Genomic DNA, 54547 nt, shown 5'->3' on the forward strand with positions numbered 1-54547 from the left:
CGTCCACCATCAGGGCGGCGCGGTCCATTCCTCGGCTCCGGCCGCTCTTGGGTACGTCATCGCGGCCGCCGCCGACCCGGCCATCGACGCGGACGTCCGCCAGGAGCTCCTGGACCTCGTCGGGGCGCTGGCCGACGCGGCGAACAGCGCAGCACCCCGCTTCGTCACCTCGGCCTGGCCCGCCGCGTGGGACCTGGCGGTGACGGACCTGTTGCCGCTGCTGGACGGTCCGCTGGCGGTGCACCGTACCGCCGTCGCTGACGCCCTCGCGCAGGCCCACCACCGGGCCGACGAGGTGACCGCGGGGCTGCGGACCCGGTGGGCCGTGGAGTCCGACCCACAAACGAGGATCCAACTCGTCGACTCGGTCGGCTCGTTGATCGCCCATGCTCGTGAACAGCGCGGCGCCTCGATCGGCTGGCTGCGGGAACTCATGGACGACGCCGAGCCCTCCGTACGCCTCGCTGCCGTGCAGGCCTTGCGCCGCGCGCTTCCGGGGCAGGACGACTCCGTGTACGCACAGACAGTGTCCAACGTGCTGTCCGGCAGCGAACCGGAGACATGGCGGCCGGGACGCAGCGCGGCCAAGCCCACGGTCGTCTGGGCCGTCGGCCTGCTGGGAGAGGACCGGGCGGCCCTGGCCGACGCAATCCAGAGACTGATCGGCCACCCCGACCCCTCCGTGCGCGCGGGCGCGCTGCAGGCGGCCGCCCAGGCGCTCAGCCGTCGGCGCTCCGCCGTCCCGGAGTTGCTACCGGCTGTGGCCCGTTCACTGTCCGACCCCGAGCCCGACAACCGGCTCTTCGCCGCCCGGGTCCTCGGCATGTGCGGGCACGCCGCCCGTCCCTGGGCGGACGCGCTGGCGGCCATGGTGACGGACGAGGGCGAGCCGTACCTGCCCGCCCGGTCCCACGCGATCTGGGCCCTGTCCCGGCTCGGTGACGCCCGGTGCGTACCACCGCTGGTGCGGCGGCTGGCCCAAGCGCAGCTCGGGTTCGCGTACCACGCGTCCCACGCCGACGGCTGGTGGACGTACGAGCTGAGCCTCAACGAGGTCGCCGCAGGGCTCAGCGCCCACGCCGACGCACTGCTGCCCCCGCTGCGGGCCCGGCTCGCCGCCGCATCCACCCTCGACGAACGCCGCGAGCTCTGCCGCTTGCTGGAGTCCTGGGGCGCCGCGGCCGCCCCCGCCCTCCCGGAACTGCTGGGCCTCCTGGACACCCACGCCGTGGTGTGGGCTTTGGACGCACTCGCCGCGATCGGACCGGCCGCGGCCCGGGCCGTGCCCCGCGAGCGGCTGCGCGCCCTGCTCGACGCCCCGCCCGCGGACCAGCCGTTCGCGCCGCGCAGCCTGGCGCTCGCGTACGGGCGGCTGACCGGCGACCGGGAGCCCGCGCTGGCTCTTCTGGTCCCGCAGTTGGGCGAGCCGTACGACCAGGACAACGCCGCCGTTCTGCTGGCGGAACTGGGCACGCCGGGCGCCGCGTACGTCGGGCGGCTGCGCGAACTCCTCACCGTGCACCAGGAGGGCTGGCTACCGCTGCGTGTCGGCGAGGCGCTGTGGCGGATCACCGGGCGAACCGACGAGGTGGTCCCTGTCCTGGTCCGGGCGATCGCACCGTTCACCGAGCGGGGCGACGTTCATCGGGCGGTCGTCGAGGCCGTGAAGCTGCTGGCCGAGATCGGCGCCGACGCCGCCCCGGCGGAGCCCGTCCTGCGGGCGTTCCTGGACGCCGACGAGCGCCCCGTCAGACAGGGAACCTGGCGCTCCGTCCCGGAGGACGACGAACTGTGCGACGCGGCGCGCGCCGCACTCCACGCCATCTCCGGACCTGGCGCCGCCTGACACCGCCTGACACGGCACGAGCCACGGCGCCCACCCGCCCGTACAGAGGACCGGGCGGAGGCTCTGATCTGACCCATGCGTCCCCCTGTTCGCACCGTTCCTCGATGTCATGATGGCGGGTGTGAGCTTCCCCTATACGGCACCCAAGGCCGTCCTCGTGCAGGACCGCTGGCGCGCCCGGGAGGCGCCTGACGGGGACTTCATCATGTTCGGCGACGGATCCCTGTCGGTCATGAATCTCATGCGGTTCTCCCCCGCCGACCGGCTCCATGACCGGCGGGCCGAGGACTGGCAGTGGTGGGAAGTTCTACGGGCCACCGCGTGGACCCCCAGTACCTGGATCGACGTCGATACGACCTTCGCCACCTGCGTCCACGCCGGAAGCCGCGCCCTGGCAGGGGAATCATCGGCCCACGGCAGCATCGGCTGGGTCGCCCTGACCCGGGACGACGACGACCACACTCTGCAATGGATCGCGGTCTCCTGCGACTCCAACCCGTTCACCGAAGTCACGCTGGACGCAACCACAGTGACCGCCACCAGCACCCTGGGCCGCATCTGGACCTTCCCCAGAGACAACCCCCAGCAGGTGAAGATCACCGAAGATCCGGCCTGTCCCTGGCCCAAGCCACCTCAGGCAGTGGTCCCGCCGGCTGGAGATCACCCAGGAGCGAACTACCCCTGAAGCGACGCCAACGTCGTCACCACAACGTCGGTTGCCCTCCTGTACCGCTCCGACTCACCCGGCTGAGCCCGTCCCGACGGCCCCACGCTCTCGCTGTGCGCGACGAGCCTGAAGATCAGTGCACGAATCAGCATCTGCTGCCAGGCCGGATGATCACTGACACTCGTCAGCAGATCGGACGGAAGATCGAACCACAGCAGACCGTCTGCGATCACGATGGCCTCGGCAAACACCGGTGGTCGCCAGTACGGCGAAAAGTCGATGACTACAGGCACGTCGTCTGCCGCGAAAAGCACATTCCCGGTGAGATCGCCGTGAATGAGCTGAGCCGCCTCCTGCTGCACCGGCCGCCTCAGCTCCAGCAGCGTCGAATACGCCGCGGAGAGGTCATCGATCACGTCGATGTCCTGTTCGCACCACGCGACCCGGTCGGCCACAGCCCAGGGATGGGCCCGCCGGTCGAGGAACTCGGGCCGGGGCAGGTTCCGCAAAGCGGCATGGAAGGAACGGCCGACACTGAGCACACCGTCCCAGTGTCCCCGCGGACCAGGCTCTCCGGTCAGGAACTCGCCGGCGGTCCAGCCGTCCACGACACTTCGCCCATCAGCCGCCCGCAGCGGCCGCGGGACGCGGAAACCACTGCCTGCCGCCAGCCCCTCGAGCAGGGAAGCCGCCCACTCGGTCTCGTCCTCAGGCCCCTCAGCAGGCTTGAACACAAACCCACCGACGAGAACGCTTCGCCCTTGCCCACCGGCCAACTGAACCGGACTGCCCCTCACCCCGAAGGCCTCAAGGACGGACGCGGACGGGAGTGCGTTGCTCAACTGCTCGGTCACGCCGCGCATCCTGCCGACACCGACCCGCCCGGCGCACCTTCTTTTCGCCCACCCGTGGCCTTCGCACCGGCGGCTGGACTTCTGCACGGCAGGCGAGAGCGGGTGTGCCTCAGCAAAGCGCTCCGCCGGCCCCTGGCCGCGTTACCGGGGCGTCAGTACGCAGAACTCGTTGCCGTCGGGATCGGTCATCGCCACCGCGCCGAGCTCGCCCTGGCCGGCGTCGGTTCGGGTCGCGCCGTGGGAGAGCAGCTGGTCGACCTCTGTCTGCCGATCGCCGTCGGTGGATGGAGCGAGGTCGAAGTGCAGGCGGTTCCTGCCTGTTCTGGGAGCCACTGGTGGGCCGCCCCAGGTGATCTTCGGACCACCGTGCGGTGAGCGGATCGCGGTCTCCTGGTCCTGGTCCCAGACCAGCGGCCATCCCAGCGCTTCGCTCCAGAAGTACCCGACTTCCTGCGAACCGTCGCAGGCCAGGGCGCCGATGAATCCGCAGTCGGCGAGGAACTTGTTGCCCGGCTCGATGACGCAGAACTCGTTGCCTTCGGGGTCGGCGAGTACCACGTGACCGTCTTCCGGGGTCTGGCCGATGTCGATGTGCCGTGCGCCAAGACCGAGCGACCTGGTCACCGTCTGCTGCTGGTCCTCCAGGGATGTACTGGTCAGATCGAAGTGCATCCGGTTCTGGCCGGCCTTCCGATCCTGACTCGGCAGGAAACGGATGCGGAACCCGGTGTCATCACTGGGCAGGAGCATGATGCCGTCGTGTGGATCGTCGACCATCTCCCAGCCCAGGACCCCGGACCAGAACCTCGCGAGCCGCAGCGGCTCGCTCGCATCGAAACAGACCGCGAACAGTTGACACGTCATACCCTGCGCATCTCCGATCACTGACCGACCGCTGTCGACAGGGCGCCTTTGTCGGCCCCTCGAACGGGAGCCTATGGCGACCCCACGTCACCCGCATCCAGGTTTTCGCCCGCACGCCCTGGTGCAGCCGGGATGCTGAACGCGGTCAGCCCGCACCCTGGTGCGAAACGGCTCAAACCAGGACGGGTTGCGGTTCCGGTTGCTGCACCGGTGCGGCCTTCAGATCCCACAGCTTGGTGGTCCGCAGGTAGCCGTGCACCACCGACGCCATCGCGAGAACAAGAAGCGGTCCGGACAGCCACGCGTGTTCGGCCATTTCCATCGGCAGATAGCGATACGCCACCAGGAGCCCGGCGAAGACCGCTGCGCCGTGAGCGACCAGCCGTATTCCTGACCGTTCCCAGCCACGGTCGTGCGCGCGCAGCCCTGCCTCGATCGTGAAGGCGAACACCACGCCGGCAACGAGATCCGCACCGTAGTGATAACCGAATCCCAGCGTCGCGCAGAGCGTGGCGATCAGCCAGAACGTGCCCGCGTAACGCAGAGAGCGCGGGCCCTTGCGGGAATGAATGAAGATCGCGGTGGCCCACGCTGTGTGCAGGCTGGGCATGCAGTTGCGGGGGGTGACCGCGTCGAAGAGCACCGGGTGCGGGGCGGCGATCGGCGGCAGCGTGTTCGGCCACAGGTTGGCCAGCGCCCAGTGCTCGCCGCCGCCGGCGCCGATGCCGACGCCGTAGGCATAGATCGGTCCGACGACCGGGAAGAGCATGTAGATGGCCGGCCCGAGCAGGCCGATGACGAGGAAGGTGCGCACCAGATGATGGCGCGGGAAGCGGCGCTCGGTCGCCACATGGCGCAGCTGGTACAGCGCGACGAGGACAGCGGCCACCGCGAGCTGAATGTAGACGGCGTCGAGAAGATGGGTGCCGATCGGGCCGCTGGCCCTGACGATCCGGCCCATCAGCCACGACGGATTGCCCAGCGCGCGATCGGCGGTCGCCACGTACTGGTCGAGCACCATCGGGCGGGTCTTCGACGTGATGAGTAGCCAGGCATCGCCGGTCTTGCGGCCGGTCACCAGCAGCAGGCCCAGCCCGACGCCCTTCAGCAGCAGGACACGTTCCCGGCCGGTGCGATGCGTGACAGCGATGACCCCATAGCTCAAAAGCACCCACAACGCGCCGTTGCCGAAGGTCAGCCTGGAGTCGGCCGTCCACCGCACCAGGAAGAAGACGACGTCGATGCCGAGCGCGGCACCGAGCGCGATGAACCGTTGCCGCCAGGTGAGCACCAGCATCATCAACGCCATGCCGGCGTACAGCAGCGGCCCCGATTTGGGGCCGAATATCAACTCTTGCACCTGGTTGGTGATCGGCCCCCGCAGGCCGTAGCGGCGCGCGGTGATCTCCAGCGCGATGAGGAACGCGAGGGCCGCCACACTCACCGCGGCCCACAGCATCACCCGCGGTTGGCGCCATGCGGCGAACGCAATTCTGGAGTTAATTCGTGAAAACATGCGCGCTGCTATAGATATCAATTGTTTGGCCGATTTGTTAGATGTAAATAAAGACGCTCTTTGTGCTGGTCGGTATGGCTTTCTGGTGAATGAATGGGCGATCAGGGTGATCGTCGCGAGGTCGATCATCCTATCGGAGCGGGTGCGGGTGGGTTTCACCGGTCGCTGATGAAGCGAAGGTGGGCCAAGTGGTCTCAGCGCAGTCGGCGTGCGCGCAGCACCAGGTCGTCGGTGTGGTGCGCACCGGCACCGCCGTCGGGTGCGAGGCGCGGCCGCTGCTCATCCACCTCCACCTCCCAGTCGTCGTCGAGTAGGGCAGCGACCATCTGGGGCCAGACGTAGTCGGCCGGGTCGAAGCCGCTGTCGTCCGGGTGCTGGGTGTCCATGCCCGCGTGGTGCACGAGCAGCAGCACGCCGCCGGGCGCGACGGCCGCGAGCATCGCTCGCTCGGCCGCGGCGTCGGGGGTGCGCAGCAGGGCCGCGTACTGGGCGGAGACCAGGTCGAAGGAGCCCGGCGGGAGGGCCGCGTGCGCCAGTTCGGCGTGCACCCAGCGGACGGCGAGACCGGCGTCCCGGGCGTGGCCGGCCGCCCGCTCCAGCGCCACGCTCGAGACTTCGAGCGCGGTCACGTCCCAGCCGCCGCGTGCGAGCCAGAGCGCGTCGGCTCCCTCGCCGCAGCCGACGTCGAGGACCCGCCCGGGTGTGAGATCGGCGGCCTCCGCCACGAGCGCACCGTTGGGCCGGCCGCTCCACAACTGCTGCCGGTCGGCGTACCGGCTGTCCCACTCCTCCCGTACCGCGGGGTCCCCGGCATACCCGTCGGCGGGTGCGGGAGCGTCGGACGCGGGCGAACCTGTTGCGATGTCGTCGGTCATGCGCCCGCCGTCGCCCCTTGCGTCCCGCTCACGCCACTCCTGTTGCCGCCCCGGCAAAATTCCGGGCGCCCGGACCGTGGATCCCTCGGCCCGGGACCACATCGATCACCGTGAACCGCCGCGCCGCTCCTCGACCCTGCCGAGCGGCGCGGCGACGGCCTCATCCTCCTGCGCGCGGCGGCCGGGTCCCAGCGGTGGGCCCGGTGGTCGGGCAGGTGACATCCGCGGCGGGCAGCCTTCCGGTGCGCAGGTAGACGTTGACCGTGTTGTCGGCGCAGGTGTTGCCGTACGCGCCGTAGATACCGTGCCTGTCGGCACCGTCGACAGTGACCAGGCGCGAACTGGGCCACGCGCGATGCATCGCCGTGGCGCCGGCATAGGGCGTACGGGGGTCGCCCGTGGCGTTGACCATCAGCGCGGGAAGGTCGTGGCGTACGACGGTGGGGCGTTCGCGTGGCCGGTCCCAGAAGGCGCAGGGGCTGATGTCGTTCGTGAACGGTCCCACCAGCGGGTGGAGCTCACGGCTGCGCTGGACGTCGCGCCAGTAGACCTCCGGGTTGCGCGGGGCGGCCACGTCACCACAGAGGATCGCGGTCTGCACGCTGCCGTAGGCCGATGCCTCGTCGCCTCCCTTCAGCAGGAAATCCAGCGCCTCCGCGAAGTCGGCGTCGGGCTCGGCCCGTCGCCCTTCCGCCGCCTGCTCCAGGGTGCGGATCGAGGAGGCGAACGACCGCCGCGCCTGCTCCGTATCGTCCGACAGACCGTTGAAGACGACGAACGGCACAATGTGTTCGTCGAGCTGATAGGACACCGAGGACCCGCCACCGATCACCAGGGGCCGCTCGGTGGCGGTGCGCTGGATGCGGTCGATCGTGCCCAGGACGGCGTCACGGGTCGTGCCCAGGCCGTATGCGGAATCGTGCTCGGCGGCCCATCCGGCCCAGTGGCTCAGCGCCGTCTCGTTGGCGGTCTCGGTACCGACCAGCAGCCGGGGGCCGTACCGGGACGGGTCGATCACGCCGTCGAGGACCATGCGGTCGGTGCGGCCGGGGAACATCGTCGAGTAGACCTCACCGAGGTAACTGCCGTACGAGTAGCCGAGATAGGAGACGCGGCGCTCGCCGAGGGCGCCACGGACGACGTCCATGTCGCGGGCGGTGTTGCGGGTGGTGATGTACGGCAGCACGTCGGCGTTCGTCGTCCGGCAGCGGTCGGCCAGGTCCCGTTGGAACGCCGTCACGCGGTCGAACCCGGCTCGGTCCGAACCTGCCCAGCGGAAGGGGCTGCCGGTGGGCCATCCGCAGTCCAGCGGAGTGCTGCGGCCGACGAACCGGGGATCCATGCCCACGATGTCGTAGCGACCGCCCGCGTCCTTCATCGCGTCGTGCACCCAGGGCGGGTCGCCGATGTCCTGTCCGCCGGGGCCGCCCGTGTTGAGCAGCAGGGAGCCGATGCGGTGAGCGGTGTCGGTGGCCTTGATCCGCGAGACGGCGACGGTGATCGTACGGCCGCCGTGATCGGCGTAGTCGAGTGGCACGATGACGTCCGCGCAGCGGGCCCCGGCCTTCTCCAGCTCCTGGCCGGTGTCGTCGTCGGGGCCGAGGACACAGCTCTTCCACGCCAACGACTGGTGTTCGTAGCGGTCGAGTCCGGCAGCGGTCGTCGGGGCGGCGGCCGGGGGGTGCGAGACGGCGGCGGGTGGGGCCGACGCTGACGCCGGAATACCCGCCGCCAGCACGAACGCGGCAGCAAGGGTCGCCGTCACTGTGCGCGGATTGTTCACAAGTCCCATGCACACGACGCTAGGCCGAGCCGGTCGCCGGCTCACTCCGGCCAGCTCCCGGCCGCACCTGGTGCCAACCCCACCGCCGTTGATCGGGACATCCCCCGGCAGGTGACCGTGGACTCCGCGGCACAACGCCGGCCCAGTCCGGTGGCCTGGGCCGGCGTTCACCTCACACCGGTATCGGCATCTTGAGATGAGCGGTGGTCACCTTGGCGGTCCAACCGGGCTCGGCGGTGACCATCACGCCGGGAATGGGGTGGTCGGCGGGAAAGGCCTGTGCCGTTCCAGCGCCTCGCCCCGCGGTGTCGACCGTGGCGGCGGTGTGCCGCTCGTGCGGGGACCGGCCAGGGTGCGGTCCGCCGGGACCGCACCCTGGCGCACGGCCCGGCCCATCGAAGGGCGCGCGCGGCCGGGCTGGCTACCGCACCGTGATGGTGGTCAGACGCGTCATCTCCGGCCGCGCGAGGTAGGCCCTGAACGCACCGAGGTCGATGGCACCGGCCGTCAGCTGGAGGGTGCCCCCTGAGAAGCCCAGTTCCTCCACCGAGAAGGTGCCCCACACGGCGGCGGGGAACGCGGCCGCCAGGGCCGTGGCCCGTTCGGCGAACTTGAACTGGCCGGCGAGTTCGATGACCTGGACCGGTTTCTCCTTGCTCCAGTCCCTGCAGGCCCGCCAGTTGTCCGTGTCCGCGTCGTCCCAGAAGTCCGCGAAGGGATCGGTCGCGAAGATGTCCTCACTCTCCGAGGACGACGAACTCGCCACGACTGCGGCCTTCGGCGCCGCCTCGACCGCGGTCTGCTGCGCCCGGCGCACGACGGCCAGCTCGGCGGCTCGGTGGTCGGCCAGCCAGGCGGCCAGCGGGTCCGCCTCGGTATCGGGTGTGACCTGCGCCTTCCAGGCCGCCGGGTCCTTCGTCCTGGTCATGATGCCCAGCAGCCGCTGGGCGTCCGGGTTGCCCTCGAGGCGCTTCCACAGCGCCAGGCAGGCCGCCGGGCCGGCGGTGTGACCGAACGCCATGCAGGCGTTGAAGGAGTCCACATAGCTCGGGGAGAGCTGGGCCTCCGCCTCGCCGAATTCGGTGAGCGGAGACCGGTAGGAAGCGCCCGTGAACCAGCCGACCGGCTGATCGTGGGAGTCCCAGCCCTGCTGGTACACGTCGATGACGGGCACGATGTGGGTCGACCAGAACTTGAGCAGGTGGTTCCCGGTGGCCTGCGCCCGCTCCTGCGAGGTGAGGGCCGCCCAGCCGGCGCGGCGCTCGGCCGTGCCGGCGGTGAAGTAGGAGGCGACGAAGCGGTCCAGCGCGGTCACGGGCGCGGGAACGGCGGCCGGAGCGGGTTCCGTCCGCAGTCGCTTGGTCACCCTCGCGCGCGACTTCTCCGTCAGACCGTACAGATAGTTGAGGAAGTCCCACGCGCTCAGCGAGCCGCGGTACTGGCGGGCGTCGTGCAGGATCAGCAGGGACTCCAGCTTCTTGGAGGAGGCCAGGATGAACGACGCCTCGCGGGCGCCCGGGGCGGTGGAGGCGAGCTTGTGGAACGCGGGGATCGCCACGTCCGGGGTCTTCGTCATCCGCTCGAACCAGACCTTGGCCTCGTCGATGTAGCGCGCCAGGTGGGCGTTCGGCTCCGCGTAGGTGTCGGTCGCCGGGAACGTGGTCGTCATCTTGCTCTGCCCCGACTCGCTCGCCTTCCCCACGCAGAAGGCGAGCCGGATGTCGGTGTCGTGGACCCGGCCCAGGATGCCGTCACACTGATGCCGGCCGCCCGTGCAGCCCTGGAGGTCCGTGCAGAGCTGGGTCTCGTTCCCGAACCCCTCGGTGAAGCCGATGTAGATGATCGTGTTCTTCGAGGAGTCGACGGTGCGCATCCGCTGGTACTCGGGATGGGTGAGCGGACCGATCCGGTAGTTGTGGACCTTCGAGGTCTTCCCGGCCGTCGCGTCGAAGGTGGTCGGCGGCTCGAAGCCCCCTTGTGTGGACAGGACCGCCATGCCGATGGTGATGGCCAGCAGGGTGTTGACCTCTGCGTAGATGCCGATTCTGCTGCCGGTCGGGACGAAAGTGTCGGGCTCGCTGTAATTCCCGTGGCCCATGATGAAGGTGGTCACCTGCTACTCCCCCGGTTTGTGACTACCGGCCCGCCGAGCGGGCCCACCACGGAGCAATGTGCGCGAACCAGCCCACAACGTACGGGAGTTGGAGCCAATTGACCGACTCCGCCCGGGTACGGGCCGTCCGGCGAAAGTGGTTTGCCGACCGGGTGTCGCGTGGGTAGCGTCGCCGCCCGTGACCCCTACGCTGCGCACCGAGCGACCGCTCCTGGAACCGTATGTCCCCGAGGACGAAGAGGGCTTCGTCGCACTGTTCCAGGACACCAGGGTGTCGCAGTGGATGGGTGACGGCCCCGCCTCCGAAGCGGCGGACCGGGCCCTGTTCGGGCGGATCTTCACGAAGGTCTATGCCCAGGAGTTGTTCGATGTCTGGGCCGTCCGTCGGAACGGGCTCCTGGTCGGGCATGCCGAGATCAAGCCGACCGAGGTTTCCGGAGGCCACGAGATCATCTACGCTCTGGCGCCGGCGGCCTGGGGGTCAGGCCTGGGAACCGAACTGGCGGAAGCGATCACCGCCTACTGCTTCGGCACCCTCGGACTGTCCAGGGTTCACGCCACCGTAGCCGCGACCAACAAGGCCTCACTGACCCTGCTGGACAGAATCGGCTTCGAGCATGTCCGGGACGTCACCGAGGACGACGCCAGCACCACCCGCGTGTTGGTCCGCCCTCTCCACGCGAGCGACACGTCGCCCGTCGCACGATAGCGACGGGCGAGCGCGCGGCCACGACCGCCTGCCCCGGTTCAGCCGACACCGACGGTCTGTCGCTCGGGCTCGATCACGGCCACGACGCGCTCCGGTCCTCGGGAGTACGGCGCACCGGTGTACTTCGTCGAGATCCGGTCGATGATCGTCCAGGCCGCATCGCCCTCGATCCATTCGACGACGCCACGGCCGGCGACAAGGCGACGGCCTCCGGTCCGAGCTGACGAGCGGCGTCCGGGATCGCGATAGGCCTCACCGCACGAGCGACGGCCCGCCTGCTGCCTCGGGATATCCACAGCTACGGCGGGCCGACGCTCGATCAGTACGGTCCCCGGCGTCGGGCCGGCTCCGCCGGCCACCTCGGGGATGCGGTCCCCTCAGTCGTCCTCGGACGTCTTCCCCGGCGCCTCGTCGGCGCGGGACCGTTCCGACTCGTCCCCCTCGTCGGCCAGGTCCGCCTGATCCGGAGGATCACTGGTCCGCGCGACAGGCGGCGTCGGCGCCGTGATCGTCTGCGGTTCATCGGAGCCCGGGCGCGTGCTCGGCTGGGAGCCGGGAGCGTGGGGCGTCTTCGTTTCGTCGTCAGGATTCGCCATGAATGACGTGTTCCCACTTTTTCCTGTTCAAACGCCCCGCGGTGCGCCGTCCCGGTGATGCAGCGGCCGGTGCCGCGACGACACGACCCAGGCCCGGCGGGCGTCGGCGAGCTGGGCGGGGACGGCACCGAACCACCAGGCCCTTGACCAGCTCGCCAGCGCCGCCTACGGCCTCAGTGCCGCCGACTCCCGACTGCGCGGTCGCGCCACGCGCACCCCCGGCGCGCTCTCCCTCACCCACGCGCGAGCCCTGCGCGTCCTCGCCGATCAGGGGCCGCTGCCGGTCGGCCGGCTGGCCGCCGCCAGGGAGACCACCGGGGCCGCCGCCACGCAACTGGTCAACGGCCTCGCCGCAGCCGGCCACGTCACTCGCGAACGCCCCGCGGGCGACAAGCGATCGGTCACGGTCGCCCTCACCGACAGCGGCCGCCTTCTGCACCAGGAGCGCCAGGCCGCCCTGACCCAGGACCTCGACACCGCACTCGCCCACCACGGCACCGTCGCCCTTGGCACCGCGACCGACGTACTGCGGGAGCTGGTGACCATCCACGACCGACTGTGACGACAACAACGCCTCCCGCCGAGGACCGTGGGCGAGAGGCGTGGCGCTGTCGCCGCGGTCAGCGCACCAGGGGGAGGAAGACCGTGTCGACGATCTCTTCGAGGACGTGGTCGGGTACGGGGGCGAAGGTCGTGAGGACCTCCTGGCGCAGCAGGTCGAAGGGAAGGGACTTGATGCGTTCGGTGAGGAGTTCCGGCTTGATCTCGCCGCGGTCGACGGCACGGTCGAAGAGCACGTCGACGGAGTTCTCACGCCCCGTCGCGAGGAGGTCCCGGGGGCTGGTTCCCGTCTCCTGGTAGTAGCCGGCCAGGTGCACGCTCATGACGGTGATGAACTGGACGCGGGTGGCGTTGATCTCCCGCATGAGGGTGAGGACGTCCCCCCGCAGGCTTCCCGTGTCGGGAACGTCGAGGCGGTTCTCCTCCAGGCTGCGGACGATGGTCGCCCGGACCAGCTCGTCGCGGTCGGACCAGCGGCGGTAGAGAACGGGCGGACTGGTGCCCGCGCGCTGAACGACCGCGTCCATGGTGAACCTGGCGTACCCGTTGGCCACCAGTTCTTCCCAGGCCGCATCGAGGAGCGCCTTCTCCAGTGCCGCTCCGCGGCGTCGTTCGGGCATCCATACCTCCTTGGATAGACTTGCCTATCTTATTCTAGCGCCCTACTCTGGCATCCGTAAGATAGACCTCTATATCTTAGGTGGCCGTTCATGAGTACTCCCCACGGGACCGGAACCGCACTCGCGGCGGCGGACCCCTCTCCTGGCTCGCCCCGGTCGTTGCGCGAGGCCTGGGTGGCCTTGGCCGGACTGTCGGCAGTGTTTCTGTTCGAGATGCTGGACAACTCGATCCTGAACGTCGCGTTGCCCACGATCGGACGCGATCTGCACGCTTCGACGATCGCGCTGCAGTGGGTGACAGGCGCCTACGCCGTCGTGTTCGGCGGGTTGATGCTGGCGTGCGGCGCGATCGCCGACCGGTTCGGCAGGCGACGGATCATGCTCATCGGGCTGGTTCTGCTCGGCGTGGCGAGCCTGGCGACCGCCTTTGTCTCCACTGTGGAGCAACTCATCGCCGTCCGGGTGGCGATGGGGGTCGCGGCCGCGATGACGACCCCGGGATCGATGGCGCTGGCATTCCGGCTGTTCGACGAGGACGGCCTGCGCGTCCGTGCGACCACCCTCATCTCGACCGTGGGTCTGGTGGGGCTCGCGATCGGCCCGACCGTGGGTGGCTTCGTGCTGGCGATCGCGCCATGGCAGGTCCTGCTGCTGGTGAACGTGCCGATCGCCGTGCTCGCATTCATCGGTGTGCGGTCCGGTATCGGCGCGGACGTCGCGGCCGATCTGCACCGCGATCCGGTGGACATCGCAGGTGCGGTGCTGGGTACGGCGACGATCGTGCTCGCACTCGTCGCACCGACGCTGTTCGTCCACCAGGGCGCCGCATCGTGGATCCCGTGGGCGACCACGGCAGCGGCCGTCGTGGCTGCGATGCTCTTCGTCCTCCGCGAGCGCTCGGCGCGTTACCCGCTCCTCGACCTCGAACTCGTTGCTCACCCTCTGGTGTCCAGCGGCCTGGCGTTCAAGGCCGCGGCCGGGCTGGCCACCGCCGGCCTCGGATACCTGGTGACGCTGCAGCTGCAGCTCGACTGGGGGTGGACGCCCGCACTCGCCGCTCTCGGAATGCTGCCGCAGGTCATCGTCCTCGTCGCGGGCGGCGCGTTCGTCAATCCGTTCGTGCAACGGGTCGGCCTCGAACGGGCCGCATGGCTCAGTGCCGCAGCGGTCGTGTTCGGGCTCGCCGTCTACGGTCTGCTGGGCAGGTTCGGATATGTGTGGGTCGCGATCGCACTCGTGCTCGTGGCAGCGGGAATGCGCGTGGTCGGCGTGGTCGCCGGAGTCAACGTGCTCCGTGGTCTGCCGAAGAATCGCACCACGATCGGCGCTGCCCTCGTCGACACTGCCACCGAAGTCACCTCCGGAATCGCCATCGCCGTCACCGGCACCATCCTCGCGGCCTTGTTCACCGGCAACCTCGCCACAGCGAACTGGAGCACGCAACAGACCGCGGAATTCCAGGAGGCGGTCACGATCGCGGGCCTCACGCTCACCGTCGTGGCCGCAGCACTCGTCGGCTGGGGAATCGTCCGTACGCGACGCGTCACGAACGGCCGGGCGACCACCTCCGCCGACGACGCGATCGGCGAGAAGGCCACGGCATGATGCGTCGATCGGGAGAACCGGCGCGGACCGACCGCCGCCGGGTCCTGGTCGCCCATCGATCCGTACGGCACGTTCCGACGCGACATCCTCCAGCGGGCCGTGCCTACTGCCCGTCGTCGCACCGGTCCCCCGCCGGACCGGCCATGCTGCGCAGGACGGCGGCGCTGTCGGCGTCCGCCGGATAGTAGGACTCGATCGAGATCTCTTCGAGCGTGATGTCCTGAGGGGTTCCGAACGTCGTGATGGTCGAGAAGAGTCGCACCTCGCCTCCGTCCAGCCGGAAGACCATCGGAATCGCCACCTCGGACTCCAGCCCAGGGGTTGATCCGGCAGGCTCGTCGTCCGCGAAGAACTCGTCGTACAGGGCGCCGATCACCGGATCACCGGTCCTGGCGACCTGGCGGGACAACCGGGCGCGAAAGAACGAGCGAACGTCCGCCAGGTTCACGATCCGGGAGGCGAGACCCCGTGGATCGAGCCCCAGCCGCACCATGTTGACCGGAGCGACAAGGAGTTGAGGGTTGACGTCGGCGAGGAAATGCACGACCGGTGCGTTGGTCATCAGAATGTTCCAACGCCGGTCCACGACCAGGGCCGGATAGGGCTCGTGCGCCTTCAGCACCCTGGCCACGGCGTCCCGAACGGCCGACATGTCCGGCTCGTCGAGCGGCCGTTCGCGATAGCGGGGCGCGAACCCGGCCGCCACCAGCAGCCGGTTGCGATGCCGCAACGGCACCTCCAGCTGAGCGGCGAGCCGCAGCACCATGTCGGCGCTGGGCCGGGATCGGCCGGTCTCGATGAGGCTGACGTACCGCGGCGAAACGCCCGCCGCCAGCGCGAGATCGAGCTGGCTCAGCCGTCGGCTGTGGCGCCACTCGCGCAACAGGCCACCTACCGTCTCCACAGCGCCGACCCTAGTCGTACCCTCCGACCACGTTCCATGAACTGCGAGTTCATCGACAGTCCCCGACCACCCCAGCACACTCGGGGACATGAGCACTGACTACAAGGAACTGGTCCTCACCTGCCTGGCGCGGTACGGCAAAGGCGACCTCGATGCCGTCGCGCCGCTCCTGCGCGACGACTACACGGATCACGGGCTGCCGTTCCGGACCACCACGAAAGCGGATTGGATCGCGGCAGCACGGAAGCTGCCCCTCACCGACATACGGATCGACATCCGCCGCCTTGTGGCAGAAGGCGACTACGTGACGATGTTCTCCCGGCGGTGGCTGCCCGGAGGCGGGCTCGACATCGCGGTGGCCGATGTCTTTCGCCTCCAGGACGGCCTGATCGCCGAGCGGTGGGAGATCGTCGAACCGATCACGGCAGATGCTCCAGATCCGGTGGCGACTTTGTAGCCTAGGGGGCCAGACCCGGTACAGGCCCGCAACCCCGTGCGTCACCGACTCGCGGCAGGGTGCGGGCGACCGTCGGCCGGGCCGGCAGGGGCATCCACCCGGTCGGTGCGCCGGTACCGCCACCACGGCGCGAGCTGTACGACGCCGAAGGCCACCTCGACGACGAAGAACAGCCAGAGCAACCGCATGGCACCGTGGGTCAGTGCGTACGCCTGCCACGCCGCGAACAGCGTGCGCGCGGCGCCGTCGAACAACCCGTGCACCGGCAGCGGCCGGACGATGCGCAGGACGGCCCAGACGACCACGACCGAACCCATCAGATTCGCGTACAGGGTCTGTACCGGGTCGAGTTCGGGCAGGTGGCCCATCCCGAGTGTGTCGCCCAGTGATGACAGCGCATTGTGCAGCAGCGCGTACGTCCACGGTGTCGCGAATCCTGCCGTGACGACGAGGTCGTACCAGGCGCTCGCCCGTACGACGTGAAGGTAGGACGGGCGTGCGGGGGTGAGGTAAGGGATCACGGTGAGGCTCCTGCTGTTCTTGGGGCAGCGACACCTCACGCTAAACAGTGGAGTACGGTCCAAGGTCAAGCCCATCGTGCGACGGAGGACCATGCGTATCGGAGAGCTGGCCGCGCAGGCGGGCATGACCAGGGACACCATCCGGTTCTACGAAAAGGTCGGCCTCGTCCAGGGCCGGCGGTTGCCCAACGGCTACCGCGACTTCCCGCCCGAGACGGTCGCCTGGCTGCACTATGTCCGCACCGCGCAGACGCTCGGGTTCTCCCTCGCGGAGATCGCACGGACCGGCGAGGAACTACGCGAGCACCCGGATACCGCGGAAGCGCTGTCGGCGCTGTTCGAGGAGAAGATCCACGTCGTCGACGCCCGCATGGCTGAACTCGCGGCCCTGCGGGACGAACTGGCCGCGCGCGTGGGCACCGGCTGCCCGCTACGGGCAGCACAGGGCTGATCCATCGCCAACCCTGCCCGCGGAAGTGCTGCCTTCCTCGATGGCACGACGAGGGAGCACCGCCGGGCCCAGGCGTCGCACTCCGGGCATGGAGCCCGCAGAATGGAAGGTGGAGAGCTCGCCGGTCGAGGAGTGAGCGCAATGTGGCGACCCGATGGCTGGGACGTACGGGTGCGCCTCGGCGTACTGACACCGCACGCCGACGTGGGACCGGAGTCGGAGCTGCGCGCGATGGCCCCACCCGACGTGGGCATTCACGCCGCCCGGGTGCCGTTCGGCGGTATACGGCAGGGCGGTGCCATGGACCCGACGATCCCGCTCGCCCCGGTCCGGGCCTTCGCAGATCCGCCGGATGTCGACGACGCCACCGAACAGCTCGCCACCGCGCCCGTTGCGGCGGTCGCTTTCGGGTTCACCAGCTCCGCGTACGTCATCGGTGCGGACGGCGAAGCAGCGATGCTCAGGCGCCTTTCGGCTCGTGCCCACGGACTGCCGGTGGTCGCTACCTGCGCCGCGGCAGTCGACGCACTGCACACCCTCGGTGCCACCCGCATCTGCCTGATCGATCCGCCGTGGTTCGATACCGAACTCGACGATCTCGGCCGGGCCTACTACCAGGACGCCGGATTCGACGTGGTGTTCTCCGCCCCCTGCGCGCTGCCCAGCGGACAGGCACTCATCCGGCCGGACGACCTGCACGACTGGGCGGCCGACCACGTCCCCGAGGGCGCCGAGGCCGTCGTCATCGGAGGCAACGGCTTCCGCGCCGTCGGCGCGATCGAAAACCTCGAGACCACCCTCGGCCGGCCTGTCCTCACCGCCAATCAGACACTGCTGTGGTCGGCCCTCCGCGCGGCCCGTACGAGCACCACCGAAATCACTGGCTACGGACAACTCTTCGCAGCCTGACGCCTCCCCAACTGTCCACACTGTGGCCGAATCAGAGCCGGATTCTCACCCGAGTGCGGGGTAACCGCGCGCCTCCCTCCCCTGTTGGGCACGTCGCACGTCGCTCCAGTCCAGCGCCGTCACCGCCTGATGCTGTACCTGTTGGGCGGCCTCCCGCGTCGCGGCCAGCACATCGCCGCGTTCTTCTATCAGGCGACCGTAGATCGGCGGGTGCTCTGTCACTTCTGCGTTGCTCATAGTGCTGGCTCCTGCCCGCGATCCGATGATCTAACGGACCGTACCCTGACGGATTCATTCCCCGCCGCGCACCTCCCACCGGGAGCACCGGTTCCGGCCCGTCCGGTCAGCCGTGCCGACTCGCGTGAGTAGCCGTACTCATGATCTCCCTCTTGCTTTCGGGCAGGCTGGGCGGACCAACCCATCGCAAGGGAGATCACGTGCGTACGACCAGCGGATCCCGTAAGACCGCGGCTGCGGGCGGCAACCGCCCGACGCGGTTCGTGCTCGGCCTCGCCATGGCCTGTGCGGCGGCCGTGGCCCTGACCGGCTGTTCCACCGAGGACGCGATCTGCGGTGGCGGCGAGTACCCGGTCCTGGCCGTGGGCACCACCGGTAAGGCCTGCGCGCCCAACGGCCAGGAGCCGCCGAAGGGGTACGTCCGTTATCCGGAGGGCAAGGTCCCCCAGCACGTCGGCGACACATGGGACACGTACTGGAACACCCACACGATCGACAAGAACGGCAACATCGTCGAGGCCTCCGCCACCGGATGACGGGGGCCACGGACCGCGCCGGCGGATCGGACGGCGCATCGGACGGGATCGGACGGGATCGGACGGCGGATCAGACAGCGGGCACCGGGGCGGTGGCGGCGATCAGTTGCTCGTCACGCAGGTCCTGCCAGAACGCGGCCGGGATCTTCTCGTCCAGGGCCGCCACGTCCTCGGCGATACGGCTCGGCCTGGTCGCGCCGGGGATCGCCGCGACCGTGGCGGGGTGGGCCGGCGAGAACTGGAGAGCGGCGGCCTTGATGCCGATGCCGTGCCGCTCGGTGAGCTTCTTGATGCGGGTCACCTTGTCGATGATCTCCGCGGGTGCCTTCTGGTACTCGAAGTGCTGACCGCCGGCGAGAATGCCTGAGCTGTAGGGCCCGCCGACCACCACGTCGACGTCCAGGGCTCACCTCAGCCCTCCGCAACCGCCCGGTAGGGGCGGAAGAACGCGCGCAGCTCCTCCGCGTAGAGCTCGGGCTCCTCGAAGGCGGCGAAGTGGCCACCGCGCGCCGGCTCGGTCACGCGCACGACGTTCGCCGTACGCTCCAGCCACGCCCGGGGAGGGCGCACGATGTCGCCGGGGAAGAGCGAGAAGCCCGACGGCACCTCGACCCGGCGGGCGAGCTGCGCCGGTGGGATCGCGGCGTTCGCGTGGTACATGCGCATCGACGAGCCGATGGTCCCCGTCAGCCAGTAGATCGTGAGGTTGGTGAGGATCTCGTCCTTCGTGAAGGACCGCTCGATGTCGCCGTCGCAGTCGCTCCACGCCCGGAGCTTCTCGACGATCCACGCGGCGAGACCGGCCGGCGAATCGGTGAGCCCGAAGGCGGCGGTCTGGGGCTTCGTACGGTGCATGGCGGCGTAGGCTCCCTCGGCTCCTCCCCAGGCCACAGCGCTGCCGAGCCAGGCGCGCTCCTCAGGGGCGAGGTCCGCCGGGTCCCCGGCGAAGACGGGGACACCCGCGTCCGTACGGTGGACGGCCACCACCCGGTCGGGGTGGTCGAGCGCTAGGTAGCGGCTCACATGGCTGCCGATGTCCCCACCCGCGGCGCCGAATCGCGCGTAGCCCAGAACGCTCATGAGTTCGGCCCACAGGCCGGCGACGGCGATGGAGTCGAGGGGCGGACCGGTGGGGCGGTCGGAGTACCCGTACCCCGGCATGTCGGGCACGACGACGTCGAACGCGTCAGCGGGGTCGGCGCCGTGCGCGCCCGGGTCCGTCAGGAGCGGGATGACCTTCGCGTAGCGCCAGAACGAGTCCGGCCAGCCGTGGCTGAGGACCAGCGGCAGGACGGGTCCGGCCGGCGCGACAGCGCGGACGTGAGCGAAGTGGATCCCGAGGCCGCCGAGCGGGACGTGGTAGCGGGCGAAGCGGGCGAGTGCCGCCTCCTGCGCCGGCCAGTCGAACCCGTCCGCCCAGTACGCGACGAGCTCACGGAGGTAACCGAGGTCGGAACCGAGCGACCACCCGGCGTCCTCGGGCGTGTCCGGCCAGCGGGTCACACGCAGCCGCGCCCGGAGGTCTTCGACCGCCCCTGGGGCGGTCTGCGGGATGAACGGCTCGGGGCGGGGCGCGGCGTCCGGCATGGGCGCATGCTAACGCGGCGGAGACGACCGGGACGGGCAGGCGGGCCGATGACGACATGGAGTTACCCACGCCCTTGAACCGGTGGGCCGGGCGCCCTGGGGGAAAGAGCCGCCCGGGGTCAGCGCGGGGGGCCGACGATGATCTGGCCGTAGGCGTCAGCGGCTTCGGCCAAGCGTTCCGGGGAGATCTGGAAGCCCTCGGGCCGGGGTGTGGACAGATCGCGTCCTGCGTGGCGGAACATGCCCTCGATGCCGCCAGGGGTGCAGATCATCAGCAGGTCGGCGGTGTCGGAGGTGATCCGGTAGCCGTGCGGGACGTTCTTGGGGAGATAGACGATGCCGCCTTCGGAGAGTTCCCATTCCTCGCCGTCGGACCACACCAGGGCTTCGCCCTTGAGCAGCATGAAGACCTCGTCCTCACGGGTGTGCAGGTGATACGGCGGCGCCTCGCCCTTGTTGACGGCGAATCGGCCGACGGTCAGTTGGCCGTCGGTGGCCGCGCTGTCCAGCAGAACGGAGAAGACTCCGCCGTCGAGCCATTCGAGCTTCTGCTGCTCATCGGGCTGCGCAAGGTAGGCCATGCTCATGAGGGCGTCCATTCGAGGGGGATCAGGGCGATGACGGGCTGACGCGTTCGGCCGTCCCGCCCCGAAATGATCGCACTCGGCGGCCTGCTCGGGCGGATCCGTGCCCACATGACCGCCGTCCCGCCCCGTTCCGCAGCCCCGCGCCGCAGAGCGGCACCCCCTGCATGATCCGTCCGACGGCCCCTAAGCTTTCGCCATGAACGACACCACACATGGCATACAGATCAGACCGGGCAGCCTGGCCGACGCACCAGCCATTCTCGACATGCTCGACGCGGCAGTGGCCTGGATGAACGCTCGCGGCAACACCGAGCAGTGGGGCACGACACCGTATTCGCGGCGGCCCGGCGGAGTGGCACGGGTCGAGCGGTACACGACGGAGAACGCCCCCTACATCGCGGAGTTGGACGGAAGACCGGCCGGAGCCCTGGTGCTGGGTTCCGGACCCAACCCACAGGTGCCGATCGCGCCGGCCGGCGAACCCGAGCGGTATGTGCGGCTGCTGGTCTCCGACCGCCGCTGCGCCGGTCTCGGCATCGGGGCGGCACTGCTGGCTCATGCCGCCGACGAAACCCGGCGGGCCGGTGTGGAGCTGCTGCGCGTCGACTGCTGGGCGGGCGGCGGGGGCGAACTGGTCGCGTTCTACGAGCGCAACAACTTCGAACCCACCGACCGATTCCTGTTCAAGGAGTGGCCCGGACAGGTACTGGCCCGTCGGGTCGGCTGACCACCGGATGCCCGCTAATGCCGGACGCGGACGACGAGTTTGCCCGTGGCGCGATCGTGTTCCATGTCGTCATGGGCTTGCGCCACCTGCTCCAGGCCGTCGTAGACGCGATCCACGGGGAAGGCCAGCTGCCCTGCCGCGACCGCGTCGAGGATCTCCTGGAAGGTTTCCCGGGGCAGATCGGCGGCGTCGCCGAAGTAGCCCGCCAGGCGCACGCCTCTGGGCAGGTACTCGTTCGGGGAGAAATCCCGCACCGTCCACTGGTTGGACAGGCTGCCGCCGAAGCAGGCCGTGCCGTGCACGCGCACCGCGCGCAAAGTGTCGGGCAGGGTCGGCGTGCCGACCAGATCAAGGGCGGCGTCGACGCCGTCCGGATACAGCTCGCGCACGGCGGGCGCGACCTCGCCGGTGTCGAGCAGAGGGTGGTCGACACCGTGCTCCTTCAGCGAAGTGAGGCGATCGGCCCGCCGGGTGGTGGACAGCACCGTGGCGCCGCGCCAGGCGGCCAGAGCGGCGGCGGCCAGGCCCACCGAGGACGTTCCGCCGCGGATCAACACGGACTGACCGGGCTTCAGGTCCAGGCCGATGGTGAGCGAGCCGTTGGCGGTCTGCACCATCTCCGGCAGAGCGCCCAGCACCTCCCAGGGGAGGTCGGTGTCGACGGGGATGACCTGCGACAACGGCACCGAGGTGTATTCGGCATAGCCGCCGTCGAAGGTGCGCCCCATGTCCCCCATCATGGCGACGACCTTCTGCCCAGGAGCCAGTCCGCTGCCGGCCGGTGCCGCGTCGACGGTGCCGGCGGCCTCGATACCCGGCACCCGGGGGAAACTGACACCCGTGCTCACACCCAGCCGCAGCTTCAACTCCGAGCGGTTGAGGCCGAACGCCTCGACGCGGATGCGCACCCAGCCGTCCCTCTCGGGTGGGAGGGGGAGCGTGGTCAGCCGCAGGTTGTCGACGGGGCCGGGGCCGGAGAGTCGAACGGCGCGCATAGTGGTCGGCGAGGACGTCATGAGCCTGCCTTCTTCCCGAGCTAGAAGAGTCGATCAGCGGTCATCAACATGCGGCCGCTGCGGCTTCATTCCCGACTCCCCCGGGTTTCCGCCTGTTGGGACCTGCCCTCGTCCGTTCGGGCGGGACTTCGGGCCGGCCGGCCCCAGGGGCGTACTGCCGCTCTGTCGGTGCTTTGAGGTAAGAAGGGAGAATCAAACAGACCTGGTCAGAGGGGGGTTCGAGAATGGGGCCACGGAATCGGCCGTTGCGGGCGCTGGAGCACGGAAGCGAAGCGGACGCTTTCGCGGGCCTGACGGTGCCGCTGCGGGTCGCCGCATCGCTGCTGGGGATCTCGACCTACACGCTCGACAAACTGATAGCCGACGGGGTGTTCGTCGTCGAGCGCGAGGACGGTTCGCCGCAACGGGTCATCGCCCTGCCGCGAGTCCTGGCGGTCCGCCGCTGGATGCTCGACGGCTCCGCCACGCACTGAGGCAGTACGAAGACCTCGTCCACGCGGGGGCATGGTCGCCCCAGCGTCAAGGGCTCAGACGTCGTTCCGGAGCCGGTCGCGCTGGATCTGGCAGGCGAGGGCGCGACGCACGGAGGCCGATCCGGTGGCGGTGACCTGCTCGGGGAGGTCGAGGCCGCGGCTGATCTCGTCGTACGCGTTCCGGTATCCGCCGGGCAGCTCTGCCCGGTGCAGCCTCAGGTCCTCTTCGACGAGGCGGCGCAGCTCGTCGACGTTCTGGGGCGTGAAGCGCTTCTTCCCCCTGGCGAGGGCGTTGACGTAGCGCGCGCTGCGGGCGGAGTCGACGGTCTCGGCGATCTCCTCGGCGAGGCCCCACAGGCGTCCTTCGAGCCATGGCACGTCGCGCTGGTCGAGGGAGAAGGTCGCCGCGGGCAGTGGGTCGCCCAACCTGTATTTCGCCACCTGCTTGGAGACAGCCGGCTGACTCATGTCGGTGAGCTGGGCAATCCTGTCCTGGGTCCAGCCGAGGTCCGCAAAGATCTTGATCATGTCGGCGCGCAGCTTCCGCATCTCCTCGCCCGCGCGGATGACCTCGTTCATGTCGGCGAGCATCCGTTCGGCCTGCGCCTCGGTCAGCCCCTCGGGGATCTGGTGCGTGTTCTCCTCGCCCGTCATGACCCGGTTATATACCCTGAGCACCAGGCCGTCATAACCGGGTTGTATAACGTGGTTATAAGTGTCAGGATCCACGGCATGCCCACCTTCTCCGCACATGACGGAACCCAGCTCTCCTACCGCGTCCTCGGGGACGGCGACCCGGTCGTCTGCATCCCCGGCGGTCCCACCGACTCCCGCTACCTCGGCGATCTCGGCGGCCTGTCCGGGCACCGCAAGCTGATCTTCCTGGACCTCCGCGGCACCGGCGGGTCGGCCGTTCCGCAGGACCCCTCCTCCTACCGCTGCGACCGTCTCGTCGACGACGTCGAGGCGCTGCGCGAACACCTCGGACTCGGCAGGACGGATCTGCTCGGCCACTCCGCCGGCGCGAACATCGCGACGCAGTACGTGACCCGGTACCCGCAGAACGTCGGCAGACTCGCCCTGATCGGCCCTGGCACCCGAGCTGTCGGGGTGGACATCAGCGGGGAGACGCGCCGCGAGCTCGCGCAGCGGCGGAAGAACGAGCCGTGGTTCCCGGCGGCCTTCGCCGCGTTGGAGGCGATCACCGAAGGTACCGGCAGCGACTGGGAGGCCATTGCTCCGTTCTTCTGCGGCCGGTGGGATGCCGCGGCGCAGAAGCACTATGCGGCCGGCCGGCCGAGCAACCAGGACGCCGTCGCCGGCTTCGCCGCCGAGGGCGCCTTCAGCCCGGAGGCCACGCGTGCGGCGCTCGCCACCTGCGACGTCCCGGTCCTGTTGCTCGGCGGCGAGTTCGACCTGAACAGCCCTCCTCGGCCGGTGGCGGAATTCGCGGCGCTGTTCCCCGACGCCACCCTCGCGGTGCAGCCGGGGGCGGGCCACTGTCCCTGGCTCGACGACCCCGACCGGTTCGTGGCGACCACTGCCGCGTTCCTGAGTTGAAGCACCGGCCGGTAGTGCTACCGGATCATGCCTCGACCGTGCTCCCGTGGCCCTGATGCGGGATCCGCCCGCAGACCAGGTTGCCGGGCTCGGCAGGGTCGTCACTGATCCAGAACTGGGACCACAGCACGGCGAACTCCGGGCGGCTGAGGTGACCGTCACCGTCCAGGTCGAGAAGGTCGAAGACCTCGTCGGTGTCGATGCTCTGCCCGTGCCAGGTTTCGATGAGGCGGCGGTGTTCGCTGCGGGAGATCCGGCCGTCCCCGTTCTCGTCGACGGCGTCGAAGATCGCGTCGGCGGTCGCCGTGACGGACTCGCGCATGGACGGCAGCCGGTCCACGAGCACGACGAGTTCGTCGAAGTCGACACTGCCGTCGTTGTTGGCGTCGCCGACCGCCAGCAGTCCCTCCCACCAGCCCATGACGACCGCCTCCACCCGGGCGCGCAGCTCCGTCCCCGGCCCCACTCCCGGGAGTCGGCCCCAACGGACCACGAGGGCCTCGAAGTCGTCCCTTCGCAGGTAGCCGTCCCCGTCCGCATCGAACGCCGCGAACATTCCCTTGATCTTGTTCCGCTGGAACACGCTGGCCATGAACAGCCCTCCCTCACGCCGACCACAAGAACGCCATCGCACCAGGCGATCCGCCATGCATGGTTCAACGAACGATCACGCCCTAGGAAACGACAGCCGCAACGGAGGTGACGTCGACGGGATGTACGGCCGGCTCGGCGATCAGGGACGGCAGATGCGCAGGACGAGCTCCTCCCAGCCCTGAGCCATGCGCTCCTCGACGCGGAGGGCGGCGTCGGCGTGCTCCGGCGCGGACAGGTACAGCAGGAATGGGCCTTCCAGCGCGGCCGTGAGCTGCACTGCGAGCATGTCGAGATCGGTGACGCCGAGGTCGGCCAGCCCCAGCAGCATGCGGATGTGGACCTGGGAGATCGTCCCCTCCCCGGCCGCGATCGGCCGGGTGCCGTCCAGGGCGGCGCGGGCGATGTCGTAGTGCCCGAGCTGGAAGGCGATCCGGGCCCGGCCGTAGGCGATCAGGCGGGCGGTCGGCGCGGCGCCCGGGCCCAAAGGGGCCGGCCCGGCCAGTACCTGCTCCTGGAAGGCCCGCTCGTCGTCGTCCAGGAGCGCGTGGAAGATGCCCGCGCGGCTGCCGAACCGGCGGAACACCGTGCCCTTGCCCAGCCCCGCCCGTTCGGCCAGACCGTCCATGGTCACGGCCTGCCGCTGATGATCGCCATCATCGGCGGTCCCATGGGCCGCTTCGCACCCCACGTCGACCTCACGGTCGCGAGGTGATTCCCCGGGTCCGGGAACTGCTGGCTGCTCCTCCGGACCGGCCTCTTCCGTCCGAGCAGGACGCGACCGCGAAGAGCGCGACCGTGAAGAGCGCGGGCTGAGCCGCGGGAGCCGTCAGGAAGCATCAGGAGGGCAGCGGCAGATCGGAGAAGATGTCGCTCAGGTCAGCGGAAGTCTCATGATCGTCAGGTCGAGCCACCGGCCGAACTTGGTGCCGGCCTCCGGCACGGTGCCCACGTGGCGGAAGCCGAACCGTTCGTGCAGCCGAATCGAGGCGGTGTTGCGCGCCTCGATGTCGGCGATCATCACGTGATGGCCGGTCTCGCGCGCCGAGTCGATGAGGGCCGTCATCAAAGCTGAGCCGATGCCGAGCCCGTGAGCGTCCTCGCGGACATAGACCGAGTTCCCCACCGTGTGGCGATATCCGTCCTTCGGCCGCCATGGTTCGTAGACCGCGAAGCCCGCGACCCCGCCCGCCTTCTCGGCCACGAACGCCGAGCCCCGCTCCAGGTGAACGGCGAGCCAGGCGGCCCCTTCGGCCGGGGTCTGCAGCGTCGTGGTCCACAGGGCCGTCGAGTGCTCGATCGCCTGGTTGCGGATGGCGAGAACGGCTTCCGCGTCCTTGGTCTGTGCCGGGCGGATCGTCACCGATCCAGAGTTCTCGTATATTGGATCCATGTCCAATATAGTAGACCCACTGGTGAGGCAGATCGCAGCTCGCATCCACACCGAACGGAACCGGCGGCAGTGGACCCTGGCGCAACTCGCCGCCGCCTCCGGTGTGTCCCGCGCCATGATCAACCGGATCGAGCGCGGAGAGAGCAGCCCCACCGCTGTGGTCCTGGGCAAACTCTCCGCCGCTTTCCAGCTCAGTGTCTCCTCCCTGCTGGCGCTCGCCGAAGGCGCGGCCGGCGAGAGCGGGGAGGCGACCGCGGGCGTGCGCCGCTCGGCCGACGCCGTGGAGTGGCGCGATCCGGCCACCGGGTACCGCCGGCGCCAGATCACCGGGCCGCACTTCCCCGCCGAGATCGCCGACGTCCGACTGCCCGCCGGTGCCCGCGTGCCGTATCCGGCCGCGGCCTTCGTCTTCATCCGGCAGGTCGTCTGGGTGCTGGCGGGCCGGCTGACGTTCCACGAGGGCGACGCGGTGCACGAACTCGACGCGGGCGACACGATCGAACTGGGCGAGCCCGCCGCATGCGTCTTCGCCAACAACACCGAAGCCGAGTGCCGTTACGCCATCGTCCTCGCCCGGGGCGAAACGCCGTGAAGGGCATCGGCCGCGCCATCGGCCGGGGGACCACACCGGCCCCGGCCACCGGCCGGGGCCCGGAAAAGGAGCGGCGCCGTACGGGCGGAGTGCAGTAACGTGCGGGCGGCACGTCCACCGTGTCCTGCACGAACGTCCTCGCAGCAAGGAGAGAGACATGCGCCGTCATCTCGGAGCAGTCGCGTCGCCCCACGCCCTCTCTCTGCCTCCCGAGGACCACCTTGACCTCCACACCCCTGAATCTGGGCATCCTCGCCCACGTCGACGCCGGTAAGACCAGCCTCACCGAGCGGCTGCTGTTCGAACACGGAGCCCTCGCCGCGCTCGGCAGCGTCGACAAGGGCAACACCACCACCGATACGGGCGAGCTCGAACGCGAACGCGGGATCACCATCCGCACGGCGGTGGCGCCGCTCATCATGGCCGGCCGCCACGTCAATCTCGTCGACACCCCCGGCCACCCCGACTTCATCGCGGAGGTCGAACGCGCCCTCTCCGTCCTCGACGCGGCCGTCCTCGTCGTGTCGGCGGTCGAGGGGATCCAGGCCCAGACCCGGGTCCTGATGACGTCACTCCGCCGGCTGCGCCTGCCCACAGTGATCTTCGTGAACAAGATCGACCGCCGGGGCGCCCGTGATACCGCGCTGCTGGCGGAACTGCGCCGCGCGCTGGCGCCCCGCCTCGTTCCGCTCGTGTCGACGGTCGGCGCCGGCACCCCGGCCGCCCGCGCGGTCCCGGTCCCGCTCACCGGCGAGCGGGGCGGGTCTCCGGCGGCAGAAGTACTCGCCGAGCACGACACCGCCCTGCTGTCCCGGCTCCTCGACGGTCCGCCACCCACCGAGGCGGAGATCCGCGAGCAGTTGCTCCAGCAGACGGCCGCCGCGCTGGTGCAGCCCGTCTTCTTCGGCTCGGCCCTCAGCGGAGCGGGCATCGCCGAACTCGCCGAGGGCATCGCGACCCTGCTGCCCGCAGCGCCCGCGGACGAACTGGCCCCCGCCCGCGGCACGGTGTTCGCCGTCGACCGTGCGGAAGGCGGGGAGAAGAGGGCGTACATCCGGCTGTTCTCCGGCCTGCTGCGCGAACGGCAGCGTCTCGCCCTGCACCGGGACGAGGCGGAGGGAACGACGACCGTCACCGGGCGGATCTCCCGGCTCGACGTCGTGACCGCGAAGAGCAGCGACGACGCGCAGCGCCGGGGGGTGCTCACCCCCGGCGGGATCGCGGTCCTGCGCGGCCTCCCGGGCGTCCGGGTCGGCGACCGCGTCGGTGCGGCCCGCGGCGACCGGCCGGCTGCCCGGCTCGCCCCGCCGGGACTGGAGGCCGTCGTACGTGCGAGCCACCCCGGGCAACGCGGCGCCCTGCACGCCGCGCTCAGCGCGCTTGCCGACGAAGACCCGTTCATCAGGACGCGAACCGCCTCCGACGGGACGCTCTCGCTGCTGTTGCACGGGGCGGTCCAACGCGAGGTCCTCGCGGACCGCCTCCAGCGGGAGTTCGGTATCGCGGCGGAGTTCGCCGCGGTCACGCCCGTCTACCGGGAGCGGCCCATCGGCACCGGCGTCGCAGTGCAGGAACTCGGCCCCGGACCGGGTGAGTTCTTCGCCACCGTCGGCCTGCGCGTCGAGCCCGCCCCCTACGGTTCGGGCGTCCGGTACGCGCGGGAGACCGAATGGGGCGCGCTGCCCCGCGCGTTCCACCGCGCAATCGAGGAGACAGTGCGCCTCGGCCTGCGGCAGGGGTTCCTCGGCTGGGAGGTCACCGACTGCACCGTCACCGTGATCCGCACGGGCTGGGCCTCCCCGATGAGTACCGCGTCCGACTTCCGCAAGCTCACGCCGATGGTGCTGATGCACGCGCTGAACAGCGCGGGAACGCGGGTCCACGAGCCGTGCAGGGAGGTGGAGGCGGAGATCCCCGAGGACACCCTGGGACCGGTCGCCGCCAGGATCGCCGAACTCGGCGGGACCATCGGTGCCACGGAGGAGAGCGGCGACCGGTGGACCCTCCATGCCGAGCTGCCGACCGCGAGGATGCAGGAGCTCGGCGACGCCCTTCCCGGCCTCACCCGTGGAGAAGGCGCCTTGTGGTCCCGCCCCGGCACGGACCGCCCGGTACGCGGTGTCCCTCCTCGCCGCCCCCGGACCGACGGCAATCCACTCGATCCGGAGGAGTACCTGCGGTTCCTCGCGGACCCTTCCCTGGCACGGTGAACGGCCGAAAGGGGCATTGCCCCCGCAATATTGCTGGACTCGGCGAAATACCCCGAAGGGGACAATCGCCCCTCCGGACTCGCGCCGCCCGCCGGGGACATGGAGGACATGGAGGACATCCGAGAATGTTGTGAGAGATTCCTAACTCTCTCATTTGCATTCTTAGACCATTTGACACTTAAACGTGATCAGATTCGGCACTTGGTCAGGGACAATTCGACGTCGAACAAAGTGCCCCACCGCACCTTGACGAACTGAACGCCGTCCAGCCGATTTGTGCGCGAAGCGCGCCCCAGAGGGAGCTCCACGTGGTCAGCGCTTCGCGCGCACCGGTCCGTCGCCACCGCATCAGGCGACGTGCGGACATGCCCCTGCTCGGCGGAATTCGGCCGCCGGTCGCGGCGTTGCTGGTGCTCCTGCTGTCGGTGGCGGGTGCGACCGCCCTGATCCTCGGCCGTACCGACGCCTCCGGCGTCTCCCGGGCGGTCCTCGCCTCACAGCAGCATGTGGCTGAGGACGGGGCGACCGCACTGCGTGCCTCGCTCGACGAATCCACCAGCGACCTGCAGCGCGCCGCGGCGCTGGCCAACGCGGCCGCTCCCGTCACTCCTGACGAGGTGCTCTCCACGCTCGGTGCCGTCTACCAGAAGTGGCGCGGCACAGCGGTGGTCGACCCGTCCAGCGGAGCCCTGCTGGCCGCCCGCGGCGAGAACGTTCCGCTGTCCGCCATCGACGTCAACGCCCTTCCCGAGGGACTGCCGCCACGACTGGTCACCACCAAGTCCGGTGAGACCCGGCTGCTGGTCTTCGCGGTACTCAGCCAGCCCGCAGGAAAGCGGCTCCTGGTCGCCTCGGACACCTTGAGCGTGCCGAGCATCACCACCGGCGACGGCCGTTCGCTCATCGTTCTCAACTCCTCAGGCACCATCCTCGCCTCCGACGGACCCGACGCACGGGGCAAGGCGGCCCGGCAGCTCTCCGTCGACGCCGCCCGCACCGCCCACGGCAAGCGACCCTCCGAGACCGCCGCCTCCGGCGGATTCGACAGCCCCAGCGGCAGCCTGCTCGGTGAGACGGCCAACGGGCGCCGCACCGTCGCGGGGTACGCCTCCATCACCTCCGGGATCGACGCCAACGGCAAGACCACACAGCAGAAGGCCGCGAGCTCGGGAGAGCTCGGTCTCAGCGTCCTCACCACGGTGCAGGTCGCACAGGACGCGGCGCCGGGCAACCACCGGCTCTTCGCCGTCATCGCCGCCGGCGTGCTGCTCCTCCTGGCCGCCCTGGTCACCTGGGTGCTGTACGTCGTGCTCCAACGGCCCCTGCTGCGGCTGCACCTCGAAGCCCGCCGGCTGAGCAACAGAGAGCTGTCCCGACCCGTGGACGTGCCGCGGTTCGCCGAATCCGGCCGCATCGGCGCCGCTCTGGAGTCAATGCGCCGCGAGCTGACCGGGCAGGCGCCCGCTCCTGAGGCGCGGGGCAGGAAGGGCCTCGGCGGGACCAGGGCCGTCCTGATCGTCTGCGCCATCGTGCTGCTCTCGTGGGCCGCACCCCTGCTGAACCACGGCAACCGGGCCGAGCAGGTGGCCGTCGTGCCGCAGCAACTCGTCACCGACCAGCGGCAGCGCACCGAGACCGCCGCCGACCGGGTCCGCGAAGGACTCAACGAGGGGTACGCCGACGTCGCCGCCATCGCCACCGTGGTCGGTGACGGAGCCGGCGCCGAACAGGCGCACAGCGTCCTGGTGAGCACGCTCGCCGCGCATGCCCGCTACCGCTCCCTGTACGTGGTGGACAAGGACGGCACCGTCGTGGCGCGTGCCGGCGACTCCCCGCACACACCGACGGCGCTGCGGACGAAGCGCGGCGTCGGTCTCGTTGACGACACCCTCAACCAACCGGTCATCGCCGCCCGGGCGCCGGTCGCGGGCAAGACCCAGCGAACGGTCGTCGGAGAGTTCGACATCCCCTACCTCGGCGCCATCATGGACCGCCCTGGTCTCGGCAGAGTGTGGCTGGTCGACACCGGCGACCGCATCGTCGCCTCCAACCAGGGATTCCGCGCCTTCGAGGGCCTGCACGCGGCCCGGCTCGAGAACCTCGCGAAATCCGCCGCCAGCAAGTCCTCCGGAGCGCTGCTGAGCAACGGCGAGCACGCACTGGCGGCCGCCGCGCCGCTCACCGGCGGTGGTGAGGCGAACGCGCTCAAGACCTGGCATGTGGTCTCCGAGCAGCCCGCCGGCTGGCTGGACCTGCCCGAGTACGTCGCCCAGCGGCGCACCATGCTGGCCGGAATGCTGGGGCTGGCGGCGGCCGCGACCTGTCTGGGTTGGCTGCACATCGTGATCGTCCGCCCGCTGCGGGCCATGGCCGACAGCGCCGAGGCCCTCGCGCACGGAGACCGCAAGACCGTGCTGTACCCCGCCAACCACGACGAGGTCGGCTCGGTCGTCCGCAGCCTGGAACTGATCAGGCAGCAGCTCGTTGACCGGCACCGGGCCCACACCGCCCAGTTCGTCCCCGGGCAACGCGGCCCCCAGAGCCGCCGTCATCTGCGCAGGCCGCACACGTAGCACCGGCCCGCCCCGCCCGCCCAGACCTCACTGAGAAGACACCGAGACCCCTGTGCTGTTCCTCTACTGCGTCCTGCTGATCTGCTGCGCCGTGCTGCTCGTGGCCGGCGTCGTCGAGCAGCGGCGGCACTTCGTCAACCTCGACCAGATACCTACCCGGGTGTTGGTCAACGGCATCCGCGGCAAGTCCTCCATCACCCGCTTGTGCGCGGGGGCGCTGCGTGGCGGCGGCCTGGTGACCGTCGCCAAGACCACCGGTACCGCGGCCCGGTTCATCCACCCCGACGCGACCGAGGAGCCGGTCTACCGGAAATTCGGGATCGCCAACGTGGTGGAGCAGATCGGAATCGTGCGCCGGGCCGCGAGCTACCGGCCGGACGCCCTGGTCATCGAGTGCATGGCCGTCATGCCGGCGCTTCAGGAGGTCAACCAGACCAAGCTGATCCGCTCGACGATCGGCGTGCTGTGCAACGTCCGTGAGGACCATCTCGCCGAGATGGGTCCGACCCTGGACGACGTCGCACGCTCGCTGTCCCGCTCCATGCCGGTCGGCGGGATCTGCGTGACCGCCGAACGCGACCGCCTCCACATCCTCCAGGAGGAGGCCGCCGACCGGGACTGCGAACTGATTCTCGTGGAGCCGGAGACCGTCAGCGACGCCGAGCTGCGCGGGTTCTCGTGGTTCACCTTCAAGGAGAACGTGGCGATCGCTCTCAAGGTGGCCGAACTGCTCGGTGTCGATCGGGACGTTGCCCTGCAGGGGATGTACGACGCCCCGCCGGACCCGGGCGTGCTGTCGGTGGAGCGCTACGCGACGGTGGACGGCAAGCGGCTGCGCTTCGCCAATGTCTTCGCCGCCAACGACCCCGAGTCGACGCTGATGAACGTGAACCAGCTGCTGTCGCTGGGAGCGATCCACCGGCCGCTGCATGTGGTGATCAACTGCCGTCCGGACCGTGTCGAGCGCAACGGTCAGATGGGATCGATCATCCCGCAGCTGGACCCCGACACCGTCTTCCTCATCGGCCACCCGACCAAGAGCGCCCGCGACGGCATCCCGGCCGGCTGGTCGGGACGCGTCGTCGATCTCGGCGGTGACCGGCGCGACCCGGCAACCCTCACCCGGGAACTGCTGGCCGAGCTCGGCCCGGAATCGTCCATGGTCGCCATCGGCAACATCCATGGCCAGGGCGAGCTGCTGCTCGAGCACCTGGCGGAGCTTCCCGCGGACGTCCCGGCCGGGCCGACGGTCGCAGCGGACTCGTACGCCTACGGAGAGAACCAGTGATCCCCACCATCCTCACCCCCGAGATCGCCGCCATCGGCATCGCGCTGGGGCTTCTCTTCTCGCTGGTCTGCTATCTGACGACCAATCTCTCACCGGGCGGCATGATCACCCCGGGCTGGCTGGCACTGACCCTCATCGAGGACCTCCAGCGTGCCGCCATGGTCGTCGGCATCACGCTGCTGACCTACCTGTGCACCCGGCTGCTCCAGCGCAACGTCATCCTCTACGGCAAGCGGCTGTTCGCCGCGGTGGTGCTGACCGGCGTCGTGCTCCAGGCCGGCGTGTACCTGGTCATGCAAACGCAGTTCCCGCTGATGTACGCCAACCAGACGCTCGGTTTCATCGTGCCGGGCCTCATCGCCTACCAGCTGGAGCGGCAGCCCAAGGGCGCCACCTTGCTGTCGGTGTCCACCGTCACCCTCGCGAACTACGTGGTGCTGATGTCCGGGCTGCTGCTCGGCCTGCTGCCCAGCGCGTGATCGTCCTCCGGACAGGAGTAAGCCGATGAGCCCGAAGAAACGCCGCAGCAAGATCCGCACCGCGCTCAACACAGCAGTCCTCGTCGCCCTGCTCGCGACGAGTGGCTGGCTGACGGTGGAGATGCGGCAGCGCACCGACAACGGGCGGTTGCCCGCGCTCGGCTCGCTGCAGGCCGAGCCCACCACGCCGGACGACACCGCAGGCGCCAAGGCCGCAGCGGGCCGGATGACGTATCTGCGACTGGCCCATCCGGCGCGCACCGTGGTGCGCGACACCGACGGCGAGGTCGTGGCCACCTTCACCGACGGTGCCCGCACGGCCGTCCTCACCGGCCCCGGCCGCACCTTCGCCGAGCCGCGGACCACCCGGGCGACCGTGGTCACGGACAGCTGGGTTCGGCTGCTGCCGCGCGCCTGGGCCAAGGGCGCCGAACAGCAGAAGTGGTTCGCCAGCTGGTTCCACCAGTACCGGGGCAGTACGGCCGACGACGTCTTCGCGATCGCCCTGCAGTACGGCGACGGCGCCAAGCCGGCGAAGAACGCCCTGGGCCAGCGTTTCCGGGGGGACTCCCAGTTCGGTCCCGTGGACGTGGTGAACCAGCGCAAGGAGCAGTCCGACTTCTACGACTACCTCGGCACGAGCTGGAAGTTCAAGGACGGCCTGCGCGAGACCCCCGAGAAGAACAAGTACGGCGCCCTCGACTGTTCCGGCTTCGTCCGCATGGTCTACGGCTACCGCAGCGGCTACCTCCTGAACGCCACCGACACGTCGACCGGCGCCGGACTGCCCCGCACCGCGAACGGCATCGCCACCGGTAAACCCGGGCTGCCGATTCTGCCGCTCGTCAAAACCGGCAACACCCGCAATCCCCTCTACTACTACGCCCGGCCCTCCTCCATCGACGCCCTGCAACCGGGCGACCTCGTCTTCTTCGAAATGGACAAGCGCACCGGGATCCGCCTCGACCACATGGCCATCTACCTCGGCCTGGACACCGACGGGCACGCCCGTTTCATCTCCAGCCGCAAGGAGGCCAACGGACCCACGCTGGGAGACCTGGGCGGGGATTCACGGCTGGACGGCGACGGCTTCTACGCCAAGTGGCTGCGCAGCGCCAAACGGATCTGACGATGTGGCGGCGCGCACCCGCCGCCAAGGATGGGACCACATGCCTCCCTGGAACCGAACTGCCGAACCGCGCCGCACGGCCCTGCTGTCCGGCCTGGCGCTGCTGGCGACGACCGCCGTCGCCCTCGCCGTCGCCGTGCTGCCCCGTTCGCACGGAACACCGTCGCCCGGCGTCATCGAAAGCCCGCCGCCGGTCGATCTGATCGACCGGATCGGCTCCTTCGTCGCCGGATTCTCCGGGACCGACGGCTATCGCACCCCCGACGCCGCCGAGCGCGCACACCTGAGCCGGGGGGTGGAACTCGTCCTGAACGGCAGGACGAGCGCGGCGCGCAAGGAACTGTCGGGTGTCGGCTTCACCGTGCGCGTCCTGCGGCTGACGGGATCGAACCGCCAGGTCGCCGAGGTGTCCGAGGAACGGTCCACGGCACGAGGCTGGGGGCGGGTCTACGTGGATCTCAGCCGCCCGGCCCGGTGGAGCGTGCAGGTGCCCCACCCGCGCTCCGACCTGCGCAGCGAGCTGATCGGAGCGGACCTGTTCAGCAGGGTGCTGGGTGGAGTCCTGGTACTCGCCGGCGCGCCGCGTGACGTCGGCCAGGGCAACGCCGCGGACGTCGCGCACCGCCGGGACACCACCTTCAACGCCGTGTGCGACATGCTCGTCGCGCGCGGCTTCCCCGCCGTCCAGGTGCACGGGTTCGCCGACGAGAGCTCACCCGGCCACGATGTCGTCGTCTCGCCGGGAGTTGCGGCCGCGAATTCCGACGTGCGGCGCGCCGCCGACCTGATCGCAGCGGCAGGACAGCGTGTGTGCCGCGTCTGGGAACAGTCGTGCGGCCGGCTCGAAGGCACGACCAACATACAGAGCGCGTCCGCCGCCGACCGCGGCGTCCCCTTCCTGCACATCGAGAACAGCCGCGGTGTGCGCGACTCCGCAGCTGCCCGCGCAGAAGTCGCCGGTGCGCTGGCCGAAGTGGCCCGGCACTGGAACCGGTAGAGACCTCGGACGTGCGCCCCGCTGGGGCGGATTCGCCTCAACGGTGCCGGTCCGGCGGGACCGCCCGCGTTTCCCAGGGTGGTGCGCGGCCGGTCCCGCGATACTGCACAGCATGCGCATCCTGATCGTCACCGCCGGGTCCCGAGGCGACGTGGCCCCGTACACCGGCCTCGGCGCACGGCTGCGCAGGGCGGGTCATGAGGTGTCGGTGGCCACGCACACGGGGTTCGCGGCCTCCGTCCGGGAGGCGGGGCTCGGCTTCCACGCCCTGCCCGCCGACCCACGCGCCGAGCTGTCGTCCGCCGCTGGGCAGCGGCTGCTGCACGCCGGCACCGGCGCTCGTGCCGTCATCGAACTGGTGCGCATGGGGCGGGCCCTCATGCCCGCTCTGGGACAGGGCATTCTCGCCGCCGCCTCGCACGGCACGGACCTGCTTCTCCTGTCGGCCACCACAGCGCCCCTGGGCCGGGTCGTCGCCGAAGCACTCGGACTGCCCAGCATGGGCGTCTTCCTCCAGCCACTCGCCCCCACCGGTGCCTTCGCGCCTCTGCTCGCAGGGAACCGCGTCCAGGGCGGAGAGCACGTCAACCGGCTCGTGGGCCGGACGGTCCAGTCCGCCACCGACCACCTCTTCGCGCCAACCGTCCGCACGCTCCGCCGGCAGCTCGGGCTCCCTGCCCGCAGCGCCCTGGCCCAACGACGGCACGACGTACGGCAGCTCTGGCCCGTCCTGCACGGCTTCTCCCCCAGCGACGTCCCGCGGCCGGCCGACGGGCCGCCGGGGATGCGAGTAGCCGGCTACTGATGGCCGTCCCCGGCACCGGACTGGCACCCTTCGCCGCAGCTGGCCGACTTCCTGCGGGCCGGGCCACCGCCGGTCTACGTAGGGTTCGGCTCCCTGGTCGTCGCGGACGCCGCGCGCCTCGGCAACATCGTCACCACCGCCCTGCGGAGCGCAGGACTGCGGGCCGTCGTCCAGCCCGGCTGGACGGGACTGAAGGTGACCGGTGACGACGTCCTGACCGTGGACGAGGTCCCTCACCACTGGCTGTTCCCGCGCATGGCGGCCGTCGTCCACCACGCCGGCGCCGGCACCACCGCGGCGGGGCTGCGTGCGGGCGTACCCGCGGTCCCGGTACCGGCCCAGATGGACGCTCCCTTCTGGGCCGCCCGCCTCACCCGCCTGGGCGTCAGCCCCGGGCCCGTCCCCCTGCGCGACCTGTCCGCCGACCGACTGACCGCCGCCTTGCGACAGGCAACCGACACTCCCGCCTTCCGCGGCCGCGCCCAAGCCCTCGCCACCCGGATCGCCGGCGAGGACGGAGCGGGTGCCGTCGTGGCCGCGGTCGGCCGGCTCTCCGGCGGCTGACGACGCCGGCTCTCGAGACGGCCTCCGTCGACCGGGCGCGTCGACCGGGCGCAGGGGCGATCCCTGCGCGATCGCGTTGGCGGATGTCACATCCGCGCGCCCGGCGGTGTCTTCATGCCGAACAGGCAGACGTCCAAGGAGGACACCATGGCGCTACGCGCTCCGAAGGCTGAGCTCCCCACCGAGCTCAGCGAAAACATGATCAAGCAGTTCGGTGCCGTGCCCGAACCCTTCGAGGTGACGGCGCACAACCCCAAGGTCGCCCAGGACTCCGCGGAGATCGGGGGCAAGGTGAGCGAGTGGGACATGGCCGACGAGGGTCTCAAGACGTTCGCGCACATGGCGGTCGCGGCTCAGGTCGGGTGCAGCTGGTGCCTCGACATCAACTACTTCCAGGCGCTGAACAAGAACCTGGACCTGGCCAAGGCGAGCCAGGTGCCGCGCTGGCGGGAGTCGGAGGTGTTCACACCGCTGGAGAGGGACGTGCTCGAGTACGCCGAGGCCATGACCAGCACGCCCCCGACCGTCACCGATGAACAGTACGCAAGCCTGCTCGACCGGCTCGGCCCGGCGGCGATGGTCGAGCTCACCGCGTCCATCGGCTTCGCCAACATGGCGACCAGGAACAACTCGGCGCACGGGATCACCTCGCAGGGCTTCTCCGATGCCTGCGGGATTCCGCTGGCCAAGCGTCCTGAGAAGTCCCGGGCAGCGTCGACGGCATGACCGAGGACCCGTTCGTCGCCCATCGCAGCCTGCTGTTCACGGTCGCCTACGAGATGCTCGGGTCGGCGGCCGACGCGGAGGACGTGGTGCAGGAGTCCTGGCTGCGGTGGGCCGACGTCGACCGCTCGCAGGTGCGTGACCCGCGGGCCTACCTCGTACGGGTCGTCACACGTCAAGCGCTCAACCGCCTGCGGTCGTTGTCGCGCAGCCGCGAGGAGTACGTCGGTGAGTGGCTACCGGAACCGCTCTTGACCAGCCCCGATGTCGCCGAGGACATCGAACTCGCGGAGAGCGTGTCGATCGCGATGCTGACGGTGCTGGAAACGCTCGGACCGACGGAGCGGGCGGTGTTCGTGCTCCGCGAGGTCTTCGACATCCCGTACGGCGAGATCGCCGAAGCCGTGGGGAAGACCGCGGCCACGGTGCGGCAGATCGCGCGGCGGGCCCGCGAGCATGTGGCGGCCCGGCAGCCGCGGGTGCAGGTGAGCCGGTCGGAACAGCAGGCCGTGGTGGAACGGTTCCTGGCAGCGTTGCGAACCGGGAAGTTGCAGGAGCTGGTGGAGGTCATGGCACCGGACGTGGTCCTCATCGCCGATGGTGGCGGGTTCGCGGCCGCCGCTCTGGCTCCGGTCCACGGGGTCGACCTGGTGGCGCAGGTGCTCGCGCGCGCGAACCGGGTGGACGTGGCCTCGCTCGGGACAACGGCCGTATGGCTCAACGGCGCGCCCGCGGTCCGGATCGAGATCGACGGCGAGTTGGCGGCGACGCTGAGCGTCGTGGTGGAGAACGGGCAGGTCACACGGGTCTACCTGGTGAGAAACCAACGGAAGCTGACGCGGCTGGACGAACCGGCCGAACTCTCCAGGTAAGCCGGCTTCCGCTCTGTCGCTGTGGCGTTCCGGGCGGTCGGCCGGAACGCCACGCGGCATCCGCACGACCGTCCGATCGTTGGCGGAAATCAGTTTCCCCGAGCCGGTCCCGCTCGTGCAGATCTTCCGCATCCGGGACGGGAAGATCGCCCGACTGCGTGACTACTTCGCGCCGGAGCTGATGAGTTGAGGACGCCACCGGTGTCCCGGCAACCGGGCTGCCCCCTACCGCAATTGGGCGTGAGCGCGGGCGTGTGTCGTGATCGCGGCCGTGCCGATGACGATCCAGATCAGGTTGAGGACCGCTGAGGGCCACGCCCGGTGGTACGCGGAGTTGGCGGTCAGGGCGGCGGCGCCGAACAGGTTGAGCAGCTGGAAGGCGACGCCGCCGGCACTGATCCGTTCGGCCGAGACCAGGGCGTAGGCCGCCAGCAGGAAGGCCGCTCCCGCCCAGCCGATGGCCGCCAGGAACATCTCCACCGAACTACCGGTCCTGGTCCACGAGCGCGAAGGCCCGTACGGGGAAGGTGCCCAGGCCCTCGACCGCCGGCGGTGCGGCGGTGAAGCGGAAACCGTGGGGCGGCAGCTGCTCCAGCCCCCGCAGGTGCTCGACCACGGGGATGCCCGCCGCGAGCAGCAGGGTGTGGGCGGGCCGGGTCCCGTCCGTCGTGCTGTCGATGTTGAGTGAGTCGATCCCCACGAGGGCCGGCCGCTGGTCGGCGAGCCAGGCCGCCGCTTCGGCGGTCAGGAAGGGGTGACCGACGCCGTACTGCTCGGTGCTCCAGTGCCGGTCCCAGCCGGTGTGGATCAGCACGGCCTTTCCGGTCACCTCGTGCGGCAGCAGGAGCGCCCGGTCGACCGCGGGCCCTTCGGTGCCCGTCACGCGGATCACCACGCCGTCCAGGTCGGTCAGCCGCTCCAGCGGCAGCGCGGCGAGGTCGTCCCCCTCAGCAAAGCGGTGGAAGGGGGCGTCGACGTACGTACCCGTGTTGGCCACCATCGCGATGTGTCCGATGGAGAACTCGGTACCCGGCGCATAGGTGCCGCGAGAGGCCTCCCGGGACAGGTGCTCGCCGATCTCGGGTCCTGGCACCCCCGGAAGGGTCACCATGCCCTGACGGATCGGATGGCTCAGGTCCACGGTCCGTCCCCCGGAACGAGCGCTCCCCTCGGTGCCGCGCGATCCCTTGTGGGGTTCGCGCAGCAGCTGCCGCTCGCTGATCCGCACCTCGCCGACCATGAGCAGGCCGAGGTGGCGCACGAGCAGCTCCCCGACCTCCTGGTCACTGAGGTCCGGACCCGGCACGTCCAGCCGGAACCCCTGGGTCTGCAGGCCTCCGCCGTTGGCGAAGACGACATCGGCGTCGAACTGCACACGCCATTCCTCACTGGTTTCCATGCTCCGATGATCAGTGAAGCCCTGCTTTATTTCAATCACGATTTTCTGAAGTGCCACTACAGTTCTGCTTATGGAACTCGACCCCCGGCGGCTTCGCGTCCTACGCGCGGTCGCTCTGCGCGGGGGCGTCATGGACGCGGCCCAGCTCCTGCATCTGTCCCCGTCCGCCGTCTCCCAGCAGCTCGCCCAGCTGGAGCGGGAGGTGGGGCTGCCGCTGGTGGACCGCTCCCGCCGCAGAGTCGGGCTCACTCCCGCAGGACACCTGCTCGCCGCCCGCGCGGAACGCATCGAACAGGAGCTGGCCGAGGCGCGACGCGAGCTGACGGAACTCAGCGGCCGGGTGGCCGGGCCCGTCACGATCGCCGCGTTCTCCACCGCGATCTGCCACCTGGTGGCGCCGGCGCTGCGCGCGATCGTGGAGGCGTATCCCGAGCTGGAGCCACGGGTGGTCGAGCTGGAGGGCGCCGCGGCCCTCCGCGAACTGCGCACCGGCGGTTGCGACATGGTCGTCACCGAGCACGACGGCGACGGTGTCGCGTCCTCCGACGGGCACGATCTGGCCTCCTCCCCGGTGGCCGACGACGAGTACCGCGTGGTCACGCCCGTCGGCTGGCCGCGGCCGGCCTCGATCCGGGACCTGGCCGGCCGCCCCTGGGTCGCCAGCCCTGACGACACCGCCTGCGGCCGGGCGCTGCTGCGGATCTGCGCCGACAACGGCTTCACCGCCCGCCGCGACCACACGTGCCGAGAGTTCCCCACCGTTCTGGCCATGGTGGCAGCCGGTGCGGGAGCGGCCGTCGTGCCCACTTTGGCGCTCGGCTCGACACCGCCGGCGCCGGTCGCGGTGCCCGCCGTTCCGGTCGTCGGCCACCGCAGGATCACCGCGCTGTTCCGCCGCTCGGGACCCGATCCCGTCGCCTCCGCCGTCGTCCAGGCCTTGCGGGAGTCGGCCGACCAGGCCGGGTTGATCCCGGTGCGGGTGCCGTGACCGCACAGGTCTGCCGGGTTGGCCGACGCCGGCCACGGGCGGTCCTCGAGCATCCGGCGGTCGACATCGAGCTGCGACTCGGCACCGGCAGAGCCCAGATCACGGTGCCTCGCGACGCGATCGCCGACGTCGAGGATCTGCACACCGGGTGGAAGGACTCGCGCTACAAAGCCCCGCAGCACTCCCCCCGCCCCGGTGGGCCAAGGATCCGGATCTCGGGGACCATGGGCTTCGGACGGTTGAAGATCCGCCACGCGCGGCGTTGAGGTCCAGGACTCACGCCTCGTGGGCCCGATCGCAGCGACCCGCGCCTGACCGGGCAACGCAGCGTCGGAAACAACCCTGATCCACGCCAGGACCACCCGAATGGCCCTATCTGTTGGCGCGCCCCCAAGCGTCGTGATGCGCTGGTGAGTGCCCTACCGTGCGCCACCGCAACAGGTGATCACGACGCAGCAGACCGTCGACGCATGGGCGCTCGGAGCCGGGCTCGTACAGGGGCCGACGCGGCCGGAGTCATCGTTGCCGCGGTCGTCGATTGCCTGACCTGACCCGCGAGCGCGGGTGGAAGGTGAGCACGATGGAAACAGGAAGAGTCCAGCGGAACCCCGAGGCGCCGGAATCGCCGCAGCAGCCGAGATCCGGCCGGGATCTGGACCGCGAAGCAGCCGAGCGGCTCGATGAGATCCGGCAGCACTTCAAGGACCTGTACGCGCGCCGCGACGTCATCGCCCGTACGACGACGGCCTCCGGTCAGGAGCTCGACTGGATTCCCGCGGAATCCCAGGCAGCCGGCGCCCTGGCCGAGCCACCCGCGCTGGAGCACACAGAGCTGGTGCGCGACGCCGACCGTCCTTCGCAGTCCCCGCCTTTCGAGCTCGCAGCACCCGGCAACGAGCCGGGCCCGCCCGGAACGGTCCCGGTCCTGCGCAAGCCCCTGGACCGGGTCTCCCCCGCCGGCACCCTTCAGGACTACCTCGCGAAGGGGATCCGGGCCAAACGATCCACGCCGCCCGACGATCCGGGCCCGGCCACGCCCAGCGCCTCCGACGCGGTGCACAAGTACGCCCATGCCAGTCAGTCGGTGGTGAACTTCGGCACCGAGGGGATCATCAACACGTGGCGGCCCTACGTCCAGTGGTCGAACGAGTTCTCCCTGGGGCAGCTGTGGGTGGTGCGCGGCGGCGGAGCCGGACTGCAGACCGTCGAGGTGGGCGCGCAGACCTACTTCGACCTCTACAACGACTGGAACCCGCATCTGTTCATCTTCTTCACGACCAACGGCTACACCCAGGGCGGCAATGATCTCGGCGGCTACAACACCGATGTGACCGGCTGGGTGCAGCGGTCGTCGGTGGCCTATCCGGGCATGCGGCTCGCCGAGAGCATCCTGGGCGGGGATCAGTACGAGCACTCCTTGAAGGTCACTCTCTCACTGGGCAACTGGTGGGTCCGGGTGGGCAACGAATGGATGGGCTACTACCCCAACGGCCTGTTCAACTCCGGCGGGCTGCGCGACCAGGCGGCGACGGTGGACTGGGGTGGTGAGATAGTCGACGACGTGGCCAACCACCCGGAACCCACGGCCACATGGATGGGCAGCGGTCACTTCCCCTTCGAGGGGTGGCAGCACGCGGCCTACATGCGCAATCTGGCCTATCAGACCGATGCGGTGGGCACGATGGCCGCGATGCAGGGGTACCCCTCGGTAACCAATCCGAACGCCTACCAGATCGCGGCGGACTTCAGCGGAGCGTCCACCTGGGGATCGTATTTCTACTGGGGCGGACCGGGCGGAGTTGCCTGACATGCCAACCGAGGACAACCGTCCCGACATCATTCCCTCCGAGGTCGATCCCGATGTCGAATGCGTCCGGATCGACGATGCGGGTGACCTCGCGGAACCCCCGGAAGCACCCGTGCCCGCCGACGCCCAGGAGCCGAAACTCTGCCCGGACGGCTATCTCCCCCGGCGGCGCAGCCGCGGTGACCAGCCACTGGCGGGCAAACGTGTCATCACCGACGAGCCACCGATCCGCAACCCCGACGATCCGGCCACTTACTAGCCGGGCCAGCCGGGCCACCGCTTTCCTCCGTCCGAGGGGGTCTTCCCGTGACCGCTCGCATCTCCCCGCAACCGTTCGACCGGTTCCTCGAATCCGTGGCTTCGACCCGGTACGAAGACTTCCGCCGACTGCCCGGGTCCGGAGTGGAAAGCTCGGCCGCCTTCGAGGAGATGCAGGCGTATGTGCTGGAGCTGTACCGGGGTGTGAAAGCCGTCGAGAGCTCCGTCGAGACCGACGGACAGGTCATCGACCACATCGTCGCGGACACGCATCCTGCCGCGCGGCGCTGGGGCGGTCTCGCCGTCGCCCCGGCCGACGGCCCGCCGCAGGTTCCCGAACCCGACGAGCCGACCCCGCCGGACCCCAGGTCGCAGGAGACCGTGCGCCCAGGGCCGCAGAACCCGGCGCCTGCCCGGACCTCTCCTGCCGACACCACGCCCCTGTACCGCACCACCTTGTCGGGGCTGTGCCGCTTCCCGAATCTGGCGGCCTTCTCGGCGAAAGAGAAGCCGTTCGGCCTCGCAGCGCCCGCCGCCGAGTCACCGGTGGCCCTGCTTCCGAACAAGAGATACGCGACCGGGGAACTGGACATCGACTGTCTGGGCGGGTCGAGCAGGGTCAATGTGTGGAGCCCGTTCGCCGCGCCCTCCTTTCAGTCGACCTTCAGCCAGCAGTGGTACCTCGCAGGGCACGACGGCACCCTCCTGCAAACCGTCGAATGCGGATGGCATGTCGACATCGCGCGGTATCACGACGCCAGACCGCACCTCTTCGTCTTCGCGAACCGGGACAACTACGAGGACGGCGATCGCGTCTACAACCTGGACGACGGTGTGTTCCGTCCCGTTACCAACCCGTACGTGAATCCGGGAAGCCCGTTGTTCGTTTCCCAGAGCGGCGGATCCCAGGTCGAGCACCGGATGGGCTTCTTCCTCACCGACAACGCGTGGTGGTTCTACTTCGACGACCATCCGATCGGCTGCTTCCCGGTGTCCTGGTTCAACAACGGACCGCTGACCACCAAGGCCACCCGGGCCCGATTCGGTGGTGAGGTCGGGTCCGCGGTCAGCACATGGCCCCCGATGGGCTCCGGCCAACACGCCACGGCGGGCTTCGGCCAAGCCGCGTACCAACGGACAGCGACGGTCTTCCCGGTGGGCGGCGGCGCGGTGTACCCGAACCTTGCGCAAGCGGGCTCGGTCACCGGAACGTGCTACTCACTCCAGATCACCAACAACTCGGTGTCGTACGACTGGGGCACCTACCTGTTCTTCGGCGGCCCGGGCGGGAACTGCTGACGTCACGGCGTCGGTCGTCAAGCGACGCGCCGACGTGGCGGGTTTGTATCGGGCCGGTATCAGCGAGCGCTTCGTTGTCCATCGAACCGATGCGCCGGGCCGTGGCGAAGAGGAGGCACGGAGGGCCTGACATATCGTTCCTTCCAGGTCGCCGGCCGCGTCAGCCCACCCGGGACCTCTGCCACCCGTCGTCCGAACAGGAGCCAGCTGCCCGTGTCCCCCGCTAACCCGGCCCCGGCCGCTCCGCGGCCTGCGCGCGTGCTGCTGGTGGAGGACGACGACCTGATGCGCCGGTCCTTCACCGTCGCCCTCGATCGCTACGGCTACCGGATGAAGGCCGCGGCCGACGGGCTGACGGGGCTGGAGCTCTTCCGCGACGACAGCTTCGACCTGCTGATCCTGGATGTGATGCTGCCCGGCCTGGACGGCGTCGGCCTGTGCCGCAAGGTCCGGGAGACCAGCCTGGTGCCGGTTCTGATGATGTCCGCCCGCGGCGACGGGCTCGACGTCGTCGCCGGTCTGGAGGCCGGGGCGGACGACTACGTGGTCAAACCCGTGGAGACCGGCGTGCTCGTGGCACGCATCCGTTCGCTGCTGCGCCGGGCGACCTACCCGCCCGCCCCGGCACCCGGGCAGGCCGCGGGCGACGAGCCGCTCCTCTCCGAGGGGGAACTGCTGGTCCTAGGCGACCTGACCATCGACACCGGCGGCCTGGAGGTGTTCGTCGCCGGCAGCCCGGTGGCGCTGACTCCGACCGAACTGAAGCTGCTGCTGGAGTTCGCCGCCCACCCGGGCATCGTGCTGGAGCGGCACACCCTGCTCCGGAACGTGAGGGAGTACGGCTGGGACGGCGACAGCCGGGTCGTGGACCTGTGCGTGCAGCGGCTGCGCAGGAAGCTGGGCCGGGACAGGATCGAGACGGTCCGCGGCTTCGGCTACAAGCTCAGGCGTTGAGGCCGGTGCACCCGTTCCACCGCCTGCGTCCGGCCCGCGTGCCCCTGCGCTGGAAGATCACCGCACTGGCCGCGGCCACGGCCTGCCTGGTCGCGGCCGCGGTAGGCCTGCTGGTGCACGCATGGACCGCGCAGGACATTCTGGGCAGAGCCGAAATGCGGGCCTCCAACGGTGTGTACTCGGCCGTGGACACCTACCGGCGTACCGGAACTCTCACCGACGGTGCCGAGCTCGATCCGGCCGAACTGCCCTACACGCTACGGAACCCGGCCGACGGTGACCGGCACACGGCCTACGACGGGAGCGTCCACGGCAATGTGGGACCCAGCGTTTGGGCCGCCCAGCGAGTCGACGGCCCGGGCAGCCCGGTGCTGGCCCTGCAGGTCAACATGAGCACGGAGCGCCACGAACTGTTCCGGCTCGACGTGGTCATGGTGGTTGCCTCGCTGATCGCGCTCGCGGCGGCCACGCCCCTGGCGGTCTACGGAGCCGGGCTGATCGGCCGCCGGCTGGGGCGGGTCTCCGAGACCGCGGGCCGGATCTCCGCAGGTGGGCCGATGGTGGTGTGGTCCGGGCGGGCTGCCAGCGGGCCGTCAGCAAACCGTCCCCCGGTCCCGCCGCCGCGTCACCGCCCGCCCGGGTGGAGCTGTCCGAGTGGCAGCAGTCCATCACCGCCACCAGGTGCACCCCGCGCGCCGCCACCTCCGCGATCAGCGTCGCGAGTTCCTTGTCGTAGAGGTCCGCGGTCCCGTCGTGCCGGCTGTCCACGCACAGCACCGTCTGGAGCATGCCGCCCGGCTCCAGCCGTGCGAGGTGGGCGGCTTCGTCCGGCGGCGTGGCCTGCGACCCGTGGCCGCAGAACCAGAACACCGCGCTGTCCCCGGCTCCGGCCCGCCCCAGGTGGTCCCGGAAGCCGTCGACCACCGCGGCCCGGGTCGCGTCCTCATCCAGAAGGCACAGCGGGAAGTACGTGTCGGGCGGCACGCTCGCGGCCAGGAAGGCCTGCGCTGCCGCAATGTCGTTGCGGGCGCCGTTCAGCCGTTGGACCGGAGCCTCGTACGCGTCGACGCCGACCAGCAGTGCGTACAAGGCCATGGTTCCCCCTCATTCAGACATGACGACCCGCATGGTGGTTCCCTCCGACGCCGTTATGGCAAGGCAAGCCTTACCTTATTTAATATGAGCGTCGTTGAGGGAGTCGATGCATCGGTGACGCACCGCGCAGTATGCCCGACATCATCCACGATGTCCTCGGGATCGGCTTCGGCCCGTCACATCTGGCTCTCGCCATAGCCGTTGAGGAACACAACGCACAACTCCCCGAGGACCAGAGGCTGAATGCCCCATTCCTGGAACGGCAGCCACGCTTCGGATGGCATCGGGGCATGCTCATCGACGATGCGACCATGCGGGTGTCCTTCCTGAAGGACCTGGTCACGATGCGCACCCACCGGGGAACATCAGATCCTCGAATCGGACATCCTCGTCCACGCCACCGGCTACCGCTCCCAGGACATCGGCACTCTGCTCGGCGAGTCGGTGAAGCTCTGCCTGCGCGACGACGGGGACGCGGTCCGCGTCGGCCGCGACCGCCGCGTCACCGCCTGCTCACCACGGGCGGCCCGGCGCAGACGTATGCAGGGGCGCAGCAGCGCGGTCCGCCGCTCGGCGAGATCGTCGGGGAGATGTTCGGCGGCAAGCCGGGAGAATCGCTCATCGTTCACAACGACCATGACCCGACCTGCCACTGACATCTCTTCCGCCGGCCAGGCGACGCCTCCTGGAGCGGACGGTCAGGAGGAGGGAGTGGCGAAGTAGTGCCCCTTGTCGAGGTCGTCTATGAGGCCCGGCTGCGTCGGCTGCCATCCCAGCAATTCGCGGGTATGCGCACTGGAGGTGGGACTGTCCATGCCGAGGAAAGCGGCCAGCCAGGTGAAGTGTCCGGCCGCGTCGTCGCGGTGGACCGAGGCCACGGGCAGGGCGAGGTGCCGTCCGATGACCTCGGCGACGGAACGGATCGGCACGCCCTCGTCCGCGACCGCGTGCAGTGTGGAGCCGGCCGGAGCACTCTCCAGCGCGAGGCGGAAGAGGTGGGCGGCGTCGGATCGGTGCACGGCGGGCCAGCGGTTGGCGCCGTCGCCGATGTAGCCGGAGACGCCCTTCTCGCGGGCGATGGCGACCACGGCGGCGAGGAAGCCGTGATCCCCGTCGCCGTGCACAGTCGGCGGAAGCCGTACGACCGACGAGCGGATGCCGCGCTCCGCGAGGGCGGCCGTCGCGTGTGCGTTGGCCACCCGCTTGGCCAGGCCGCCGGTCCAGTGGTCGCCGACCGGGGCGGACGCCTGGCCGTCCTGCTCGGTGGCGACCTGCCCCGGCGCCAGCCCGAGGGTCCCGGAGGCGATGAGGAACGGGCGGTCGGAGCCGGCGAGCGCCTCGCCGAAGGTGTCGATGGCACGCCGGTCCGCGTCGGCGGCGTCCTCGAAGCCGCCACAGAACGCGATGTCGTGCTTGAAGGCGAGGTGGATCACGCCGTCGGATTCGGCGGCCGCGCTGCGCAGGGTGTCGAGATCGTCGATCGTGCCGCGCCGCACCTCGGCGCCGGCCGCGGTGAGGGCGGCGGCCGAGGCGTCCGAGCGGGCGAGCCCGACGACCTGATGGCCGGCGCCGATGAGCTCCGGCACCACGGCTGAACCGATCCAGCCGGACGCGCCGGTGATGAACACACGCATGAGGAGAACCTCCGGATAGGTCGACCGTCCTCGCCGCGCGGTACCGGGACACGGAATGTGCGGCGATCGAGCCGATGTCAGTGACTGACATCAACCGTAGCACCCGATGTCAGTCACTGTCATCACGTAAGATCTCGGATATGGGCCGATGGGAACCGAACGCGCGCGGACGACTGGAACAGGCGGCGCTGGACCTCTACAGCGAGCACGGGTTCGAGCAGACAACCGCCGCGCAGATCGCCGAACGCGCCGGGCTCACCGAGCGGACGTTCTTCCGGCACTACGCCGACAAGCGCGAGGTGCTGTTCGGGGGTGCGCACGCCCTGGAACAGGCCTTCGTGGACACGCTGGCCGACACCCCGGCCGCGGCCGCACCGATCGACGCGATGGCTTCGACGCTGGAGACCGTCGCCGCCTTCTTCCTGGAGCGCCATGAGTTCGCCCAGCAGCGCCAGGCCGTCATCATGGCCAACGCGGAGCTGCGCGAGCGCGAGCTGATCAAGCTCGCCTCGCTGTCCGCCGCGCTCGCCGCCACCCTGCGCCGGCGCGGCGTCAAGGACCCGGCCGCGAGCCTCACCGCGGAGGCGGGCATCGCCGTGTTCAAGGTCGGCTTCGAGCGCTGGGTGGCCGACACCGGGCAACGCACCCTGGCGGAGTACCTACGGGAGTCGCTCGACGAACTCAAAGCCGTGACCTCGGGCGAGTGACCGCAGGCCCCGGCCGGTGCGGGACGGTCCAGGACGCGTGGATCGAAGCCGTTGCCGGACTCCGAACTCCACCTGCCGGATTCGGGCGCTGCCGTCACTCGGCGATGGCCCGGGTGAGCATGAACACGGCGACGAAGCCGCGGTACAGACGGATCGGGTCAGCATCGGTGAGACACACGGTCAACGCGTCCTCGCGCACCGCACCGTTGATCCACGTCGCCATCTCGGCCAGGTCGGCGTTGCGGAACCGGACGGTGAGGGTGGCGGGGAGTTCGATCGTGGGTGGTGCGGCGTGCGCCAGGTCCTGGACCGCCTCATGGGCGGCGTCCCGGATCACCTCTCGAGCCTGCGCCGGGTGCATGCCGTCGGCGGCGAAGCGCGACACCGAGGTCTTGACCACAGCGGCACGAATACCGGGGCAGAACGGCTCGATCTCCTCGGCCGTGGTCAGGTCACCCGTGATCAGTACCTGGGGCCTCCCCCTGTGTGGTGGACACGCTGATACTGGATCTGCTTGATCCGGAGGAAGCGAGAAGACCGCCGATGGCGCTGAAGGACTATTCGGACGAATTCAAGGCCGATGCTGTGGCCCTGTACGAGTCCACACCCGGGGCGACGTACAAGAGCATCGCCGCTGACCTGGGCATCAACCGGGCGACCCTGCGTGCGTGGGTGCTGCGGGACCGCGAACGCCGTGGCGTCACCGCCGCGGCTGCGCGGCCTCCCTCCCGGCCGGCAGCGGTCGCGTCCGCTGATCCGGACGAGCGGGTCCGGCGCCTGGAGGCGAGGGTGGCGGAACTCGAGGCGAGTGAGCGCAAGCTCGCGACCGAGCGGGACATCCTCCGCAAGGCGGCCAAGTATTTCGCCGGAGAGACGAACTGGTGATCAGCCGCTTCCAGTTCGTCGACGACCTCCGGGCCACCTACGAGGTGAAGCGGCTGTGCCAGGTCCTGGACGTCAACCGGTCCAGTTACTACAAGTGGCTCGCCGGCGCCGAAGCCCGTGCCGCGCGGCAGCGCGAGGACCTGGTCCTGGCCGAGAAGATCCGTGAGGTCCACGGCGAGTCCGGCGGCGCCTACGGCTCCCCGCGGGTGACCGCCGAGCTCCGCGAGAGGGGACATGCGGTCAACGAGAAGCGGATCGCCAGGGTCATGCGGGCGTTCGACATCACCGGGATCCGCCTGCGCAGACGCGTCCGCACCACTGTCCCCGACCCGGCAGCCGGGACCGTCCCCGACCTGTTCGGCCGGGACTTCACCGCCACCGAGCCCGGGTGCAAGCTCATGGGCGACATCACGTATCTCCCGCTTGCGGGCGGGAAATTCCTCTATCTCGCGACCGTGCTGGACTGCTTCAGCCGCAAGATCGTCGGCTGGTCCATCGCCGACCACATGCGCACGGACCTGGTCTCCGACGCGCTCCGGATGGCCGCCCGCACCCGCGGCTCATTGGACGGCACGGTCTTTCACTCCGATCACGGAGCCCAGTACGGATCCAGGGCCTACGCCGGCCTCTGCGACCACCTCGGGGTCACCCGGTCGATGGGCGCGGTCGGCACCAGCGCCGACAACGCAGCCTGCGAAAGCTTCCACGCCTCACTGAAACGCGAGACCCTCCAAAGCGCCCACGACTACGGCGACGCCACCACCTGCCGCCGCACCGTCTTCGCCTGGCTGACTCGCTACAACACCCGCCGCCGACACTCCACCAACGGCCACCTCAGCCCCGACGCCTACGAACACCGACACCACAACGCTAAACTCACGCTCGCCGCGTGATCAATAACCGCGTGCCCACCATCACGGGGGAAGGCCCCCTCAGGTCACCCGTGATTAGTACCACCGGCACCCCGTGCCCGAGTGCGACCAGGCCGTTGATGCCGCTCTCCAACTGCAGCAGCCCGTACGCGAACCCACGGCGGGGCTCCTTCGCACCGCAGCGCTCGTTGCTGTAGCCGAGCGCCGGGGAAACTGGTGGGCCGATCGTCCTAGACCGCAAGGCCGCCCGGACTCTCCGTCGGGTTGCCGGACAATCCCGGCACGGGGAAGTCTGCTGATAAGGAGAGGACACTTCGATGACATCCACCGCACCGAACCCGCAGCACGACACGGGGCAGGAGCGGATCGCCGCGACGGTCGCCTCTCTTCAGGCCGACTGGAGCACTTGAGATTCATGGCCGCCCTCGCCACTCGGAAGTTCCGTCTCATCCGGGCTGCCGTCGACTGCATGCTCGGGGGGCCGGCTTTGCTGGTGCTCGCCGCTGTCCGCGTCGCAACGGCCTGACCTCGGCGCACGGTCAGTTGTCGTCCTCCAGCTAAGCGGGCAGGACCGCGGAGGCCGGTGCGGGTTGGGGGTTGCGGAACGTGAACGCGAGAGGCCCGTCGCCGCGTTCCCGCAGCAGGGCGATGCGTTCCATGGCCTCGGCGGTCGTCGGGCGATGGCCGACAGGCACCCACCACAGCGCCTGATGGTGCTCCGACATCCTCTCGAACCACTCCCGCCGGCGGCTGAGCACCTTCAGGTGTTCACTGCGGTAGGTGAAGTCCCTCAGCGCCTGGACCGATTCCCAGACCGAGCAGTTGATCAGGAGCAGGTCGTCCTCCCCGTCGGGCCGCAGGCTCGTCGAGTCCTCGCCGTCGTCGTCGACCATGCGCCAGACGAATCCGGCGGCCTGGTCGGCCAGGGCGTTGATCTCGGGCAACTGCGCTACGAAGTCGGCCAGTACGGGACCGTCGAGCGGGCCGAGGATGCGTCCGATGTTGACCTGGGCCAGGTGGAAGTTGGTCATGGTGTCAGCATGACCGGACCAGGCTTCTATCGTCAAGCATCATTAGTTTTAGAAAGAGTGACACAACACCCTTCCGGCGGTGGGTCCATGGCGGCCGTCCAGTCCCCGCCACCGGCGCATCCGGGAAGCAGGCCCTCGATGAAGGCCAGGTTCATCCCGCAGACGAGCGCCGGGAACTCGTCGGCCAGCGAGTGGAACGGGCAGTTGTTCAGCCGGACCGTCGCCCCGTCCCCGTACGGCTCATAGCCACGCGACCGCAGCGCCGCGACCGGATCGGCATCGCTGCCCAGTTCCGCGCCCTCGGCGGCGCCGGCCGCCCGGGCCGCGGACTGCAGTTCCCGGTCATGTCCGGCGCTGTCGACGACCTTCGCGAGCAGCCGGCCGACGGCATCGTAGGAGCGGGGCGGCAGTGACACCGCCCGCTCGCCCGGCGCCCGCAGGTACAACTTCGCCGGACGCCCCGCCCCCGGCCCGCTGCGCCCCGACAGCCGCTGATAGGTGACGGCCAGCAGGCCCGCCTCGACAAGCTTGTCCAGATGGAACGCGGCGAGCGAGCGAGAGATCCCGACCGCCGCGGCCGCCGCATCGCGGCCGACGGCACCCGGCGTCGCCGCCACGTGCCGATACAGACCACGGCGGACCGGGTCCGCCAGGGCACCCACCGCCTCGAACACTTCATCCTCACTGTTCACGAGGCGATTCTATAACCAATGACTGCTGTCGCTAGTGGGGCTCCGCGTCGATCCCGGTAGGGTCTGATCAGGGGTGCCCGCCCAGGCGTTGACACCTGGACGGAGTGGCATTGTCGTCGCCCATGGACAGTTGACTTCTGCAAGCAGGCACTGGAGCACGGTTCGACTGGGGAACCGTCGGCGCGTAACGGCTGGCGGCGGACGTGGCATGCCTGGTGGTCGTCGACGTGCTGCGCAATGCAACGGCGGTAGGCCATTGGCTCGCTCAGCACGGCCACGGAACGCTCGACCGTCCCGTCGCCGTGATCGCTTCCGGCGAACGATGCAACGGGACGCCCGCGACACCGTTCCCCTCCTCACCGACGGAGCTTTCACGGCGGCCGAATGACCCCCATCGGGTGATCCGACGTCAGGTATCCAAGTCCAGTGCGGCAGGCAACTGTTCAGGCCGGAGACGTGTCGCCAACCGGCACCATCGACTCGGGGACATCGGCAGAGGCAGCGACCGCCCCACCCCGCACCGTCCAGAGCGCCGTGCCCCCCAGGGCCAGTGCGGAGATCAGGCCCACCGCCAAACGCACGGTCTTGTCCGGGCCGTCCCCGAGCCACACCGCCACAGCTGCCGCTCCGGCCGCGACCAGCAGGGCCGCCGGCACCCTCAGCCCGGGCTGCTCGAACACCGCGGCCAAGGGCAGGAAGTGCAGCCCGACCACGACCGCGACCAGCCCCACCCCTGACTTGAACATGATCAATACCTTAGACGGCGGAGCAACACCTGAGCAGGCCCCGCCCGCAGCCCGTTGGGATCTTCACGAGCCGAGTGGCGGCTCGACGCGGGAGAGCCACGCGGTGAGGAGCACTTCAAGGTGCGCCGCCTCCTGCGGGGTGAGGCGGTCCATGAGGCGTCGCTCATTGCCCATGTGCTCGGCGAACGCGGCGTCGATCAACTCCCGCCCCGCGGGGGTGAGGGCGACCACGCGCCCACGGCCGTCACTCGCGGCGCGGCGGCGGGTGACCAGCCCTTCGCGTTCGAGGCGGCCGATCCGCTTGGTCATCGCGCCGGTGGTCACCATGGTGTGCGCGGCCAGTGCGCCAGGGGCCCGCTCGCACGGCCCTCCCGCGCGGCGCAATGCGGCGAGGACGTCGAACTCCCCCTCGCTCAGCCCGTAGCGCCGATAGACGGTGCACAGCTCCTCGGTGAGCAGCCCGGCGAGACGGTGCAGGCGCCCGATCACCGCCTGGGGGGCCACGTCGACGTCGGGACGTTCGCGGGCCCACTCGGCCTGGATGCGGGCGACGTGGTCGAGCGGTGGTGACATGACTTCATTATACCTTCCAAGGAAGATATAATGGCTTCCATGGAAGGTAATCTGCGGTGGACCCTGATCACGATGATCGCGCCGGTCGCGTGGGGTACGAACTACTACGTCACCCGCGCATTCCTGCCCGCCGACGAGCCCCTGTACGGCGCGGCTTTCCGGGCGCTGCCGGCCGGACTGCTCCTCCTGGCGGCCTGCCGGGCGCGACCGCACGGGTCGTGGTGGTGGAAGTCCCTGGCCCTCGGCATCCTCAACATGGGCGGGTTCTTCGCCTTGATCTACATCGCGGCGCAGCGGCTGCCCACCAGCGTCGCCTCCTCCGTCATGGCGACCTCGCCGATGGTCATGATGCTGATCGCCTGGGGACTCATCGCCGAGCGGCCACGCCCCGCTCACCTGATCGGCGCGGGGGTCGGCATCGGCGGCGTCTACCTCATGCTGTTCACCGGAGCCACCTCGATCGATCTTCTCGGCGTCGGCGCCTCCATCGCCGCCATGCTCATGTCTTCCTGCGGCTACATCCTCGCCAAGCGCTGGAGCACCGAGGTCGAGGTGCTCGCCTCGACGTCCTGGCAGCTCATCGCCGGCGGTCTTCTGCTGTTCCCGCTCGCCGTCGCCGCCGAGGGGGCGCCGCCGCACCTCGACGGGGCGGCCGTCCTCGGCTTCGGCTACGTCACCGTCGTGGCGACCGCACTGGCCTTCGCCGCCTGGTTCGCCTGCCTGCGCCACCTGCCCGCCGCCACTGTGGGCCTGGTCGGTCTCCTGAACCCGGTGACGGGCGTACTGCTCGGCACCGTGATCGCCGGGGAGGCGCTCA

General features: G+C 70.0%; 60 protein-coding genes and 3 pseudogenes (1 of these 63 cut by a window edge). 33 read left to right on the forward strand and 30 right to left on the reverse strand.

Features of this window, described 5'->3' with window-relative positions; genetic code table 11:
- Window positions 1-1846 (forward strand): HEAT repeat domain-containing protein (locus O3W51_RS02915; RefSeq protein WP_269283543.1); only part of this gene is annotated, 1846 nt, incomplete at its 5' end.
- 121 nt (window positions 1847-1967) lie between these two features.
- A complete protein-coding gene (locus tag O3W51_RS02920; RefSeq protein WP_269283547.1) occupies window positions 1968-2531 on the forward strand; it encodes a hypothetical protein in 564 nt (187 codons plus the stop codon).
- Here O3W51_RS02920 and O3W51_RS02925 read toward each other — a convergent pair.
- From O3W51_RS02925 to O3W51_RS02950, 6 genes are all read right to left on the reverse strand, one after another.
- Window positions 2522-3367 carry a phosphotransferase gene (locus tag O3W51_RS02925; protein ID WP_198357737.1) on the reverse strand — a complete coding sequence of 282 codons (846 nt, stop codon included), beginning with the start codon at window positions 3365-3367 and terminating at the stop codon, window positions 2522-2524. The genes O3W51_RS02920 and O3W51_RS02925 overlap by 10 nt on opposite strands.
- Before the next feature lie 141 nt (window positions 3368-3508).
- Window positions 3509-4231 (reverse strand): VOC family protein, encoded by a 723-nt coding sequence (locus O3W51_RS02930; RefSeq protein WP_198357736.1) that lies wholly within the window; start codon window positions 4229-4231, stop codon window positions 3509-3511.
- Window positions 4232-4403: 172 nt separating this feature from the next.
- Window positions 4404-5747: a phosphatase PAP2 family protein gene (locus O3W51_RS02935; RefSeq protein WP_381587134.1), complete on the reverse strand. Its 1344-nt coding sequence runs from the start codon at window positions 5745-5747 to the stop codon at window positions 4404-4406.
- A gap of 194 nt (window positions 5748-5941) precedes the next feature.
- A complete protein-coding gene (locus O3W51_RS02940) occupies window positions 5942-6622 on the reverse strand; it encodes a class I SAM-dependent methyltransferase (protein WP_138352346.1) in 681 nt (226 codons plus the stop codon).
- Between the two features lie 160 nt (window positions 6623-6782).
- Window positions 6783-8414 (reverse strand): alpha/beta hydrolase, encoded by a 1632-nt coding sequence (locus tag O3W51_RS02945; RefSeq protein ID WP_138352345.1) that lies wholly within the window; start codon window positions 8412-8414, stop codon window positions 6783-6785.
- Window positions 8415-8826: 412 nt separating this feature from the next.
- Entirely contained in the window at window positions 8827-10518 is a 1692-nt protein-coding gene (locus O3W51_RS02950) for a putative adhesin (RefSeq protein ID WP_138352344.1), read from the reverse strand.
- Between the two features lie 178 nt (window positions 10519-10696).
- Between O3W51_RS02950 and O3W51_RS02955 the strand changes: the two genes are divergently transcribed.
- Entirely contained in the window at window positions 10697-11227 is a 531-nt protein-coding gene (locus O3W51_RS02955) for a GNAT family N-acetyltransferase (RefSeq protein WP_269283553.1), read from the forward strand.
- A 38-nt stretch (window positions 11228-11265) separates the two neighbouring features.
- Here the strand turns inward: O3W51_RS02955 and O3W51_RS02960 are convergent, their stop codons facing one another.
- Window positions 11266-11523: a hypothetical protein gene (locus O3W51_RS02960; RefSeq protein WP_198357733.1), complete on the reverse strand. Its 258-nt coding sequence runs from the start codon at window positions 11521-11523 to the stop codon at window positions 11266-11268.
- A gap of 81 nt (window positions 11524-11604) precedes the next feature.
- Window positions 11605-11823 carry a hypothetical protein gene (locus O3W51_RS02965; protein ID WP_138352342.1) on the reverse strand — a complete coding sequence of 73 codons (219 nt, stop codon included), beginning with the start codon at window positions 11821-11823 and terminating at the stop codon, window positions 11605-11607.
- Window positions 11824-12016: 193 nt separating this feature from the next.
- Here O3W51_RS02965 and O3W51_RS02970 point away from each other — a divergent pair, with 193 nt between their 5' ends.
- Window positions 12017-12385, forward strand: coding sequence for a MarR family transcriptional regulator (locus O3W51_RS02970; RefSeq protein ID WP_138352427.1), 369 nt, complete (start codon window positions 12017-12019; stop codon window positions 12383-12385).
- A gap of 58 nt (window positions 12386-12443) precedes the next feature.
- Here O3W51_RS02970 and O3W51_RS02975 read toward each other — a convergent pair whose 3' ends face one another.
- Entirely contained in the window at window positions 12444-13004 is a 561-nt protein-coding gene (locus O3W51_RS02975) for a TetR/AcrR family transcriptional regulator (protein ID WP_138352341.1), read from the reverse strand.
- 90 nt (window positions 13005-13094) lie between these two features.
- On the opposite strand from O3W51_RS02975, the gene O3W51_RS02980 reads away from it, so the two are divergent.
- Window positions 13095-14609, forward strand: coding sequence for an MFS transporter (locus tag O3W51_RS02980; protein WP_138352340.1), 1515 nt, complete (start codon window positions 13095-13097; stop codon window positions 14607-14609).
- A gap of 103 nt (window positions 14610-14712) precedes the next feature.
- On the opposite strand, the gene O3W51_RS02985 is transcribed toward O3W51_RS02980, so the two are convergent.
- The gene (locus O3W51_RS02985; protein ID WP_138352339.1) at window positions 14713-15513 is read right to left on the reverse strand and encodes a helix-turn-helix domain-containing protein; all 801 of its coding nucleotides are present in this window, start codon (window positions 15511-15513) and stop codon (window positions 14713-14715) included.
- 88 nt (window positions 15514-15601) lie between these two features.
- Between O3W51_RS02985 and O3W51_RS02990 the strand changes: the two genes are divergently transcribed.
- Window positions 15602-15970: a nuclear transport factor 2 family protein gene (locus tag O3W51_RS02990; protein WP_138352338.1), complete on the forward strand. Its 369-nt coding sequence runs from the start codon at window positions 15602-15604 to the stop codon at window positions 15968-15970.
- Between the two features lie 41 nt (window positions 15971-16011).
- Here the strand turns inward: O3W51_RS02990 and O3W51_RS02995 are convergent, their stop codons facing one another.
- Window positions 16012-16491: a hypothetical protein gene (locus O3W51_RS02995; protein WP_138352337.1), complete on the reverse strand. Its 480-nt coding sequence runs from the start codon at window positions 16489-16491 to the stop codon at window positions 16012-16014.
- Window positions 16492-16582: 91 nt separating this feature from the next.
- On the opposite strand from O3W51_RS02995, the gene O3W51_RS03000 reads away from it, so the two are divergent.
- Together O3W51_RS03000 and O3W51_RS03005 are read left to right on the forward strand one after the other, a co-directional pair.
- Window positions 16583-16942 carry a MerR family transcriptional regulator gene (locus tag O3W51_RS03000; RefSeq protein WP_138352336.1) on the forward strand — a complete coding sequence of 120 codons (360 nt, stop codon included), beginning with the start codon at window positions 16583-16585 and terminating at the stop codon, window positions 16940-16942.
- Window positions 16943-17083: 141 nt separating this feature from the next.
- Complete coding sequence (locus O3W51_RS03005) at window positions 17084-17851, forward strand: maleate cis-trans isomerase family protein (RefSeq protein ID WP_138352335.1); 768 nt, start codon at window positions 17084-17086, stop codon at window positions 17849-17851.
- A 45-nt stretch (window positions 17852-17896) separates the two neighbouring features.
- On the opposite strand, the gene O3W51_RS03010 is transcribed toward O3W51_RS03005, so the two are convergent.
- On the reverse strand, window positions 17897-18088 hold the full coding sequence (locus tag O3W51_RS03010; RefSeq protein WP_138352334.1) for a hypothetical protein: 192 nt from the start codon (window positions 18086-18088) through the stop codon (window positions 17897-17899).
- 278 nt (window positions 18089-18366) lie between these two features.
- Between O3W51_RS03010 and O3W51_RS03015 the strand changes: the two genes are divergently transcribed.
- A complete protein-coding gene (locus O3W51_RS03015) occupies window positions 18367-18624 on the forward strand; it encodes an SCO0607 family lipoprotein (RefSeq protein WP_138352426.1) in 258 nt (85 codons plus the stop codon).
- Window positions 18625-18694: 70 nt separating this feature from the next.
- Here the strand turns inward: O3W51_RS03015 and O3W51_RS03020 are convergent.
- The 3 genes and pseudogenes from O3W51_RS03020 to O3W51_RS03030 form a co-directional block, all read right to left on the reverse strand.
- Window positions 18695-19024: pseudogene (locus O3W51_RS03020) on the reverse strand (aldo/keto reductase); the annotation flags it as partial.
- Window positions 19025-19035: 11 nt separating this feature from the next.
- Window positions 19036-20211 (reverse strand): epoxide hydrolase family protein, encoded by a 1176-nt coding sequence (locus tag O3W51_RS03025; RefSeq protein WP_138352333.1) that lies wholly within the window; start codon window positions 20209-20211, stop codon window positions 19036-19038.
- 119 nt (window positions 20212-20330) lie between these two features.
- Window positions 20331-20798, reverse strand: coding sequence for a cupin domain-containing protein (locus tag O3W51_RS03030; protein WP_138352332.1), 468 nt, complete (start codon window positions 20796-20798; stop codon window positions 20331-20333).
- A 196-nt stretch (window positions 20799-20994) separates the two neighbouring features.
- Here O3W51_RS03030 and O3W51_RS03035 point away from each other — a divergent pair, with 196 nt between their 5' ends.
- A complete protein-coding gene (locus O3W51_RS03035; RefSeq protein WP_138352331.1) occupies window positions 20995-21525 on the forward strand; it encodes a GNAT family N-acetyltransferase in 531 nt (176 codons plus the stop codon).
- A gap of 14 nt (window positions 21526-21539) precedes the next feature.
- On the opposite strand, the gene O3W51_RS03040 is transcribed toward O3W51_RS03035, so the two are convergent.
- Window positions 21540-22541 carry a zinc-binding dehydrogenase gene (locus O3W51_RS03040; RefSeq protein WP_138352330.1) on the reverse strand — a complete coding sequence of 334 codons (1002 nt, stop codon included), beginning with the start codon at window positions 22539-22541 and terminating at the stop codon, window positions 21540-21542.
- A gap of 224 nt (window positions 22542-22765) precedes the next feature.
- Between O3W51_RS03040 and O3W51_RS03045 the strand changes: the two genes are divergently transcribed.
- Complete coding sequence (locus tag O3W51_RS03045; protein WP_138352329.1) at window positions 22766-23014, forward strand: hypothetical protein; 249 nt, start codon at window positions 22766-22768, stop codon at window positions 23012-23014.
- Between the two features lie 54 nt (window positions 23015-23068).
- Here the strand turns inward: O3W51_RS03045 and O3W51_RS03050 are convergent, their stop codons facing one another.
- Window positions 23069-23668, reverse strand: coding sequence for a sigma-70 family RNA polymerase sigma factor (locus O3W51_RS03050; protein WP_138352328.1), 600 nt, complete (start codon window positions 23666-23668; stop codon window positions 23069-23071).
- Between the two features lie 78 nt (window positions 23669-23746).
- Here O3W51_RS03050 and O3W51_RS03055 point away from each other — a divergent pair, with 78 nt between their 5' ends.
- Window positions 23747-24574, forward strand: a complete 828-nt coding sequence (locus O3W51_RS03055) for an alpha/beta fold hydrolase (RefSeq protein WP_138352327.1) — start codon at window positions 23747-23749, stop codon at window positions 24572-24574.
- A gap of 25 nt (window positions 24575-24599) precedes the next feature.
- Here the strand turns inward: O3W51_RS03055 and O3W51_RS03060 are convergent, their stop codons facing one another.
- The 3 genes from O3W51_RS03060 to O3W51_RS03070 form a co-directional block, all read right to left on the reverse strand.
- Window positions 24600-25166 carry an EF-hand domain-containing protein gene (locus tag O3W51_RS03060; protein WP_138352326.1) on the reverse strand — a complete coding sequence of 189 codons (567 nt, stop codon included), beginning with the start codon at window positions 25164-25166 and terminating at the stop codon, window positions 24600-24602.
- 141 nt (window positions 25167-25307) lie between these two features.
- Complete coding sequence (locus O3W51_RS03065; protein WP_138352425.1) at window positions 25308-25793, reverse strand: TetR/AcrR family transcriptional regulator; 486 nt, start codon at window positions 25791-25793, stop codon at window positions 25308-25310.
- A gap of 246 nt (window positions 25794-26039) precedes the next feature.
- A complete protein-coding gene (locus O3W51_RS03070) occupies window positions 26040-26558 on the reverse strand; it encodes a GNAT family N-acetyltransferase (RefSeq protein ID WP_138352325.1) in 519 nt (172 codons plus the stop codon).
- On the opposite strand from O3W51_RS03070, the gene O3W51_RS03075 reads away from it, so the two are divergent.
- The 11 genes from O3W51_RS03075 (at window position 26557) to O3W51_RS03120 (ending at window position 38790) form a co-directional block, all read left to right on the forward strand.
- The gene (locus O3W51_RS03075; protein ID WP_138352324.1) at window positions 26557-27150 is read left to right on the forward strand and encodes a helix-turn-helix domain-containing protein; all 594 of its coding nucleotides are present in this window, start codon (window positions 26557-26559) and stop codon (window positions 27148-27150) included. The genes O3W51_RS03070 and O3W51_RS03075 overlap by 2 nt on opposite strands.
- Window positions 27151-27371: 221 nt before the next feature.
- The gene (locus O3W51_RS03080) at window positions 27372-29360 is read left to right on the forward strand and encodes an elongation factor G (RefSeq protein ID WP_138352323.1); all 1989 of its coding nucleotides are present in this window, start codon (window positions 27372-27374) and stop codon (window positions 29358-29360) included.
- A gap of 365 nt (window positions 29361-29725) precedes the next feature.
- Window positions 29726-31933, forward strand: a complete 2208-nt coding sequence (locus O3W51_RS03085) for a HAMP domain-containing protein (RefSeq protein ID WP_269283584.1) — start codon at window positions 29726-29728, stop codon at window positions 31931-31933.
- Window positions 31934-31985: 52 nt separating this feature from the next.
- A complete protein-coding gene (gene pgsB, locus O3W51_RS03090; protein WP_138352321.1) occupies window positions 31986-33221 on the forward strand; it encodes a poly-gamma-glutamate synthase PgsB in 1236 nt (411 codons plus the stop codon).
- The gene (locus tag O3W51_RS03095; RefSeq protein WP_138352320.1) at window positions 33218-33700 is read left to right on the forward strand and encodes a poly-gamma-glutamate biosynthesis protein PgsC/CapC; all 483 of its coding nucleotides are present in this window, start codon (window positions 33218-33220) and stop codon (window positions 33698-33700) included. Before pgsB ends, O3W51_RS03095 begins: the two co-directional genes overlap by 4 nt.
- Window positions 33701-33725: 25 nt before the next feature.
- Window positions 33726-34829 (forward strand): NlpC/P60 family protein, encoded by a 1104-nt coding sequence (locus tag O3W51_RS03100; protein WP_269283588.1) that lies wholly within the window; start codon window positions 33726-33728, stop codon window positions 34827-34829.
- A gap of 40 nt (window positions 34830-34869) precedes the next feature.
- Window positions 34870-35826 (forward strand): hypothetical protein, encoded by a 957-nt coding sequence (locus O3W51_RS03105; RefSeq protein ID WP_138352318.1) that lies wholly within the window; start codon window positions 34870-34872, stop codon window positions 35824-35826.
- Window positions 35827-35938: 112 nt separating this feature from the next.
- On the forward strand, window positions 35939-36631 hold the full coding sequence (locus tag O3W51_RS48380; RefSeq protein WP_331284034.1) for a glycosyltransferase: 693 nt from the start codon (window positions 35939-35941) through the stop codon (window positions 36629-36631).
- A 195-nt stretch (window positions 36632-36826) separates the two neighbouring features.
- A complete protein-coding gene (locus tag O3W51_RS48385; RefSeq protein WP_331284035.1) occupies window positions 36827-37195 on the forward strand; it encodes a glycosyltransferase in 369 nt (122 codons plus the stop codon).
- A gap of 147 nt (window positions 37196-37342) precedes the next feature.
- Window positions 37343-37921 carry a carboxymuconolactone decarboxylase family protein gene (locus O3W51_RS03115; protein ID WP_164292419.1) on the forward strand — a complete coding sequence of 193 codons (579 nt, stop codon included), beginning with the start codon at window positions 37343-37345 and terminating at the stop codon, window positions 37919-37921.
- On the forward strand, window positions 37918-38790 hold the full coding sequence (locus O3W51_RS03120; RefSeq protein ID WP_198357727.1) for an RNA polymerase sigma-70 factor: 873 nt from the start codon (window positions 37918-37920) through the stop codon (window positions 38788-38790). Before O3W51_RS03115 ends, O3W51_RS03120 begins: the two co-directional genes overlap by 4 nt.
- Before the next feature lie 225 nt (window positions 38791-39015).
- On the opposite strand, the gene O3W51_RS03125 is transcribed toward O3W51_RS03120, so the two are convergent.
- Both O3W51_RS03125 and O3W51_RS03130 read right to left on the reverse strand, forming a co-directional pair.
- The gene (locus tag O3W51_RS03125) at window positions 39016-39264 is read right to left on the reverse strand and encodes a CBU_0592 family membrane protein (RefSeq protein WP_232485287.1); all 249 of its coding nucleotides are present in this window, start codon (window positions 39262-39264) and stop codon (window positions 39016-39018) included.
- 10 nt (window positions 39265-39274) lie between these two features.
- The gene (locus O3W51_RS03130; protein ID WP_198357726.1) at window positions 39275-40189 is read right to left on the reverse strand and encodes a cyclase family protein; all 915 of its coding nucleotides are present in this window, start codon (window positions 40187-40189) and stop codon (window positions 39275-39277) included.
- A gap of 70 nt (window positions 40190-40259) precedes the next feature.
- On the opposite strand from O3W51_RS03130, the gene O3W51_RS03135 reads away from it, so the two are divergent.
- The 6 genes and pseudogenes from O3W51_RS03135 (at window position 40260) to cseB (ending at window position 45495) form a co-directional block, all read left to right on the forward strand.
- Window positions 40260-41177, forward strand: a complete 918-nt coding sequence (locus tag O3W51_RS03135; protein ID WP_138352313.1) for a LysR family transcriptional regulator — start codon at window positions 40260-40262, stop codon at window positions 41175-41177.
- A gap of 32 nt (window positions 41178-41209) precedes the next feature.
- A pseudogene (locus O3W51_RS03140) lies at window positions 41210-41443 on the forward strand (hypothetical protein); the annotation flags it as partial.
- A 314-nt stretch (window positions 41444-41757) separates the two neighbouring features.
- On the forward strand, window positions 41758-42984 hold the full coding sequence (locus O3W51_RS03145) for a neprosin family prolyl endopeptidase (protein ID WP_269283598.1): 1227 nt from the start codon (window positions 41758-41760) through the stop codon (window positions 42982-42984).
- Between the two features lies 1 nt (window position 42985).
- Window positions 42986-43243 (forward strand): hypothetical protein, encoded by a 258-nt coding sequence (locus O3W51_RS03150; RefSeq protein WP_269283600.1) that lies wholly within the window; start codon window positions 42986-42988, stop codon window positions 43241-43243.
- 47 nt (window positions 43244-43290) lie between these two features.
- The gene (locus O3W51_RS03155) at window positions 43291-44541 is read left to right on the forward strand and encodes a neprosin family prolyl endopeptidase (RefSeq protein ID WP_269283603.1); all 1251 of its coding nucleotides are present in this window, start codon (window positions 43291-43293) and stop codon (window positions 44539-44541) included.
- A 213-nt stretch (window positions 44542-44754) separates the two neighbouring features.
- Complete coding sequence (gene cseB / locus O3W51_RS03160; RefSeq protein ID WP_269283605.1) at window positions 44755-45495, forward strand: two-component system response regulator CseB; 741 nt, start codon at window positions 44755-44757, stop codon at window positions 45493-45495.
- Window positions 45496-45924: 429 nt separating this feature from the next.
- Here the strand turns inward: cseB and O3W51_RS03165 are convergent, their stop codons facing one another.
- A complete protein-coding gene (locus O3W51_RS03165; protein WP_138352309.1) occupies window positions 45925-46590 on the reverse strand; it encodes a caspase family protein in 666 nt (221 codons plus the stop codon).
- A 131-nt stretch (window positions 46591-46721) separates the two neighbouring features.
- On the opposite strand from O3W51_RS03165, the pseudogene O3W51_RS03170 reads away from it, so the two are divergent.
- Window positions 46722-46940: pseudogene (locus tag O3W51_RS03170) on the forward strand (SidA/IucD/PvdA family monooxygenase); the annotation flags it as partial.
- A gap of 54 nt (window positions 46941-46994) precedes the next feature.
- Here the strand turns inward: O3W51_RS03170 and O3W51_RS03175 are convergent.
- Together O3W51_RS03175 and O3W51_RS03180 are read right to left on the reverse strand one after the other, a co-directional pair.
- On the reverse strand, window positions 46995-47228 hold the full coding sequence (locus O3W51_RS03175; protein ID WP_269283801.1) for a hypothetical protein: 234 nt from the start codon (window positions 47226-47228) through the stop codon (window positions 46995-46997).
- 60 nt (window positions 47229-47288) lie between these two features.
- Window positions 47289-48224, reverse strand: coding sequence for an SDR family oxidoreductase (locus tag O3W51_RS03180; protein ID WP_138352308.1), 936 nt, complete (start codon window positions 48222-48224; stop codon window positions 47289-47291).
- A 140-nt stretch (window positions 48225-48364) separates the two neighbouring features.
- Between O3W51_RS03180 and O3W51_RS03185 the strand changes: the two genes are divergently transcribed.
- Window positions 48365-48931 (forward strand): TetR/AcrR family transcriptional regulator, encoded by a 567-nt coding sequence (locus O3W51_RS03185; RefSeq protein WP_138352307.1) that lies wholly within the window; start codon window positions 48365-48367, stop codon window positions 48929-48931.
- Between the two features lie 94 nt (window positions 48932-49025).
- On the opposite strand, the gene O3W51_RS03190 is transcribed toward O3W51_RS03185, so the two are convergent.
- Window positions 49026-49502 carry a M55 family metallopeptidase gene (locus O3W51_RS03190; RefSeq protein ID WP_331284038.1) on the reverse strand — a complete coding sequence of 159 codons (477 nt, stop codon included), beginning with the start codon at window positions 49500-49502 and terminating at the stop codon, window positions 49026-49028.
- On the opposite strand from O3W51_RS03190, the gene O3W51_RS03195 reads away from it, so the two are divergent.
- Window positions 49475-50709, forward strand: a protein-coding gene (locus O3W51_RS03195) for an IS3 family transposase (protein WP_427197067.1) whose coding sequence is annotated in 2 segments (ribosomal slippage) — window positions 49475-49802 and window positions 49802-50709 — 1236 coding nt in all. Because the reading frame shifts where the segments join, the coding sequence is not laid out codon by codon here. The two genes, O3W51_RS03190 and O3W51_RS03195, sit on opposite strands and share 28 nt — an antisense overlap.
- 536 nt (window positions 50710-51245) lie before the next feature.
- On the opposite strand, the gene O3W51_RS03205 is transcribed toward O3W51_RS03195, so the two are convergent.
- From O3W51_RS03205 to O3W51_RS03220, 4 genes are all read right to left on the reverse strand, one after another.
- On the reverse strand, window positions 51246-51719 hold the full coding sequence (locus O3W51_RS03205; protein ID WP_138352306.1) for a DUF3291 domain-containing protein: 474 nt from the start codon (window positions 51717-51719) through the stop codon (window positions 51246-51248).
- Between the two features lie 32 nt (window positions 51720-51751).
- A complete protein-coding gene (locus O3W51_RS03210; RefSeq protein ID WP_138352305.1) occupies window positions 51752-52411 on the reverse strand; it encodes a helix-turn-helix transcriptional regulator in 660 nt (219 codons plus the stop codon).
- 443 nt (window positions 52412-52854) lie between these two features.
- On the reverse strand, window positions 52855-53157 hold the full coding sequence (locus O3W51_RS03215; RefSeq protein ID WP_244808954.1) for a hypothetical protein: 303 nt from the start codon (window positions 53155-53157) through the stop codon (window positions 52855-52857).
- 63 nt (window positions 53158-53220) lie between these two features.
- Window positions 53221-53730, reverse strand: coding sequence for a MarR family winged helix-turn-helix transcriptional regulator (locus O3W51_RS03220; protein WP_138352304.1), 510 nt, complete (start codon window positions 53728-53730; stop codon window positions 53221-53223).
- Window positions 53731-53769: 39 nt separating this feature from the next.
- On the opposite strand from O3W51_RS03220, the gene O3W51_RS03225 reads away from it, so the two are divergent.
- Window positions 53770-54547, forward strand: the 5' portion of a protein-coding gene (locus O3W51_RS03225; RefSeq protein WP_138352303.1) for a DMT family transporter. The gene runs 170 nt beyond the window's last position; only the first 778 of its 948 coding nucleotides appear in the window; it begins with the start codon at window positions 53770-53772; the stop codon falls past the right edge of the window.

Origin of the sequence: Streptomyces sp. H39-C1, assembly GCF_027158125.1 — a bacterium.
GTDB lineage: Bacteria > Actinomycetota > Actinomycetes > Streptomycetales > Streptomycetaceae > Actinacidiphila > Actinacidiphila fildesensis.

Excerpts from the sequence above, each read along its gene's own strand:
- O3W51_RS02930 (WP_198357736.1), bottom strand. The coding sequence starts at position 4,231 with ATGACGTGTCAACTGTTCGCGGTCTGTTTCGATGCGAGCGAGCCGCTG.
- O3W51_RS02935 (WP_381587134.1), bottom strand. The coding sequence starts at position 5,747 with ATGTTTTCACGAATTAACTCCAGAATTGCGTTCGCCGCATGGCGCCAA.
- O3W51_RS02940 (WP_138352346.1), bottom strand. The coding sequence starts at position 6,622 with ATGACCGACGACATCGCAACAGGTTCGCCCGCGTCCGACGCTCCCGCA.
- O3W51_RS02945 (WP_138352345.1), bottom strand. The coding sequence starts at position 8,414 with ATGGGACTTGTGAACAATCCGCGCACAGTGACGGCGACCCTTGCTGCC.
- O3W51_RS02965 (WP_138352342.1), bottom strand. The coding sequence starts at position 11,823 with ATGGCGAATCCTGACGACGAAACGAAGACGCCCCACGCTCCCGGCTCC.
- O3W51_RS02975 (WP_138352341.1), bottom strand. The coding sequence starts at position 13,004 with ATGCCCGAACGACGCCGCGGAGCGGCACTGGAGAAGGCGCTCCTCGAT.
- O3W51_RS02980 (WP_138352340.1), top strand. The coding sequence starts at position 13,095 with ATGAGTACTCCCCACGGGACCGGAACCGCACTCGCGGCGGCGGACCCC.
- O3W51_RS02990 (WP_138352338.1), top strand. The coding sequence starts at position 15,602 with ATGAGCACTGACTACAAGGAACTGGTCCTCACCTGCCTGGCGCGGTAC.
- O3W51_RS03000 (WP_138352336.1), top strand. The coding sequence starts at position 16,583 with ATGCGTATCGGAGAGCTGGCCGCGCAGGCGGGCATGACCAGGGACACC.
- O3W51_RS03005 (WP_138352335.1), top strand. The coding sequence starts at position 17,084 with ATGTGGCGACCCGATGGCTGGGACGTACGGGTGCGCCTCGGCGTACTG.
- O3W51_RS03010 (WP_138352334.1), bottom strand. The coding sequence starts at position 18,088 with ATGAGCAACGCAGAAGTGACAGAGCACCCGCCGATCTACGGTCGCCTG.
- O3W51_RS03015 (WP_138352426.1), top strand. The coding sequence starts at position 18,367 with ATGGCCTGTGCGGCGGCCGTGGCCCTGACCGGCTGTTCCACCGAGGAC.
- O3W51_RS03025 (WP_138352333.1), bottom strand. The coding sequence starts at position 20,211 with ATGCCGGACGCCGCGCCCCGCCCCGAGCCGTTCATCCCGCAGACCGCC.
- O3W51_RS03030 (WP_138352332.1), bottom strand. The coding sequence starts at position 20,798 with ATGAGCATGGCCTACCTTGCGCAGCCCGATGAGCAGCAGAAGCTCGAA.
- O3W51_RS03035 (WP_138352331.1), top strand. The coding sequence starts at position 20,995 with ATGAACGACACCACACATGGCATACAGATCAGACCGGGCAGCCTGGCC.
- O3W51_RS03040 (WP_138352330.1), bottom strand. The coding sequence starts at position 22,541 with ATGACGTCCTCGCCGACCACTATGCGCGCCGTTCGACTCTCCGGCCCC.
- O3W51_RS03045 (WP_138352329.1), top strand. The coding sequence starts at position 22,766 with ATGGGGCCACGGAATCGGCCGTTGCGGGCGCTGGAGCACGGAAGCGAA.
- O3W51_RS03050 (WP_138352328.1), bottom strand. The coding sequence starts at position 23,668 with ATGACGGGCGAGGAGAACACGCACCAGATCCCCGAGGGGCTGACCGAG.
- O3W51_RS03055 (WP_138352327.1), top strand. The coding sequence starts at position 23,747 with ATGCCCACCTTCTCCGCACATGACGGAACCCAGCTCTCCTACCGCGTC.
- O3W51_RS03060 (WP_138352326.1), bottom strand. The coding sequence starts at position 25,166 with ATGGCCAGCGTGTTCCAGCGGAACAAGATCAAGGGAATGTTCGCGGCG.
- O3W51_RS03065 (WP_138352425.1), bottom strand. The coding sequence starts at position 25,793 with ATGGACGGTCTGGCCGAACGGGCGGGGCTGGGCAAGGGCACGGTGTTC.
- O3W51_RS03075 (WP_138352324.1), top strand. The coding sequence starts at position 26,557 with ATGTCCAATATAGTAGACCCACTGGTGAGGCAGATCGCAGCTCGCATC.
- O3W51_RS03070 (WP_138352325.1), bottom strand. The coding sequence starts at position 26,558 with ATGGATCCAATATACGAGAACTCTGGATCGGTGACGATCCGCCCGGCA.
- O3W51_RS03085 (WP_269283584.1), top strand. The coding sequence starts at position 29,726 with ATGCCCCTGCTCGGCGGAATTCGGCCGCCGGTCGCGGCGTTGCTGGTG.
- O3W51_RS03100 (WP_269283588.1), top strand. The coding sequence starts at position 33,726 with ATGAGCCCGAAGAAACGCCGCAGCAAGATCCGCACCGCGCTCAACACA.
- O3W51_RS03105 (WP_138352318.1), top strand. The coding sequence starts at position 34,870 with ATGCCTCCCTGGAACCGAACTGCCGAACCGCGCCGCACGGCCCTGCTG.
- O3W51_RS48380 (WP_331284034.1), top strand. The coding sequence starts at position 35,939 with ATGCGCATCCTGATCGTCACCGCCGGGTCCCGAGGCGACGTGGCCCCG.
- O3W51_RS03115 (WP_164292419.1), top strand. The coding sequence starts at position 37,343 with ATGGCGCTACGCGCTCCGAAGGCTGAGCTCCCCACCGAGCTCAGCGAA.
- O3W51_RS03120 (WP_198357727.1), top strand. The coding sequence starts at position 37,918 with ATGACCGAGGACCCGTTCGTCGCCCATCGCAGCCTGCTGTTCACGGTC.
- O3W51_RS03125 (WP_232485287.1), bottom strand. The coding sequence starts at position 39,264 with ATGTTCCTGGCGGCCATCGGCTGGGCGGGAGCGGCCTTCCTGCTGGCG.
- O3W51_RS03130 (WP_198357726.1), bottom strand. The coding sequence starts at position 40,189 with ATGGAAACCAGTGAGGAATGGCGTGTGCAGTTCGACGCCGATGTCGTC.
- O3W51_RS03135 (WP_138352313.1), top strand. The coding sequence starts at position 40,260 with ATGGAACTCGACCCCCGGCGGCTTCGCGTCCTACGCGCGGTCGCTCTG.
- O3W51_RS03145 (WP_269283598.1), top strand. The coding sequence starts at position 41,758 with ATGGAAACAGGAAGAGTCCAGCGGAACCCCGAGGCGCCGGAATCGCCG.
- O3W51_RS03150 (WP_269283600.1), top strand. The coding sequence starts at position 42,986 with ATGCCAACCGAGGACAACCGTCCCGACATCATTCCCTCCGAGGTCGAT.
- O3W51_RS03165 (WP_138352309.1), bottom strand. The coding sequence starts at position 46,590 with ATGGCCTTGTACGCACTGCTGGTCGGCGTCGACGCGTACGAGGCTCCG.
- O3W51_RS03175 (WP_269283801.1), bottom strand. The coding sequence starts at position 47,228 with ATGGTCGTTGTGAACGATGAGCGATTCTCCCGGCTTGCCGCCGAACAT.
- O3W51_RS03180 (WP_138352308.1), bottom strand. The coding sequence starts at position 48,224 with ATGCGTGTGTTCATCACCGGCGCGTCCGGCTGGATCGGTTCAGCCGTG.
- O3W51_RS03185 (WP_138352307.1), top strand. The coding sequence starts at position 48,365 with ATGGGCCGATGGGAACCGAACGCGCGCGGACGACTGGAACAGGCGGCG.
- O3W51_RS03205 (WP_138352306.1), bottom strand. The coding sequence starts at position 51,719 with ATGACCAACTTCCACCTGGCCCAGGTCAACATCGGACGCATCCTCGGC.
- O3W51_RS03215 (WP_244808954.1), bottom strand. The coding sequence starts at position 53,157 with ATGTTCAAGTCAGGGGTGGGGCTGGTCGCGGTCGTGGTCGGGCTGCAC.
- O3W51_RS03220 (WP_138352304.1), bottom strand. The coding sequence starts at position 53,730 with ATGTCACCACCGCTCGACCACGTCGCCCGCATCCAGGCCGAGTGGGCC.